The 57,671-nt window shown below is 63.2% G+C and carries 50 protein-coding genes and 1 pseudogene (2 of these 51 running past the window's edge); 9 read left to right on the forward strand and 42 right to left on the reverse strand.

Annotated elements, in window-relative coordinates:
* A protein-coding gene (gene putA / locus FAZ95_RS21480; RefSeq protein WP_137334286.1) for a trifunctional transcriptional regulator/proline dehydrogenase/L-glutamate gamma-semialdehyde dehydrogenase crosses the window boundary here: on the reverse strand, positions 1-3,739 show its 5' portion. Its footprint begins 221 nt before the window's first position; only the first 3,739 of its 3,960 coding nucleotides appear in the window; the start codon lies at positions 3,737-3,739; its stop codon lies off the left edge, out of view.
* Between the two features lie 288 nt (positions 3,740-4,027).
* Here putA and FAZ95_RS21485 point away from each other — a divergent pair, with 288 nt between their 5' ends.
* On the forward strand, positions 4,028-4,213 hold the full coding sequence (locus FAZ95_RS21485) for a hypothetical protein (RefSeq protein ID WP_137334287.1): 186 nt from the start codon (positions 4,028-4,030) through the stop codon (positions 4,211-4,213).
* 339 nt (positions 4,214-4,552) lie between these two features.
* On the opposite strand, the gene FAZ95_RS21495 is transcribed toward FAZ95_RS21485, so the two are convergent.
* The 3 genes from FAZ95_RS21495 to FAZ95_RS21510 all read right to left on the reverse strand — a co-directional run bounded on the left by FAZ95_RS21495 (position 4,553) and on the right by FAZ95_RS21510 (position 9,043).
* Positions 4,553-6,814: a primosomal protein N' gene (locus tag FAZ95_RS21495; protein WP_175425664.1), complete on the reverse strand. Its 2,262-nt coding sequence runs from the start codon at positions 6,812-6,814 to the stop codon at positions 4,553-4,555.
* A 451-nt stretch (positions 6,815-7,265) separates the two neighbouring features.
* Positions 7,266-8,354 (reverse strand): uroporphyrinogen decarboxylase, encoded by a 1,089-nt coding sequence (gene hemE, locus FAZ95_RS21505; RefSeq protein ID WP_137334290.1) that lies wholly within the window; start codon positions 8,352-8,354, stop codon positions 7,266-7,268.
* 239 nt (positions 8,355-8,593) lie between these two features.
* Entirely contained in the window at positions 8,594-9,043 is a 450-nt protein-coding gene (locus FAZ95_RS21510; protein WP_137334291.1) for an Hsp20/alpha crystallin family protein, read from the reverse strand.
* A gap of 172 nt (positions 9,044-9,215) precedes the next feature.
* Between FAZ95_RS21510 and FAZ95_RS21515 the strand changes: the two genes are divergently transcribed.
* A complete protein-coding gene (locus FAZ95_RS21515; protein WP_137334292.1) occupies positions 9,216-10,007 on the forward strand; it encodes a transporter substrate-binding domain-containing protein in 792 nt (263 codons plus the stop codon).
* 140 nt (positions 10,008-10,147) lie between these two features.
* On the opposite strand, the gene FAZ95_RS21520 is transcribed toward FAZ95_RS21515, so the two are convergent.
* The 28 genes and pseudogenes from FAZ95_RS21520 to FAZ95_RS21660 form a co-directional block, all read right to left on the reverse strand.
* Entirely contained in the window at positions 10,148-10,726 is a 579-nt protein-coding gene (locus FAZ95_RS21520; protein ID WP_254699759.1) for a CoA-binding protein, read from the reverse strand.
* A 572-nt stretch (positions 10,727-11,298) separates the two neighbouring features.
* Positions 11,299-13,029 carry an AMP-binding protein gene (locus FAZ95_RS21525; RefSeq protein ID WP_137334293.1) on the reverse strand — a complete coding sequence of 577 codons (1,731 nt, stop codon included), beginning with the start codon at positions 13,027-13,029 and terminating at the stop codon, positions 11,299-11,301.
* Between the two features lie 355 nt (positions 13,030-13,384).
* Positions 13,385-13,810 carry a F0F1 ATP synthase subunit epsilon gene (locus FAZ95_RS21530; protein ID WP_136897603.1) on the reverse strand — a complete coding sequence of 142 codons (426 nt, stop codon included), beginning with the start codon at positions 13,808-13,810 and terminating at the stop codon, positions 13,385-13,387.
* Positions 13,811-13,915: 105 nt separating this feature from the next.
* The gene (atpD, locus tag FAZ95_RS21535; protein WP_137334294.1) at positions 13,916-15,310 is read right to left on the reverse strand and encodes a F0F1 ATP synthase subunit beta; all 1,395 of its coding nucleotides are present in this window, start codon (positions 15,308-15,310) and stop codon (positions 13,916-13,918) included.
* Between the two features lie 85 nt (positions 15,311-15,395).
* Positions 15,396-16,271, reverse strand: coding sequence for a F0F1 ATP synthase subunit gamma (atpG, locus tag FAZ95_RS21540; protein ID WP_137334295.1), 876 nt, complete (start codon positions 16,269-16,271; stop codon positions 15,396-15,398).
* 86 nt (positions 16,272-16,357) lie between these two features.
* Complete coding sequence (gene atpA / locus FAZ95_RS21545; RefSeq protein ID WP_137334296.1) at positions 16,358-17,899, reverse strand: F0F1 ATP synthase subunit alpha; 1,542 nt, start codon at positions 17,897-17,899, stop codon at positions 16,358-16,360.
* Positions 17,900-17,948: 49 nt separating this feature from the next.
* Positions 17,949-18,488: a F0F1 ATP synthase subunit delta gene (locus tag FAZ95_RS21550; protein WP_137334297.1), complete on the reverse strand. Its 540-nt coding sequence runs from the start codon at positions 18,486-18,488 to the stop codon at positions 17,949-17,951.
* Positions 18,489-18,490: 2 nt separating this feature from the next.
* The gene (locus FAZ95_RS21555; RefSeq protein ID WP_137334298.1) at positions 18,491-18,961 is read right to left on the reverse strand and encodes a F0F1 ATP synthase subunit B; all 471 of its coding nucleotides are present in this window, start codon (positions 18,959-18,961) and stop codon (positions 18,491-18,493) included.
* Between the two features lie 136 nt (positions 18,962-19,097).
* On the reverse strand, positions 19,098-19,367 hold the full coding sequence (gene atpE / locus FAZ95_RS21560) for a F0F1 ATP synthase subunit C (protein ID WP_007180033.1): 270 nt from the start codon (positions 19,365-19,367) through the stop codon (positions 19,098-19,100).
* 74 nt (positions 19,368-19,441) lie between these two features.
* Positions 19,442-20,293 (reverse strand): F0F1 ATP synthase subunit A, encoded by an 852-nt coding sequence (gene atpB, locus FAZ95_RS21565; RefSeq protein ID WP_137334299.1) that lies wholly within the window; start codon positions 20,291-20,293, stop codon positions 19,442-19,444.
* 127 nt (positions 20,294-20,420) lie between these two features.
* A complete protein-coding gene (locus FAZ95_RS21570; RefSeq protein ID WP_137334300.1) occupies positions 20,421-20,951 on the reverse strand; it encodes an ATP synthase subunit I in 531 nt (176 codons plus the stop codon).
* A gap of 283 nt (positions 20,952-21,234) precedes the next feature.
* A complete protein-coding gene (locus tag FAZ95_RS21575) occupies positions 21,235-22,350 on the reverse strand; it encodes a sodium:proton antiporter (protein WP_254699760.1) in 1,116 nt (371 codons plus the stop codon).
* Between the two features lie 63 nt (positions 22,351-22,413).
* The gene (locus FAZ95_RS21580) at positions 22,414-23,301 is read right to left on the reverse strand and encodes a ParB/RepB/Spo0J family partition protein (RefSeq protein ID WP_137334302.1); all 888 of its coding nucleotides are present in this window, start codon (positions 23,299-23,301) and stop codon (positions 22,414-22,416) included.
* 22 nt (positions 23,302-23,323) lie between these two features.
* Positions 23,324-24,094: a ParA family protein gene (locus FAZ95_RS21585; RefSeq protein ID WP_137334303.1), complete on the reverse strand. Its 771-nt coding sequence runs from the start codon at positions 24,092-24,094 to the stop codon at positions 23,324-23,326.
* 25 nt (positions 24,095-24,119) lie between these two features.
* The gene (gene rsmG / locus FAZ95_RS21590) at positions 24,120-24,842 is read right to left on the reverse strand and encodes a 16S rRNA (guanine(527)-N(7))-methyltransferase RsmG (protein ID WP_137334304.1); all 723 of its coding nucleotides are present in this window, start codon (positions 24,840-24,842) and stop codon (positions 24,120-24,122) included.
* Positions 24,839-26,806, reverse strand: a complete 1,968-nt coding sequence (gene mnmG, locus FAZ95_RS21595) for a tRNA uridine-5-carboxymethylaminomethyl(34) synthesis enzyme MnmG (protein WP_137334305.1) — start codon at positions 26,804-26,806, stop codon at positions 24,839-24,841. Before mnmG ends, rsmG begins: the two co-directional genes overlap by 4 nt.
* Positions 26,807-26,991: 185 nt before the next feature.
* Positions 26,992-27,750: an ABC transporter ATP-binding protein gene (locus FAZ95_RS21600; RefSeq protein WP_137334306.1), complete on the reverse strand. Its 759-nt coding sequence runs from the start codon at positions 27,748-27,750 to the stop codon at positions 26,992-26,994.
* Between the two features lies 1 nt (position 27,751).
* Entirely contained in the window at positions 27,752-29,536 is a 1,785-nt protein-coding gene (locus FAZ95_RS21605) for a branched-chain amino acid ABC transporter ATP-binding protein/permease (protein WP_137334307.1), read from the reverse strand.
* 4 nt (positions 29,537-29,540) lie between these two features.
* Positions 29,541-30,596 (reverse strand): branched-chain amino acid ABC transporter permease, encoded by a 1,056-nt coding sequence (locus tag FAZ95_RS21610; RefSeq protein WP_137334308.1) that lies wholly within the window; start codon positions 30,594-30,596, stop codon positions 29,541-29,543.
* Between the two features lie 169 nt (positions 30,597-30,765).
* Positions 30,766-31,926: an ABC transporter substrate-binding protein gene (locus FAZ95_RS21615; protein ID WP_137334309.1), complete on the reverse strand. Its 1,161-nt coding sequence runs from the start codon at positions 31,924-31,926 to the stop codon at positions 30,766-30,768.
* A gap of 193 nt (positions 31,927-32,119) precedes the next feature.
* A pseudogene (locus tag FAZ95_RS21620) lies at positions 32,120-32,260 on the reverse strand (ABC transporter substrate-binding protein); the annotation flags it as partial.
* 415 nt (positions 32,261-32,675) lie between these two features.
* Positions 32,676-33,647, reverse strand: a complete 972-nt coding sequence (locus FAZ95_RS21630) for a branched-chain amino acid ABC transporter permease (protein WP_175425708.1) — start codon at positions 33,645-33,647, stop codon at positions 32,676-32,678.
* Positions 33,647-34,531, reverse strand: coding sequence for a branched-chain amino acid ABC transporter permease (locus FAZ95_RS21635; protein WP_137334312.1), 885 nt, complete (start codon positions 34,529-34,531; stop codon positions 33,647-33,649). The genes FAZ95_RS21630 and FAZ95_RS21635 overlap by 1 nt, the downstream gene beginning before the upstream one ends.
* Positions 34,532-34,652: 121 nt before the next feature.
* Positions 34,653-35,873, reverse strand: coding sequence for an ABC transporter substrate-binding protein (locus tag FAZ95_RS21640; protein WP_137334313.1), 1,221 nt, complete (start codon positions 35,871-35,873; stop codon positions 34,653-34,655).
* Positions 35,874-35,981: 108 nt separating this feature from the next.
* The gene (locus tag FAZ95_RS21645) at positions 35,982-36,737 is read right to left on the reverse strand and encodes an ABC transporter ATP-binding protein (RefSeq protein WP_137334314.1); all 756 of its coding nucleotides are present in this window, start codon (positions 36,735-36,737) and stop codon (positions 35,982-35,984) included.
* Positions 36,734-37,513 (reverse strand): ABC transporter ATP-binding protein, encoded by a 780-nt coding sequence (locus FAZ95_RS21650; RefSeq protein WP_137334315.1) that lies wholly within the window; start codon positions 37,511-37,513, stop codon positions 36,734-36,736. Before FAZ95_RS21650 ends, FAZ95_RS21645 begins: the two co-directional genes overlap by 4 nt.
* Positions 37,514-37,775: 262 nt before the next feature.
* Positions 37,776-39,479, reverse strand: coding sequence for a GMC family oxidoreductase (locus FAZ95_RS21655; RefSeq protein WP_137334316.1), 1,704 nt, complete (start codon positions 39,477-39,479; stop codon positions 37,776-37,778).
* Positions 39,480-39,481: 2 nt separating this feature from the next.
* Positions 39,482-41,002, reverse strand: a complete 1,521-nt coding sequence (locus FAZ95_RS21660) for a CoA-acylating methylmalonate-semialdehyde dehydrogenase (protein WP_137334317.1) — start codon at positions 41,000-41,002, stop codon at positions 39,482-39,484.
* A gap of 160 nt (positions 41,003-41,162) precedes the next feature.
* Here FAZ95_RS21660 and FAZ95_RS21665 point away from each other — a divergent pair, with 160 nt between their 5' ends.
* Together FAZ95_RS21665 and FAZ95_RS21670 are read left to right on the forward strand one after the other, a co-directional pair.
* Positions 41,163-42,062, forward strand: a complete 900-nt coding sequence (locus FAZ95_RS21665) for a LysR family transcriptional regulator (RefSeq protein ID WP_137334318.1) — start codon at positions 41,163-41,165, stop codon at positions 42,060-42,062.
* Positions 42,063-42,194: 132 nt separating this feature from the next.
* The gene (locus FAZ95_RS21670) at positions 42,195-42,728 is read left to right on the forward strand and encodes a class IV adenylate cyclase (RefSeq protein ID WP_137334319.1); all 534 of its coding nucleotides are present in this window, start codon (positions 42,195-42,197) and stop codon (positions 42,726-42,728) included.
* 86 nt (positions 42,729-42,814) lie between these two features.
* On the opposite strand, the gene FAZ95_RS21675 is transcribed toward FAZ95_RS21670, so the two are convergent.
* Positions 42,815-43,306 carry an Lrp/AsnC family transcriptional regulator gene (locus FAZ95_RS21675; RefSeq protein WP_175425665.1) on the reverse strand — a complete coding sequence of 164 codons (492 nt, stop codon included), beginning with the start codon at positions 43,304-43,306 and terminating at the stop codon, positions 42,815-42,817.
* Between the two features lie 136 nt (positions 43,307-43,442).
* Here FAZ95_RS21675 and phhA point away from each other — a divergent pair, with 136 nt between their 5' ends.
* Both phhA and FAZ95_RS21685 read left to right on the forward strand, forming a co-directional pair.
* Positions 43,443-44,333 carry a phenylalanine 4-monooxygenase gene (phhA, locus tag FAZ95_RS21680; protein WP_217497414.1) on the forward strand — a complete coding sequence of 297 codons (891 nt, stop codon included), beginning with the start codon at positions 43,443-43,445 and terminating at the stop codon, positions 44,331-44,333.
* A gap of 122 nt (positions 44,334-44,455) precedes the next feature.
* Positions 44,456-44,761 (forward strand): 4a-hydroxytetrahydrobiopterin dehydratase, encoded by a 306-nt coding sequence (locus FAZ95_RS21685; protein WP_137334322.1) that lies wholly within the window; start codon positions 44,456-44,458, stop codon positions 44,759-44,761.
* 68 nt (positions 44,762-44,829) lie between these two features.
* Here the strand turns inward: FAZ95_RS21685 and FAZ95_RS21690 are convergent, their stop codons facing one another.
* Positions 44,830-45,054 carry a DUF3717 domain-containing protein gene (locus FAZ95_RS21690; RefSeq protein ID WP_137334323.1) on the reverse strand — a complete coding sequence of 75 codons (225 nt, stop codon included), beginning with the start codon at positions 45,052-45,054 and terminating at the stop codon, positions 44,830-44,832.
* A 126-nt stretch (positions 45,055-45,180) separates the two neighbouring features.
* On the opposite strand from FAZ95_RS21690, the gene FAZ95_RS21695 reads away from it, so the two are divergent.
* Positions 45,181-45,867: a response regulator transcription factor gene (locus tag FAZ95_RS21695; RefSeq protein WP_136897575.1), complete on the forward strand. Its 687-nt coding sequence runs from the start codon at positions 45,181-45,183 to the stop codon at positions 45,865-45,867.
* Between the two features lie 119 nt (positions 45,868-45,986).
* Positions 45,987-47,483, forward strand: a complete 1,497-nt coding sequence (locus FAZ95_RS21700; RefSeq protein WP_137334324.1) for a sensor histidine kinase — start codon at positions 45,987-45,989, stop codon at positions 47,481-47,483.
* Positions 47,484-47,498: 15 nt separating this feature from the next.
* Here the strand turns inward: FAZ95_RS21700 and FAZ95_RS21705 are convergent, their stop codons facing one another.
* The 7 genes from FAZ95_RS21705 to mnmC form a co-directional block, all read right to left on the reverse strand.
* A complete protein-coding gene (locus tag FAZ95_RS21705) occupies positions 47,499-47,990 on the reverse strand; it encodes an SET domain-containing protein (RefSeq protein WP_137334325.1) in 492 nt (163 codons plus the stop codon).
* A 225-nt stretch (positions 47,991-48,215) separates the two neighbouring features.
* On the reverse strand, positions 48,216-49,328 hold the full coding sequence (locus tag FAZ95_RS21710) for an NADH:flavin oxidoreductase/NADH oxidase (RefSeq protein WP_137334326.1): 1,113 nt from the start codon (positions 49,326-49,328) through the stop codon (positions 48,216-48,218).
* A 90-nt stretch (positions 49,329-49,418) separates the two neighbouring features.
* Complete coding sequence (locus tag FAZ95_RS21715; protein ID WP_254699761.1) at positions 49,419-50,126, reverse strand: glutamine amidotransferase; 708 nt, start codon at positions 50,124-50,126, stop codon at positions 49,419-49,421.
* A 116-nt stretch (positions 50,127-50,242) separates the two neighbouring features.
* Entirely contained in the window at positions 50,243-50,887 is a 645-nt protein-coding gene (locus FAZ95_RS21720; RefSeq protein ID WP_137334328.1) for a MarR family winged helix-turn-helix transcriptional regulator, read from the reverse strand.
* 634 nt (positions 50,888-51,521) lie between these two features.
* Positions 51,522-52,637: a YbdK family carboxylate-amine ligase gene (locus FAZ95_RS21725; RefSeq protein WP_137334329.1), complete on the reverse strand. Its 1,116-nt coding sequence runs from the start codon at positions 52,635-52,637 to the stop codon at positions 51,522-51,524.
* 20 nt (positions 52,638-52,657) lie between these two features.
* Entirely contained in the window at positions 52,658-53,863 is a 1,206-nt protein-coding gene (locus tag FAZ95_RS21730; protein WP_137334330.1) for a cation:proton antiporter, read from the reverse strand.
* A 778-nt stretch (positions 53,864-54,641) separates the two neighbouring features.
* On the reverse strand, positions 54,642-56,609 hold the full coding sequence (gene mnmC / locus FAZ95_RS21735; protein WP_137334331.1) for a bifunctional tRNA (5-methylaminomethyl-2-thiouridine)(34)-methyltransferase MnmC2/FAD-dependent 5-carboxymethylaminomethyl-2-thiouridine(34) oxidoreductase MnmC1: 1,968 nt from the start codon (positions 56,607-56,609) through the stop codon (positions 54,642-54,644).
* Between the two features lie 494 nt (positions 56,610-57,103).
* Here mnmC and FAZ95_RS21740 point away from each other — a divergent pair, with 494 nt between their 5' ends.
* Entirely contained in the window at positions 57,104-57,382 is a 279-nt protein-coding gene (locus FAZ95_RS21740) for an HU family DNA-binding protein (RefSeq protein ID WP_091999833.1), read from the forward strand.
* A 68-nt stretch (positions 57,383-57,450) separates the two neighbouring features.
* On the opposite strand, the gene zigA is transcribed toward FAZ95_RS21740, so the two are convergent.
* Positions 57,451-57,671: the 3' end of a zinc metallochaperone GTPase ZigA gene (zigA, locus tag FAZ95_RS21745; protein ID WP_137334332.1), read on the reverse strand. The gene runs 1,042 nt beyond the window's last position; only the last 221 of its 1,263 coding nucleotides appear in the window; its start codon lies beyond the right edge, outside the window; its stop codon occupies positions 57,451-57,453.

Below are 57,671 nucleotides of genomic sequence, written 5' to 3' on the forward strand. Positions count from 1 at the left end.
AATCGCCCTCGCTATTCTTCTTGACGCTCGCGTACGCCTTGAGCGACGCGGGCAGCGCGGCGACCAGCTGCTCGCCCGCCGCGCCCGAGAACAACGCGCGGTTGCCGGTGGCCAGCACCGCCGCGAACTGCGCGCGGGCGCCGCTTGCCGTCGTGGGCACGCAGGATACCGTACCGCGCGCGCCGAGCGTATACGTGTTGCGCTCGCCGGTCGGGCCGGGCAGCACCGCGGTTGCGCCCGCGAGCACGTGCGAGAGGTAGCCGTCGCAGCGCGCAGCCAGCGCCGGCTCGCGCTCGGCGATCAGCCAGTCGCGCAGCGCAACGAGCGGGGCGCTGGGCGCCGAACCGTTGGCGTCGCCGTTACTGTTGCCATTGCCGTTACCCGCGGCCGAGTCGACCACGAGCGCCGAAGCCAGCGACTTCGGCAGCCCAGCCGGACGCTTGGCGAGCAGACGCTGCAGATAGAGCGCGCCGCCGGCCTTCGGCCCCGTGCCCGACAAGCCTTCGCCGCCGAACGGCTGCACGCCGACCACCGCGCCGATCACGTTGCGGTTCACATAGATGTTGCCGACGTGCGCGCGGCTGATCACGTGCGCGATCGTCTCGTCGATACGCGTGTGGATGCCGAGCGTGAGGCCGTAGCCGGTCGCCTTGATTTGCTCAAGCAGCTTGTCCAGCGCGCTGCGGCGATAGCGGATCACGTGCAGCACCGGGCCGAATACTTCGCGCTTCAACTCGTCGATGCTGTCGAGTTCGATCAGCGTCGGCGGCACGAACGTCCCTTGCGCGCAGCCCTCCGGCATCGTCAGCTGCGTGACCGAGCGGCCCTTCTCGCGCAGCGCGGCCACGTGCGTATCGATCGTGCGCTTCGCTTCGGCATCGATCACCGGGCCGACGTCGGTGGAGAGGCGATCGGGGTTGCCGATCGCGAGCTCCTGCATCGCACCCTTCAACATCGTGAGCGTGCGATCGGCGACGTCGTCCTGCAGGCACAGCACGCGCAGCGCAGAGCAGCGCTGGCCAGCCGAGTCGAACGACGACTGCAGCACGTCCGCGACCACTTGCTCGGCCAACGCCGACGAATCGACGATCATCGCGTTCTGCCCGCCCGTCTCGGCGATCAGCGGAATCGGCTTGCCGTCCGCATCGAGGCGTTCGGACAACGTCTTGTTGATGAGGCGCGCGACTTCGGTCGAACCCGTGAACATCACGGCGCGCGTGCGATGGTCGGCGACGAGCGCCGCGCCCACCGTCTCGCCGTTGCCCGGCAGCAGCTGCACCGCGCCCGCCGGCACGCCGGCTTCGCGCAGGATGCGCACCGCTTGCGCGGCGATCAGCGGCGTCTGCTCGGCCGGCTTCGCGATGACCGTGTTGCCGGCGGCGAGCGCCGCGGCCACCTGGCCCATGAAAATCGCGAGCGGGAAGTTCCACGGGCTGATGCAGACCACGGGGCCGAGCGGCCGATGCGTATCGTTCGAAAATTCGTTGCGGATCTGCGTCGAGTAGTAGCGCAGGAAGTCGATGGCTTCGCGAATCTCGGCGACCGAGTTCGACAGCGACTTGCCCGCTTCACGCACCACGAGGCCCATCAGCGTGTGCATCTGCGCTTCGAGCAGATCGGCGGCGCGCGCGAGGCAATCGGCGCGCGCTTCGACCGGCGTCGCCTGCCAGATCGGCGCGGCGGCCACGGCGTTGGCGAGCGCGGCGCTCACGTGCTCCGAGGTCGCTTCGACCACGGTGCCGACGAGGTCGCGATGATCGGCCGGATTGCGCACGTTGCGCGCCCCTTCGGCGCCGGCGGCAATCTCGTCGTTTTCGAGCATCGGCACCGCGCGCCACGAATGATGCGCGCTCGCCAGCAACGCTGACGACAGCGACGCCAGCCGATGTTCGTTCGACAGATCGAGCCCCATCGAATTGAGGCGCTCGGCGCCATACAGATTGCGCGGCAGCGGAATCTTCGCGTGCGGCGCGCCGAGCGGCGTGATCTTCGACGCTTCTTCGATCGGATCGGCGACGAGCTCCTTGACCGGCACGCTCTCGTCGGCGATGCGGTTCACGAACGACGTGTTCGCGCCGTTCTCGAGCAGACGGCGCACGAGGTAGGCGAGCAGCGTCTCGTGCGTGCCGACCGGCGCATACACGCGGCACGGGCGATTCAGCTTGTCGCGGCCCGTCACTTCTTCGTAGAGCGGCTCGCCCATGCCGTGCAGGCACTGGAATTCGTATTGGCCGGGGTAGTAGTTCTGCCCAGCGAGGTGATAGATCGCCGACAGCGTGTGCGCGTTGTGCGTCGCGAACTGCGGATAGACCGCGTCGGGCGCGCCGAGCAGCTTCTTGGCGCACGCGAGGTACGACACATCGGTGTAGATCTTGCGCGTGTAGACCGGATAGCCTTCAAGGCCGTCGAGCTGCGCGCGCTTGATTTCGCTGTCCCAGTAAGCGCCCTTCACGAGCCGCACCATCACGCGATGGCGGCTGCGGCGCGCGAGATCGATCACATAGTCGATCACGAACGGGCAACGCTTCTGATACGCCTGCACGACGAAGCCGATGCCGTTCCAGCCCGCCAGCTCCGGATCGAAGCACAGCGCTTCGAGCAAATCGAGCGACAGCTCGAGGCGGTCCGCTTCTTCGGCGTCGATATTGAGGCCGATGTCGTAGCGGCGCGCGAGGATCGCGAGCGTGCGCACGCGCGGCAGCAGCTCGCTCATCGTGCGCTCCTGCTGCGAGCGCGAGTAGCGCGGATGCAGCGCCGACAGCTTGATCGAGATGCCCGGGCCTTCGTAGATGCCGCGCCCGCCGGCCGCCTTGCCGATCGCGTGGATGGCCTGCTCGTACGAGGCGTAGTAGCGCTGCGCATCCTCTTCGGTCGTCGCCGCTTCGCCGAGCATGTCGTACGAGTAGCGGAAGCCGCGCGCCTCGTACTTGCGGCTGTTCGCGAGCGCTTCGGAGATGTTTTCGCCGGTGACGAACTGCTCGCCCATCAAGCGCATCGCCATATCGACGCCCTTGCGGATCAGCGGCTCGCCGCCCTTGCCGATCAGGCGCGTGAGCGCCGACGACAGGCCCGCTTCGCTGTTGGTCGTCACGAGCTTGCCGGTGATCATCAAGCCCCAGGTCGCCGCGTTGACGAACAGCGACGGCGCGTGCCCGACGTGCGATTTCCAGTCGCCCTTGCTGATCTTGTCGCGGATCAGCGCGTCGCGCGTCGCGCGATCGGGAATGCGCAACAGCGCTTCGGCGAGGCACATCAGCGCGACGCCTTCCTGGCTCGACAGCGAAAACTCGTGGATCAGCCCTTCGACGCCGCCGCCCGTGCGCTTCGCGCGCAAGTTTTCGACGAGCTTGGTCGCCATGGCCTCCACGTCGGGGGCGAGATTCGCCGGCAGGCGCGCCTGACCGATCAGGAACGGCAAGCACTCCGGTTCCGGCCGGCGGTACGCCGCCGTGATCGCCGCGCGCAGCACCGATTGCGGTTGCACGTTCTGCGCGAAATCGAGGAACGGGTGCAGCGTGCCGTCTTCGTCGGATTCGCCATTGGCGCCGTCGGCAAGATCGGCCGTGCCGACGTGACCGGACAACTCAGCCGGCAACTGGCCGTGCTCGATTTTCTCGAGGTAGGCAAAGATCGCCTGCTTGATGAGCCAGTGCGGGGTGCGCTCCAGACGGTTCGCGGCGTCTTTGAGCCGCGCGCGGAGGATGTCGTCGACTTTGACGCCTAACGTGGTGCTAGCCATGGTTCCTTCGTTTGCCGCGCTGGGATGCGGCGAAATGACCAAAAAGTTGGCCGAATCCTACGCCTTCAAATTAAAAGGTGCAACCAAATATGGGATAAGGTTGCACCCCGCGCAGAGCCTTGAGTGGTAAGGCTTACCGGGAAATGGCTCCGGCTGGGGCTCTTAGGGTTGCGCTCGGTATTTTCCCTGAGCGGAAATCGTTATCATCGCCCTCTTCGTGGGCAAAACCGTGCCGTTAACCCAGGAACGGGGTGTAGCGCACGGTGCGCAGCACGAAAGGAGAAGCAAATGGAGAAGTGGATTGTGATCGGCGGCATTTGGGCGATGTCCGTCGCGTGCCTCGTGCTGTTCGTGCGCGGCGCCTCGCCGGCGCATACCCGGGCGCTCGCCATGGCGCGCTCGCGCGAGGAACGACGCCGCAAGGCTGAGCTCGATAATCAAGCTCAGTCGTCTGCCGAGCCGAAGGGCACCTAAGCCGAAGAAGATAGCGGGAAGTGCGCAAGTCACGGGGAGAACCGAGCGCACAGATCGTCGAGAGAGACCCGCTGGCCGTGCAAACGGCACAGACCACCATCGGCGACGCTCGCACCAAACCCCGAACCCAAAGCAGCGAGGCCCAAAATGCTTTGCTCGAAAGAATGCCGTTTGTCCGCGCGGTACCGGCAGCCGCAACAACGGGGACGCAGGCCGACACCAGCCTGTGCGAGACCACTCACGACCCCTGCTCCAAGCTACGCCAACCGAGTGCGAACCCGGGCGCGGACCGCGCGCAACCGGCTGCGATATTGACCGCGCCGCCCGCTGGCTGGAGCGCTAGATATCGAGCGGATCGACTTCGACGCTCCAGCGCAGCACACCCTTTAACGCGCGCAACGCGGGCTGCCACGCACGCAACGTCGCCTGCAGTGCCTGGCGCGAAGCGCTTTCGAGCAGCAGCTGCGCGCGATGGACATTCGCCACTTTGACGATCGTCATCGGCACCGCGTCGTAGACCGTGACGCGCTCCGCCGCCGAAATCCCGGCGAGCGCAGCGGCGGCTTGCTGCAGGAACGCGAGCGCCGCTTCGAGCGTGCGTCCCTCGGCGCGCAACAGCGCCTGATAGACGAACGGCGGCAGATGCGCGTCGCGCCGCTCGGCGAGCGTCGAATTGGCAAAGCCGACGTAATCGTGCCGCCCGAGCGCGTGATAGAGCGCATGACGCGGATAGCGCGTCTGCACGAGCACTTCGCCCGGCAGCCCGGCGCGCCCCGCCCGGCCGCTGACCTGCATCAGTTGCGCGAACAGCCGCTCGCTCGCGCGGAAATCGTGCGAAAACAGTGCCGTGTCCGCGTTCAGCACGCCGACGAGCGACACGCGCTGGAAATCGTGTCCTTTGGCGATCATTTGCGTGCCGACGAGGATGTCGACCTCGCCCGCGTGCACATCGGAAAACAAGGCCTGCGCGCTGCCTTTGCGGCGCGTGCTGTCCGCATCGATGCGCAGCACGCGGGCACCCGGCACCGCGGTGGCGAGCGCCTCCTCGACGCGCTGCGTGCCGCGCCCCAGCGGCGCTATATCGACGTTGCCGCATTCCGGGCATGAACGCGGAATGCGCGCCTCCCAGCCGCAGTGATGGCAGCGCAGCGCGCGCTCGGGCTTGTGGAGCACGACGTAGGCGCTGCAGCGCGGGCAACCGGCCACCCAGCCGCACGCGTCGCACGACAGCGCCGGCGCATAGCCGCGCCGGTTCAGGAACACGAGGCTCTGCTCGCCGCGTTCCAGCCGGCCCTTGAGCGCGGCGACGAGCGGCCCCGACAACCCTTCGAGCGACGCCCGTCCGCGCCGCCGCTCCTCTTCGAGATCGATCAGCCGGACGGCGGGCAGCGCCGCATCGGCGACCGCCCGGCGCGCGAGCGTGAGCCGCTTGTAGCGGCCCTGATCGGCCTGCCACCAGCTTTCGAGCGACGGCGTGGCCGAGCCCAGCACAACCGGTATCTCGAGCTGCTTCGCGCGCCAGACGGCGAGATCGCGCGCCGAATAGCGCAACCCTTCCTGCTGCTTGTAGGCTGGGTCGTGTTCCTCGTCGACGACGATCAACGCGAGCTTCGGCAGCGACGCCAGCACCGCGAGCCGTGTGCCGAGCACGATGCGCGCTTGCCCGAGGTGCGCCGCGAACCAGTTGCGGGCGCGCTCGCCTTCGGCGAGTCCGCTGTGCAGCGTCACGATCGCATCGTCGGGCAACGCCGCGAAACGCGCGCGAAAAGCCGCCTCGAACTGAGGCGTCAGATTGATTTCGGGGACGAGCACGAGCGCCTGGGCATCGGGGCGTGCGTCGAGCAACGCCGACAGCGCGTGTAGATAGACCTCGGTCTTGCCGCTGCCCGTCACGCCGTGGAGCAGAAACGGCGCGAAGCTGTCAGCCGCGCCGATTGCATCGACTGCTTGGGCTTGTTCGGCGGTGAGCGTCGGGCGTTGAATCGGGAGCGGGTCGGGCAACTCGGTGTTGGCGAGGCGTGGTAGATCGCGCGCCGCAGCCGCGTCGATCACCTGACGCTCGGCCCAGCCGTCGGCCTGCCATGCCGCGAGCGTCGCAATCGCCTTCGGATGGATCGCTCGGGCCTCGGCGGCTTCGATCGATTCGGCAGCGGCGAGCGCGTCGGCCAGCCGACGCAGCGCGCTAGCGCGGGCGGGCAGCGCATCCGGCAGCGCAGAACGGCCCGCGGGCGTCAGCCGATAGCGCTCCTCCGGCGCGAACAGCCGCGCCCATCGCGACGCATCGCGCAACGCCTGCGGCAAGGCCGGCAGCGCCACCTCGCCAAGCCCGCGCTGGTAGTAGTCCGCCGCGAACGCCGCGAGCGCGAGCCACTCGGCGGACAGCGGCGGACAAGCCGCGCAAAGCGCGCCGGCATCGCGCAGCCGCTCGGGCGGCACGTCACTGTGAGCGGTCACTTCGCAAACAAGCCCCACCACGTGCCGCTTCCCAAACGGCACCTGCACGAGCATGCCCGGTGCGAGCTGCGTCGACGGCTCGCCGCGATAGTCGAACAGCGTCGGCAGCGGATGATCGAGCGCGACGCGGACGAACACGCCGCTCACGCTAGCGCGAGCCCCGATGCGCCTGCCGCGCGGCGCGGATGCTGGGCTGCGACACGCGGAGCGAACTTAAAGTAAAACATCACATTCGCCGCTAAGTTTTGGATTCTCATTAAGAATTGCCCGGTTGCCGCCCAGCCTGTGGATAACTTTGTTGAGAACTCGCCCGGCAAACGGTGGAGATGGCGCAGCGACGCCATTCTGTGGGCCATCGCACGCTCTTTCCGGATGCCGTCAAACCCTTGCCAGTCAAGGCCGGGAACTGCCTGAAGCACAGTTCTCGAGACAATGCCAGCGACAAACCGCTCTACCGCGCCGCAACGTGCCAAATGTGTATAAGTCAAGTCTTGACAATCACAAGACAGCCAAACGGCGCGGCGCTGCGCGAGGGTTCCCCCTTAGGGTGAGAGCCCACTCTGACGCGCCGCAGCAAAGATTGTCATCGAGCCGACATTCACACGCCGGCCCGGATCACGCGGCTATGGCGGTGCACTTCGTCGACCAATTCGGCGACATGCTCGGGCGGCGTGAATTGCGAGATGCCGTGGCCGAGATTGAAGACGTGGCCAGGATGGTTGCCGAAGCTGTCGAGCACTTTGCGCGCTTCCTCGCGGATCGCGGCCGGCGGCGCGAACAGTACGTTCGGATCGATATTGCCCTGCAGCGCTACGCGCGCGCCGACGCGCTCGCGCGCCCGTCCGAGATTCACCGTCCAGTCGAGGCCCACGGCATCGACGCCCGTGGCCGCGATCTCTTCGAGCCACAGGCCGCCGCCCTTCGTGAACGTGATCACCGGAACCCGTGCGCCGTCGTGCTCGCGCTTCAAGCGGCTCACGACCTGTTCGATGTAGTGCAGCGAGAAGCGCTGGTAGACGCCGTCGGCGAGCGCGCCGCCCCAGGTGTCGAAGATCATCACGGCCTGCGCGCCCGCTTCGATCTGCGCGTTCAGATATGCGGCGACCGCTTGCGCGTTCACGTCGAGAATGCGGTGCATCAGGTCGGGCCGCGCGTACAGCATCGACTTCACCGTGCGGAAATCGTCCGAGCCGCCCCCTTCGACCATGTAGCACGCGAGCGTCCACGGGCTGCCCGAGAAGCCGATCAGCGGCACGCGCTGGCGGCCTTCGCCATCGGTCAGCGCGCGGCGGATTTCGCGCACTGCGTCGGTCACGTACGACAGCGTGGCGCCGATATCGGGCACCGCGAGCTTCGCGACGTCAGCCTCCGTGCGCACCGGGCGCGCGAACTTCGGGCCTTCGCCGGCGGCGAAGTCGAGACCGAGGCCCATCGCGTCGGGAATCGTCAGGATGTCGGAGAAGAGGATCGCGGCATCGAGCGGGTAGCGCTCGAGCGGTTGAAGCGTGACCTCGGTCGCGTAGTCGGGGTTCTTCGCCAGCCCGAGAAAACTGCCGGCACGGCTGCGCGTCGCGTTGTATTCGGGCAGATAGCGGCCCGCCTGACGCATCAGCCAGATCGGCGTGTAGTCGGTCGGCTGGCGCAGGAGCGCGCGCAGGAAGGTATCGTTCAGAAGGGTATGAGCCACGGTGGAGGCAACGAAAAGGCATAAGAGCAAACAGCGATTCTACCGGAGGCGGCTTGCCCGATCGTGCGAGATATGCGCAATAACGGGCCAAGCCGCCGCACGTTTTGCTCTGCGCTTGCGCCGCTGACGCGGCGCTGCGGCCTGCACCGCGGCACAAAAAAAGCCGGTGCGGCTCGTCGCCACACCGGCTTTCTGCGACCCGTTCACGCCAACGACGGGCCCTCGGCCACACCCCGCTCTTATTCGACCGTCAGTTGACGCGTCTTGGAGGCCGCCTTTTTCGGTAACGTCAGCGTCAGCACGCCGTTTTCGAACTTGGCGCGGGCATTCGCTTCGTCGACTTCGTTGGGCAGCGCGTAGCTGCGCGAAACCACCCCATACTGCCGCTCGCTGCGCAGCACGCGGAACTTCACCCCTTCCCCACCGTTTTCGACAGACGCCTCGCGTCTCAACTCCGCGCGCAGCGTCACCACGTTCGCGTCGATCGACACCTGGATGTCGTCTTTCCTCACACCGGGCAGATCCGCGAGCAGCGTGAAGCCGGTCGCGTCTTCGCGCACTTCGGTGCGCACGTCGACGACAGGAGACGCTTCGCCCGGGACCTGGCCATGCACGGGGCGGATATAGAAGCCGGGGGCAAAATCGCGGAAGAGTTCTTCAAACATGGAACGGCTGGTCAGCGACGACATTTCGAGCTCCTTTGAATTGGACACACGCGGGAACGCCGCGCGCGGGCATGCCGCGCATCGTTTGAGGGGAAAGCGTTCCGCCATGACACAAAGATAGGGTGTGCCTTTCGATGTTCAAGGGGCGACGCGCTCGGCTATGATCGATCCACCCAACCGACGCACGAGAAGACCAATGAAAAGAACCGCATTCGCCCTGCTGTTGAGCGTTGCTTGCGCCGGCTCGGCGCTCGCCCAGACGAACGGCGCCGCCAGCCAGCCCGCGCCGTCCCGGCTCGAACAGATCGCCGCGCGCGGCACGTTGCGCATCTGCACGACGGGCGACTACAAGCCGTATTCGTTCTATCGCGCGGACGGCAGCTTCGAAGGCATCGATATCGACATGGCCGAATCGCTCGCGAAGTCGATCGGCGTGAAAGCGGAATACGTGAAGACGACGTGGTCGAACCTCATGAACGACTTCATCGCGAAGTGCGATATCGCAGTAGGCGGCGTGTCGACGTCGCTCGAACGGCAGAAGCGCGCGTTCTTCACGCAGCCGTACATGATCGACGGCAAAGCGCCGATCACGCGCTGCGCCGATGTCGAGAAGTACCAGACGGTCGCACAGATCGACCAGCCGTCGACGCGCGTGATCGTCAACCCCGGCGGCACCAACGAGCGCTTCGCGAAGCAGTATTTGCCGCACGCGACGCTGACCGTCTACCCGGACAACGTCACGATCTTCAAGCAGATCCTCGCGGGCAAGGCCGACGTGATGGTCACGGACGCATCGGAGACGCTGCTGCAGCAAAAGCTCAACCCCGGTCTCTGCTCGGTGCATCCGGACAAGCCGTTTCAGTACGGCGAAAAAGCCTACATGGTGCCGAGCGACGACGTCGTGTTCCAGCAATACGTCGACCAGTGGCTGCATCTCTCGCGCGCCACCGGCGAGTTTCAGACGATTTCCGACAAGTGGCTCAAGTGAGGAGCGCCGCCATGCGCTGCCGGCGCGTGTTCGCATCGGCATCGAGGGGAAGCGGCGCGAAGTGCTCGGCGACAGCGGCATAGAAGTCGAGCAATTGGGAATCGATCGTCACGGGGTTTCCTTTCGGGTCGATCGCTGATTCACTCCACCAGTTGCCCCGGCACGCGCGGCGCCGGCGCATGCGCGCGATGCAACGCACCGAACACGCGCTCATGCTCGACTTTCACGCACACGTCCATCGCGACATCGAGCCCCGCGGCCACGGCGAGCGCCGCCGCCTCTTCGTTGACGACGCCCACTTGCAACCACAGGGACTTTGCGCCGATCGCAACGGCGTCGGCGGCCACCGGCAGCACGTCGTCGGCGCGCCGGAAAACGTTGACCATGTCGATCGACGCCTGCTCCTCGGCAAGCGCACGCGCGGCATCCGCAAGCGTCGCGTAGCAGCGCTCCCCGAGCACGCCGGCGGAATCGTTTGCATAAGCGGGATTGATCGGCACGATCCGATAGCCGTGCGCCTGCATATAAGCGGCGACCGAATGGCTCGGCCGATGCGGAAGATTCGACAATCCAACCACCGCGATCACGCGATCGCGCTCCAGAATGTTCTGCAAAATTACACGCTCGTTCATTGTTGAGTAGTCGACGAAAAGACAGGGTGTCTCGACATGCGGCGGCACGAATTCCAACGGCTCGCTATCGAGCGGATTCGTCTGCATGTTCGGCGAACTTCCATGCCGCACGGCTATGCTTCTTGAATGGGAGATTGGCCGATGCGACCCGGTCTGTCACGACTCGCTTGGAAATCGGTAAGAATATCTTATTAAGCGTTTGCCGATGGCAAAATATCCCGGAGAGCCTTATCCGGCGGGCGTTACAACCTGAAACACTTTGTTACCGCGTCCTGAAAGCAATTCGCCCACAATGCCCTTCAACGGTTTCAACACGGATGTGGCGGCAGTGCAAAGTGTGAGCGGATACGATGCACTTAAGCCGGTCGGCCTCGCGCCGAATCCCTCCCCGGGGCATCCCTGCTGGAGCCGTTATCGGCGCAATGCGTCAATCCAGTCGGTTCCTACATTGGTCTCCTCGCGCTAACCCCGTAGCGTGTGGTTTTTAGCGGGCTCCAGGCCCGCTTTTTTTTCGCCCTCTCCTTTCGCATACGCCTCAGAACACTTAGGTGTTCCGTCGATATGTGACGCAGCGCACATTCGACGCGGCAACCCCTCTCCTCATCCCTCCATCGACGTCGAGCAATTGCCGAGCCTGGCGCGGATGTGATCTCCGTGCTTTACGCCGTCGGTGGCGTCGACCGATTCAGTTCGTCGATCATCCGTTCGCGCATGACGAATTTTTGCACCTTACCGGTTACCGTCATCGGCATTTCGTCGACGAAGCGGATGTAGCGCGGCACCTTGTAGTGCGCGATCTGGCCGCGGCAGAACTCCGTCACTTCTTCGGCGGTCATCGATTCACCGGCGCGCAGCGTGATCCATGCGCAGATCTCCTCGCCGTACTTCGGATCGGGCACGCCGAACACCTGGACGCTCTGAATTTTCGGATGCCTAAACAGAAATTCCTCGATCTCGCGCGGATAAACGTTTTCTCCGCCGCGAATCAGCATGTCCTTGAGACGGCCGACGATGTTGCAGTAACCGTCGGCGTCGATCGTCGCCAGATCGCCGGTGCGCATCCAGCCGTCGACGACGGATTCGCGCGTGCGCTCTTCGTCGTCCCAATAGCCTTGCATCACGGAATAGCCCTTCACGTACAGCTCGCCGGTCTCGCCGACCGCAACGATCTGACCGGAGAGATCGACCACCTTCGCCTCGAGATGCGGCTGAACGCGGCCGACCGTGCTCGTGCGCTTCTCGACCGGATCGGTCGTCGAGGTTTGAAACGACACCGGGCTCGTCTCGGTCATGCCGTAGGCGATCGTGATTTCCGACAAGTGCATCCTCGACATCACGCGCTTCATCGTTTCGACCGGACACGGCGCGCCGGCCATGATGCCGGTGCGCAGCGACGTCAAGTCGAAGATCTCGAAGTCCGGGCGGTCCAGCTCGGTGATGAACATCGTCGGCACGCCGTGCAACGCGGTGCAGCGTTCATCGGACACCGCCGCGAGCGTCGCGCCGGGGTCGAACGCCTCGCCGGGAAACACCATCGCTGCGCCTACCGACACGCATGCAAGCACCGCCAACACCATGCCGAAGCAGTGATACAGCGGCACCGGAATGCACAGCGAATCGGCTTCGCTCAAGCGCATCGCCATCGCGATATGGCGCGCGTTGTTGACGACGTTCCGGTGGGTGAGCGTCGCGCCCTTCGGATTGCCGGTCGTGCCGCTCGTGAACTGGATGTTGATCGGGTCATGCGCCGAAAGCGTCGCATCGATTGCATCGAACGTCATGCTGTCGCGCGCGACGCGCCCCATCTCGACCAGCTCCGAGAAGCACAGCATGCCGGCCGTCTCGGTATCGCAGGTCCGTACCACCGTGCGCAAATGGGGCAAGCGCGCGATATGCAATTCTCGCGGCGACTGCTGCGCGAGTTCCGGCGCGAGCGCTTGCAGCATCTCGACATACATCGAAGTCTTGAAGCGCTCCGCGCAAACGATCATCTTGCAGCCGGACTTGTTCAGTGCGTACTCGAGCTCGGCGAGCCGATAGGCGGGATTGACGTTGACGAGCACGGCGCCGATGCGTGCCGTCGCGAACTGCGTCAGCAGCCACTCGACGCGATTCGGCGACCAGATGCCGACACGATCCCCTTTGACGATCCCAAGCGCTGCGAACCCGGCCGCAACCACGTCGACTTCGTCGGCAAACTCCTGCCAAGTCCAGCGAATGCCCTGCTCACGAAACACGACAGCCGGCCGATCCGGAAAACGTTGCGCGGTGTCGCGCAGAAACTGCCCGATCGTTGCCTCGGACAGCGGGATATCGGTGGAACCGCGCACATAGGACATGCCGTCGACCGGCGCGATTAGCGCGCCGCCGCCTGGGACCTGCGTTGCCATGGTTGTCTCCGCCAGAGGTAAGCTTTTTGGAATCAGTATCGGCCGTCATTCTGCCACCCGGAGATGACAGTGAGGCATCAAGTCTTTCCCGCAGCATACACTCGCCTGCGACTGCGCCTTCGGCAACGCTGCAATCGAGGCAAAAACGCGGAGCCTTGCATGGGACTGGACTAGGCGCTGAAGCGCCAAGCCCGGATCCACATCAGGCCGACCGCTGTGAGCCTGGAGTAAGTGCTGAAGCACTAACTCCAGCCAGTCACAGCATGGGACCCGAGTAAGCGCTAAAGCGCTAACTTGGGTCGACACGAAAAAAAAGCAGCCCGAAGGCTGCTTTTTTTCTTACGACAAAAACGTATCAGCGTTGGCCGCGCAGTTTGCGCAGACGCTCGATGGCTGCAAGCTGAGCCGTCGCGTACGCGAGCTCCGCTTGCGCGGTTGCATACTCGAGATTCGAGCCCGAGTTCTGCAGCGCCTCTTCCGCACGCTTGCGAGCCTGCTCGGCCTTGGCTTGGTCGAGGTCCGCACCGCGAATCGCCGTGTCGGCCAGCACCGTCACCGCGCCCGGCTGCACTTCGAGAATGCCGCCCGCGACGAACACGAACTCTTCCTCGCCGTTCTCAGCCTCGATGCGCACCGCACCCGGACGAATCCGCGTGATGAGCGGCGTGTGGCCCGGCAGAATGCCGAGCTCGCCCGCCTCGCCCGGCAGCGCGACGAATTTCGCCGGGCCCGAGAAGATCTGCTCTTCCGCGCTGACGACGTCTACTTTGATGGTTGCCATATCGACTCCTGGTTGAGCGTATTACGAGGGCGCCTGCCCGCGAAAAACGACCTTAAAAGGTAGGTTTCGCGGACGCACCGACGCCCACTGCGTCACACCCGACCTTTACTGGATCTTCTTGGCCTTTTCGAAGGCTTCGTCGATCGTGCCGACCATGTAGAACGCCTGTTCCGGCAGGTGGTCGCACTCGCCGTCGACGATCATCTTGAAGCCACGGATCGTTTCCTTCAGCGGCACGTACTTGCCCGGCGAGCCCGTGAACACTTCCGCGACGTGGAACGGCTGCGACAGGAAACGCTGGATCTTACGCGCACGCGCGACCGACAGCTTGTCTTCCGGCGACAGTTCGTCCATGCCCAGAATCGCGATGATGTCGCGCAGTTCCTTGTAGCGCTGCAGCGTTTGCTGCACGCGGCGCGTGATCGAGTAGTGCTCTTCGCCGATCACGTTCGGGTCGATCTGGCGCGACGTCGAATCGAGCGGGTCCACTGCGGGGTAGATACCGAGCGAAGCGATGTCACGCGACAGCACGACGGTTGCGTCCAAGTGGCCGAAGGTCGTAGCCGGCGACGGGTCGGTCAAGTCGTCCGCAGGGACGTAGACGGCCTGCACCGAGGTGATCGAACCGGTCTTGGTCGACGTGATGCGCTCTTGCAGCTTGCCCATTTCTTCAGCCAGCGTCGGCTGATAGCCCACTGCCGACGGCATACGGCCGAGCAGTGCGGACACTTCGGTACCGGCCAGCGTGAAACGGTAGATGTTGTCGACGAAGAACAGCACGTCGAGACCTTCGTCACGGAAGTGCTCGGCCATCGTCAGGCCGGTCAGCGCCACACGCAGACGGTTGCCCGGCGGCTCGTTCATCTGGCCGTACACGAGCGCCACTTTGTCGAGAACGTTCGAGTCCTTCATTTCGTGGTAGAAGTCGTTCCCTTCACGGGTACGCTCGCCCACGCCCGCGAACACGGAGTAACCGCCGTGTTCCTTAGCGATGTTGTTGATGAGCTCCATCATGTTGACGGTCTTGCCCACGCCGGCACCGCCGAACAAGCCCACCTTGCCGCCCTTCGCGAACGGGCAGATCAGGTCGATAACCTTGATGCCGGTTTCGAGCAGTTCCGTCGACGGCGACAGCTCGTCGAATGCCGGAGCCTTCTGGTGGATCGAGCGCAGGTTGTCGCTGGCGATCGGGCCGGCTTCGTCGATCGGACGGCCGAGCACGTCCATGATGCGGCCGAGGGTCGGCTTGCCGACCGGCACGCTGATCGGCTTCGCGGTGTTCTTCACCACGACGCCGCGGCGCAGGCCGTCCGATGCGCCCAAACAAATCGTGCGCACGACGCCGTCGCCCAGCTGCTGCTGAACTTCGAGGGTCAGTTCCGTGCCTTCGAGAATCAGGGCATCGTAGACCTTCGGCATGGTCTCGCGCGGGAATTCCACGTCGATCACCGCGCCGATGCACTGTACGATCTTGCCTTCTACCAAAGCAGTTGTACTCATCGCTTTTCCTTTAGATACTCAATTCTTCACTCGCGCAAAGGCGCAGTTACCGAGCTATTCGCTACGTTGCGGCCGATCGCTACGATCAGACCGCCGCGGCGCCGCCGACGATTTCCGACAGTTCCTTCGTAATCGCGGCCTGGCGGCTCTTGTTGTACGACAGCTGCAGCTCGTTGATCACCGTCTTCGCGTTATCCGACGCAGCCTTCATCGCGACCATCCGCGCCGACTGCTCCGACGCCATGTTCTCGGCCACGGCCTGATACACGAGTGCTTCGACGTAGCGCACGAGCAGCTCGTCCACGACTGCCTGCGCATCCGGCTCGTAGATGTAGTCCCACGAAGAGTTCGGCGTCGTCTCGTCGCGCTCGAAGTGCTCTGCCGACAGCGGCAGCAGCTGCTCGATCACCGGCTCCTGCTTCATCGTGTTGATGAAGCGCGTGTACGCGAGGTACACCGCCGAAACCTTGCCTTCCGAGTACAGGTCGAGCTGAACCTTCACTGCGCCGATCAGCTTCTCGAGGTGCGGCGTATCGCCCAGCTGCACCACGTTCGACACGACCTTCGCGCGCAGGCGGTTCAGGAAGCCGAGGCCCTTGTTGCCGATTGCCGTCGCTTCGACCGTCTGGCCTTTGCCTTCCAGCTCCTTGAACTTCTGGAGCGACGCACGCATCACGTTCGTGTTCAAGCCGCCGCACAGACCCTTGTCGGTCGTGACGAGGATGAGGCCCGCCGCCTTCGCACCCTGGTTCTCCACCATGAACGGGTGGCGATACTCGGGGTTCGCGCGGCTCATGTGCGCAGCGATATCACGGACTTTCTCGGCGTACGGACGAGCAGCGCGCATGCGCTCCTGGGCGCGGCGCATCTTCGATGCGGCGACCATCTCCATCGCTTTCGTGATCTTGCGCGTGTTTTGCACGCTCTTGATCTTGCCGCGAATTTCCTTCATTCCAGCCATTGCTTGCTCCTTGATCCTTGATCGAAGCGACGCAGGCTACCCCGCGCCGCTTCAGCATCCGTTATTGACTAGCGGATCACGCTGGATCAGTAAGCGCCCGACTTCTTGAAGTCCTTCAGAGCGGCATGGAGCGCGCCCTCGTCGTCCTTCGAGAGATCCTTCGTATCTTCGATGCGCTTGATCAGGTCGGCATGGCTCGTCTTCAGGAACTCGCGCAGGCCCTTTTCGAACGGCAGCACGTCCTTCACTTCGAGATCGTCGAGGTAGCCGTTGTTGGCCGCGAACAGCGCGACGGCCAGTTCCCACACTTGCAGCGGCTGGTATTGCGGCTGCTTGAGCAGTTCCGTCACGCGGCGGCCGCGCTCGAGCTGCTTGCGGGTGGCTTCGTCGAGGTCCGATGCGAACTGCGCGAACGCTGCCAGCTCACGGTACTGCGCCAAGTCGGTACGGATACCGCCGGAGAGCTTCTTCACGACCTTCGTCTGCGCGGCACCGCCCACACGCGACACCGACACGCCGGCGTTGATTGCCGGGCGGATACCTGCGTTGAAGAGGTCGGTTTCCAAGAAGATCTGGCCGTCGGTAATCGAGATCACGTTCGTCGGAACGAACGCGGTCACGTCGCCGGCTTGCGTTTCGATGACCGGCAGTGCCGTCAGCGAACCGCTCTTGCCCTTCACTTCGCCGTTCGTGAACTTCTCGACGTACTCTTCCGAGACGCGAGCCGCGCGCTCGAGCAGACGCGAGTGCAGATAGAACACGTCGCCCGGGTACGCTTCACGGCCCGGCGGACGGCGCAGCAGCAGCGAGATCTGACGGTACGCCCAAGCTTGCTTGGTCAAGTCGTCATAGATGATCAGCGCGTCTTGGCCGCGGTCGCGGAAGTATTCGCCCATCGTGCAGCCGGCGTACGGCGCGAGGTATTGCATCGCGGCCGATTCCGAAGCCGAAGCGGCGACGACGATCGTGTATGCCATCGCGCCCGTTTCTTCGAGCTTGCGCACCACGTTCATGATCGACGAAGCCTTCTGGCCGATCGCGACGTAGATACAGATCAGGTCCTTGCCCTTCTGGTTGATGATCGCGTCGACAGCGACTGCGGTCTTGCCGCACTGGCGGTCGCCGATGATCAGCTCGCGCTGGCCACGGCCGATCGGCACCATCGAGTCGATCGACTTCAGACCCGTTTGCACCGGCTGCGACACCGACTTACGCCAAATCACGCCCGGGGCGATCTTTTCGATTGCGTCAGTCAGCTTCGCGTTGATCGGACCCTTGCCGTCGATCGGGTTGCCGAGCGCGTCGACCACACGGCCGACGAGTTCCGGACCCACCGGCACTTCGAGAATGCGGCCCGTCGTCTTGACGATGTCGCCTTCGGAGATGTGCTCGTATTCACCCAGAATCACGGCGCCGACCGAGTCGCGCTCGAGGTTCAGCGCGAGACCGAACGTGTTGCCCGGGAATTCGAGCATTTCGCCTTGCATCACTTCCGACAGGCCGTGGATGCGCACGATACCGTCGGTCACGGAGATCACGGTGCCTTGGTTGCGAACGTCTGCGCTCGCTTCAAGGCCCTGGATCCGGCTCTTGATCAGCTCGCTGATCTCAGAGGGATTGAGTTGCATTATTCGCTCCTGATAGTCAATTCTGTTGCGTGCCAGCCGCGTATGCGCTTCAGGCGGTCAGTGCCGTCTGCATGCTGGCGAGCCGCGCGCGGACCGAGGTATCGAGCACTTCGTCGCCGACCGTGACGCGCACGCCGCCGATCAGCGACGCGTCGACTTCAACCGACGGTTTCAGCTTGCGCTTGAACTTGCGTTCGAGGCTTGCGACGAGGTCGTTCAACTGCTCGCCTTCGAGCGGGAATGCGCTGACGATCAGTGCATCGGCCGCGCCCTCGCGAGCGTTCTTCAGTTCTTCGAACTGCGTGGCGATTTCCGGCAGCAGCGAAAGCCGATGATTGTCGATCAGCATCTGCACGAAATTCTTCGCCTGCGGGGTGTCCTTGGCCGGCGACTTGACCGCAGCCAGCAGCAGATCGCCGACTTGGGTACGGCTCACTTTCGGGCTCGCGGCGATCGACAGCACCTCGGGCAGACGCGCAACCTGTGCCAGCTCCTGCACGAGAGTGGACCAGGCGCCGACGTCACCGCCTTCGGCCACGCGGAACAGCGCTTCTGCGTACGGACGGGCAATGGTTGCAAGTTCGGCCATGATCAGAGCTCGGCTTTCAGTTGATTCAGCAGTTCGGCGTGGGCCTTTTGATCGACTTCGCGCTTCAGGATCTGCTCGGCGCCCCTCACGGCCAGCGAGGCGACTTCGCCGCGCAGCGCTTCGCGTGCTTTGACGATCTGCTGGTCGGCGTCGGCCTTCGCTTGCGCGATGATGCGTGCGGCTTCGGCTTGAGCGTTCGCCTTGATCTCGTCGGCGACGGAGAGTGCGCGCTTCTCGGCGTCAGCGATGCGCTGCTGGCCGTCGTTGCGTGCTTGAGCGAGTTCCTGGTCGACGAGCTTGTGCGCGGCTTCGAGTTCCGATTTGCCCTTCTCGGCTGCAGCGAGACCTTCGGCGATCTTCTTCGAGCGCTCGTCGAGGGCATTGACCAACGGCGGCCACACGAACTTCATCGTGAACCACGCGAGGATCAGGAACACGACCATCTGCGCAAACAGGGTTGCGTTGAGATTCATGGTGTTTCCTTAAATGTTGCTATGCACGGAAAGATGAAACGGTAAGGCGCTCATCGACATGGATTCGATCAGCGCCCCAGACCCGTTTCGCCCTGCGCCATGAAGAAAAGGAGTTGGCGCAAACTTCCGAGGAACCTCAGCCTGCCAGCTTCGACAGCAGCGGGTTCGCGAACGCAAACAGCATTGCCACACCAACGCCGATCAGGAACGCCGCGTCAATCAGACCAGCCAAGAGGAACATCTTGGTTTGCAGCGGGTTCATCAGTTCCGGCTGACGTGCGCAAGCTTCGATGTACTTGCCGCCCATCAGGCCGATACCGATACAGGCGCCGATTGCACCCAGGCCGATGATGATGCCGATACCGATGGCGGTCAGACCTTGGATGTTGGCGATGAAAGCTTGCATGATCACTCCTTTGTGAAAAGACTTTTTAAAACCAGGATTTAAGAAACGAAACGAACTTGAAACTCTTTATGCGCTTAGTGCTTGTCGTGCGCTTGGCCGATGTACACCAGCGTCAACATCATGAAAATGAACGCTTGCAGCAGAACGATCAGGATGTGGAAGATTGCCCAGACACTGCCTGCGATCACGTGGCCGATGAAGCCGAGCACCGAGGTGTCCGCGCTGAACGTCCACATGCTGCCGAGCAGGGCGATCAGCAGGAACAGCAGTTCCCCGGCGTACATGTTGCCGAACAGCCGCAGCGCGAGCGAAACGGTCTTGGCGACGTACTCGATGAGGTTCAGCGCAAGGTTCGGAATCCACAGCAGCGGATGCGCGCCGAACGGTGCCGACAGCAGCTCGTGCACGAATCCGCCCGGGCCCTTGATCTTGAGGTTGTAGTAGATCATCAGCGCGAACACGCCGAGCGCGATGCCGAAGGTGCCGTTCAAGTCGGCCGTCGGCACGATGCGGTGGTGCGGAATGACCGCCGACAGACCCAGCCAGCCGATCACGCGGCCCGGCAGGTCGACGGGGAGAAAGTCGAGGGAGTTCATCAGCGCGACCCAGATGAACACAAACAGGGCGAGCGGCGCGATGAAGGTGCGGTTGCCGTGAACGATCGCCTTCGATTGGTCTTCGACCATCTCGACGAGCATTTCGATCGCGCACTGGAAGCGGCCCGGCACGCCGGGGGTCGCTTTGCGCGCGGCAAGACGCAGGATGAGGATCGTCACCAGACCGCAGACGATCGACCAGAACAGCGTGTCGAGATTCCATACGTGGAAGTCGACGACCGAAGTCTGGTGCGCCGTGGAGAGGTTCTGCAAGTGGTGCGCGATGTATTCGGACGGATCCAAACCGCGCGTTCCTTCGCTAGCTGCCATATCGTTAATGCCACCCAAATTGTCGAAAATCTTTCGGTGCTCGCGCCCGCCGCAAGACTGCGTTGCGGGAACTCGCGGGCGCAGGCGATCTCATGATCGTGCGCCGTAATATTCGGACTCAACCGGCTCAGCGCCAGGCCAACGCAATCCAGTACGTCTTCAGCGCGACGAGATAGGTCACGAGCAGCGGCAACCAGCGCACGTCGTGATACCAGTACGCGATCGCCACGAACATCGCGACCGTCGCTCCCATCTTGAGCGCTTCGCCAATCATCCAGCTCAGGATGGTTGCCCCGCCGCCCAGCTTCCTAAGACGTGCCGCGAACAATGCGCTCGGCACCCAGCAAATCGCTCCCCCCAGGAACGCCGACAGCGCAGCATCGCCCGGCGGCTTATAGAACAGCCACCAAACCAGCGTAGCAACCAGGGACAAAACCATTTGCGCAACCACGACCTTGAAAGGCGTGACGCGCGATGGACGACTCACATTCGGACCAAACAGCTTCTCTGCTTCAGCCCGCGAGAGCGGAACGATGTTTTTATCTTGCTGCTCGGCATCCCACGCATCGTCAGCCCAGTCCTGCTGACCGTCGGCCGCTTTGGACGCGGTGCGCTGTGCGTGTTCTTCGTGCCTGTCATTCGGCGCTCGACCCGCCATCGCAGTGTTCCGCAAAGTCCATTTTGGCCCGTATCTTTCGTGACGCTTACGGGGTTGCCTAGCTAATAAATCCGGGCGATTGTAAGCGATAGTTGCAGGTGATTCAAGACTTTAGGCACGCCAAAACACGGCGCGAAAGGGAGCTTCGCGGGGTCGGAAAACAGTCTGTCTATAGACGGGCGCGTCGAATGTAAGGCGGCCGGGCATGGCGCGAGTTTAACGCTTATTGGCTTGATTCATCAGGGCGGCGAGGCATCTCGAAATGTCGCGTACTTATAACGTGTCAAAAATGAGACAACACCCATCCGCCAATCATGCCGCCAACGATCCAGAACGGAATCGAGAAGCCATGAAACTGAGACCACATACCGCGCCTCTTGGCCAGCCTGACAGCGATCAGGTTCGCCAGTGAGCCGATCGCGATCCCGAAACCGCCGACACTCACGCCAAACGCGAGCGCGCGCCAATCCTTCGTGAATTCGGCGAGCATGATCGCCGCCGGCACGTTGCTGATGCCCTGCGACAGCACCATCCCCGCCGCGTAGGCTCGCAGCGGTGTATCGAGGCCGATGTGCTCGATCGTCTCCCGGACCCACGGCAACGCCGCGACGCTGCGCAGAACGATGAACATGAAGACGAAAATCAGCAGCAGCAACCAATCGATTTTCAGGACCGCGTCGCGTCGCCAGATCAGAAAGCCGCCCGCGACGCCGATCAGTCCGATGCCGGCATGATGCGAGTCCGCAAGCAGGACGAACGCGGCAAAGAGAACGGCCGCGACGCCGGCGAATGCGCGATCGACGGGCTGCGCAACCGTGTCTTGCGAAAGATCGAGAGGCCGCGTCTTGAACGAGACCGTGGTCATTGCGTACAGCATCGCCATCATCAGGGCGCATAGCGGCGCAAGCGCCCGCACGAAGCCCCCGAACGACACGCCGCTTATCTGCCAGAGAAACAGGTTCTGTGGATTTCCGAATGGAGTCAGGATCGACCCGGCGTTGACGGCCAGCGCGATAAAGATGACAAGGCGCTTCAGCGGCAACGGTGTCAGCTCGTTCAGCGACAGCACGAGCGGCACCACGACGAATAGCGCCACATCGTTGGTCAGGATGGTCGAGAGCACCGCGGCCAACGTGACGAGCCAATACGCGAGCGAGCGCTCGGAGTGGACGTGGTGAACGACACGGTGCGCGAACCAAGTTAGGGTTCCTGATAATTCGAGCGCTTTGGTCAAAATCAGGAGTCCTGCCAGGGTCAGCACGGTTTGCCAGTCGACGAGACCCGGCAGCGATGTCCAGGGACGCGGATGGAATGCTTGGAGAAAAGCGAGCGCGATCAGCAGCAGCGACAGCACAGGCTCTTTGGCAACGAGCGCCAGTAGCCTGCGCGGCGAGCTCAATCGAGCGCTTCGAGCTTCATTGATGATAGGCACGGGCGAGCAAGCGCGATCGAACGGTTCGAATCAGACCGCGGGGCCGCCGCGCAGGCGATTGAGAATGCCCTCGAGCGCGTCGAGATCGCCGAAATCGATCTGCACCTGCCCTCGCCCGCGGCGACCCATCTTGATCTTCACGCTCGCAGCGAGCAGGTCGGACAGATCTTCTTCGAGACGGCGCGTGTCGCGGCCGCCGTCGTGATTCGCACGCGCTTTTACTGCTGGGCTCGCCTTCGTCGTCGCGGTGACGAGCTTCTCGATTTCCCGCACCGACATCCGCTTATTGACCACCTGATTGGCCAGCGTGATTTGCGTCGCGGCGTCGACCGCGAGGAGCGCGCGAGCGTGACCCATATCGAGGTCGCCTGCCAGCAGCATCGTTTGCACCGGCGTCGCGAGATTCAAGAGCCGCAGCAAGTTCGAAACTGCACTGCGCGAACGGCCGACGGACTCGGCAGCTTGTTCGTGCGTAAAGTTGAACTCATCGAGCAAACGCTGAATGCCGTGCGCCTCTTCGAGCGGATTCAGGTCTTCGCGCTGGATGTTTTCGATCAGCGCCATCGCGGCAGCGGCCTGGTCCGGCACATCCTTCACCAGCACCGGCACCTCGTCGAGTCCGGCCAGATGCGCGGCGCGGAAACGCCGCTCGCCAGCGATGATTTCGTATTTCTCGGCCGACACCGGACGCACCAGGATCGGTTGCATCAAGCCCTGCGCGCGGATGCTTGCGGCCAGCTCCTGCAGCGCGCCCTCGTCCATTCGCGTGCGCGGCTGGTATTTGCCGGCCTGCAGTTTGCCGAGCGGCAATACGTGCGGCACACCATCGCTGCGCACAACTGCGGCAATTTCCGGGCTGCCGCCGAGCAAGGCTTCCAGACCGCGGCCCAAACCCTTCTTCTTTGCTACTGCGTTCATCGTGCTTCCTCGATTCTGTGCATTACAACGCGCGCACGCGTTCAATCATCTCGGCGCCGAACTGGACATAGGCTTGCGCGCCGCGCGAAGCGCGGTCGAAAACGACGCCCGGCAAACCATAGCTCGGCGCTTCCGCCAGTCGCACGTTGCGCGGAATCACGACATCGAAGACCTTGTCGCCGAAGTGTTCCTTCAATTGGTCGGACACTTGCTGCTGGAGCGTGATGCGCGGATCGAACATGACCCGCAGCAGGCCGATAACCTTGAGGTCACGATTCAAGTTCGCGTGCACCTGCTTGATCGTGTTGACGAGGTCTGAGAGGCCCTCGAGCGCGAAATACTCGCATTGCATCGGAATCACGACGCCATGGGCGGCGCACAGGCCGTTCAGCGTCAGCAGCGAAAGCGCAGGCGGGCAATCGATCAACACGAAGTCGTAGTCGTGTACGACGAGATCCAGCGCATCCTTCAGTTGGCGCTCGCGATTCTGGACGCTCACCAACTCCACTTCCGCGCCTGCCAATTCGCGATTCGCGGGCAGCACGTCGTAGGACACCGACTCTGGCTTGATGCGCGCGTCCGCGACTGAAACGCCATCGACGAGCACTTCATAGACAGTGTTCTCACACGCGGCCTTGTCGATGCCGCTGCCCATCGTGGCATTGCCCTGCGGGTCCAGGTCGATCAGCAGGACGCGCTGCCCCTGCGATGCGAGACTCTCGGCGAGATTGACCGTTGTCGTCGTTTTGCCGACGCCGCCTTTCTGGTTCGCAACGCAGAAAATTTTTGCCATCGTTGGTAGATCCCTTGTTACCGCATCAAACCGAATGTTCTAAGTCCTGCTCGCCCGCACCACCATCGACCGAAACCTGGACCAGGTGACGCTCCGCATCCAGCGACGGTACCGCGAGCCGAATCACCTGCACCGCTTTCGAGCCGGCCGGCAAGCGCTCGACTTCGCCGTCTGGGCGCACGCCCTTCATCGCCCAGATGGAGCCGCCATCCGCAACTAGATGACGCGCCAGTGTAACGAAATCGGAGAGTTCTGCGAATGCGCGCGACACGATTACATCGAATTTCCCCGGCACTTCGACACCCGGGCGCAATGTTTCGACTCGGCCGGTGACAACCGACAGGTTACCGAGCTTCAATTCCGCCTTTGCCTGGGACTGAAATGCCGTCTTCTTGTGAACGATGTCGTTTAGGGTCACGGTCCAGTCAGGGAGCGCGATCGCCAGAACAATGCCCGGCAACCCGCCGCCCGAGCCGACATCCAGAACCGACGACGCCCCTCGCCCGGCGAGATGCGGGACGATCGAAAGCGAGTCGAGGATGTGCTGAATCAGCATCTGTCGCGGGTCGCGGATCGCCGTCAGGTTGTAGACGGCATTCCACTTCGCGAGCAATGCAACGTAATCGAGCAGCTGACCCTGTTGCGCTTCGTTCAGCTCAACGCCCAATTCGTCCGCGCCGGCGCGCAACAGCGCGGCCAGCGCTTCACCGCTGCCGGTTAGACCGCCGTTCACACGCGGCGCCGTCATTGAGCCGCCGGGGTGTTGTCGGCCCCGGTTTCATCGGCGACGACGCTCGTCGTTGCGCGACGACCCAGCCCGCGCTTGAGGTGGACCATCAGCAACGAAATGGCCGCTGGCGTGATGCCCGAGATCCGCGAAGCTTGCCCGATTGTCTCGGGACGGAATTGCGTGAGCTTTTGACGAGCCTCGAACGACAGGCCGCGTACTTCCGCGTAATCCAGCGCTTCCGGCAAACGCGTGTTTTCGTGAGCCTCGTTTCGCTCGATTTCCCCGGCTTGGCGCTCGATGTAGCCCTGATATTTGATGCCGATTTCGATTTGCTCTTTGATCTGCTCAAGCAACACAGGGTCGTCAGCAAGCGGCTCCGTCGGGCCCGACGTGCCTTCACGCAAGCCGCAAACGCCGTCGTAGGTCACGCCCGGCCGGCGCAACAACTCAGCCAAGCTATATTCGTGATCGATCGGCTTGCCCAGCAGCGCGGTCGCTTCATCTGACGAAAGCGTCTTCGGATTGACCCACGTGGTGCGGAGCCGCTCTGTTTCACGTGAAACAGCATCACGCTTCCGGCTGAATGCGTCCCAGCGAATATCGTCAACGACGCCCAACTGGCGGCCGATCTCCGTCAATCGCATGTCGGCATTGTCTTCACGCAGGCTCAAGCGATACTCGGCGCGGCTCGTGAACATTCGATACGGCTCCGAAACACCGCGCGTCACAAGATCATCGACCAGCACACCCAGATAAGCCTGGTCTCGGCGCGGACACCATGCATCCTTGCCCTGCACTTGCAGCCCTGCGTTGATCCCGGCAAGCAGACCTTGCGCCGCCGCCTCTTCGTACCCGGTCGTCCCGTTGATCTGGCCGGCAAAGAAGAGCCCGTGGATCACCTTGGTTTCCAGCGACGCCTTCAGGCCACGCGGATCGAAATAGTCGTACTCGATCGCGTAGCCCGGTCGCAGGATGTGTGCATTCTCAAGCCCGCGCATCGAGTGGACGAGCTCGAGTTGGACGTCGAACGGCAGGCTGGTCGAAATCCCGTTCGGATAGAACTCGTTGGTGGTCAGCCCTTCCGGTTCGAGAAAAATCTGATGCGATTCCTTCGAGGCAAACCGATGGATCTTGTCCTCGATCGACGGGCAATAGCGCGGCCCCACCCCCTCGATCACGCCCGTGTACATCGGCGAACGATCGAGACCGCCGCGGATGATGTCGTGGGTCCGCTCATTTGTATGCGTCACCCAGCACGGCATTTGACGTGGGTGCTGCTCGGCACGACCGAGGAACGAGAACACCGGCACCGGATCGAGGTCGCCCGGTTGCTCTTCGAGCACCGAGAAATCGATCGTCCGGCCGTCGATGCGCGGAGGCGTGCCGGTTTTCAGCCGCCCTTGGGGCAGCTTCAGCTCTTTCAATCGAGCGGAAAGCGAAACGGCCGCCGGATCGCCTGCCCGTCCACCCGTGTAGTTGTTCAGACCGACGTGGATCTTCCCGTCAAGGAAGGTACCCGCTGTCAGCACGACCGCTCGTGCCCTGAATCGAATGCCGACCTGAGTCACCGCACCGACGACGCGATCGCCCTCCACGATCAGGTCATCCACCGCCTGCTGGAACAGCCAAAGATTCGGCTGATTCTCGAGGCGCCGGCGAATCGCCTGCTTGTACAGGACGCGATCCGCCTGGGCACGCGTCGCACGAACCGCCGGCCCCTTGGACGAATTGAGGATGCGGAATTGAATGCCGCCTTCATCGGTCGCGGCCGCCATCGCACCGCCCAGCGCATCGACTTCCTTGACCAGATGGCCCTTGCCGATGCCGCCAATGGACGGGTTGCAGCTCATCTGACCGAGCGTTTCGATGTTGTGCGTGAGCAGTAGCGTTTTCACGCCCATACGCGCGGACGCCAAAGCGGCTTCCGTGCCGGCATGACCGCCGCCGACGACGATGACGTCAAATTCTGTAGGAAAAAGCATTGCGGACCTCGCGCGGTGACTGGCACGAGCCTTTCGAGAAAAATGTATGCGCGAATTATAGCGGGTTCGCTTTTGGCCCGAATTTCGTCCGAATGGCTAACGCGCGAAGCAGATACAAAAAAGCGGTGTGTTTCACGTGAAACACACCGCTCATCCAGGCAACCCCGTTGGCCCAACAACCGCCGCTAAGCCGTCTTCTTCGCCAGCCCGAGGTACGTTTCAATCACTCGCGGATTCCGCGCAAGCTCGTCCGCTGGCCCTTCCAACGCAAGCTCGCCAGTTTCCAGAACGTAGCCGTAGTCCGAAATCTGCAATGCGGCACGGGCGTTCTGCTCAATCAGCAGCGTCGCCACACCCGTTCCCTTGAGCCTGGCGATGATGTGAAATATCTCCTTTACGATTAGCGGCGCCAGGCCGAGGCTCGGCTCATCGAGCATCAACAAATCGGGCTTTCCCATCAGCGCCCGCCCTACCGCAAGCATCTGCCGCTCGCCGCCTGACAGTGTCCCCGCCGCCTGCTTGCGGCGCTCCTTCAAACGCGGAAAGAGGTCGAACACAGGCCCGAGCTGATCCAGAAAATCGCGCTCTCCAGCGCGCTTGCGCCGATACGCGCCGAGCACGAGGTTGTCCTCGACGCTCATCGTCGCAAACAACTCGCGCTTTTCCGGCACCAGGCACATGCCGCGTGCCACACGCTTTTCAATCGGGACCGCGCCCACTTCCTCTCCGCGATAGCGAACGCTGCCTTTGGCGTGCCCGGTCACGGGCAGCGCACCCATTACTGCATTCAGCAAGGTCGATTTACCCGCCCCGTTCGGTCCGATCACGCTGACGATCTGGCCCGGCGCAACCTTGAGCGCCGCACCGTGCAGCGCCTCGACTTTGCCGTAGCGCACCGACAGACCCGTCACTTCCAGAATCGGCATAGTTGTTGTCTGATTCATCTCACTCCACTCCACCGAGATACGCTTCCAGCACCGCCGGGTCCTTCTGCACGTCCTGCGGCAGGCCCTCCGCGATTCGCGTTCCAAACTCCATCACGACCAGCCGATCCGTCAGATTCATCACGAAGTCCATGTCGTGCTCGACCAGCAGCACGCTCATCCCTTCGGCTTTCAGCTTGCGCAGCAAATCCGCGAGCTGCTGCTTTTCCTGATAGCGCAGGCCCGCCGCGGGTTCGTCCAGCAATAGCAGCGTTGGATCGCAGCAAAGTGCCCGCGCGATTTCCAGTATCCGCTGCTGTCCCAAAGCCAAACTCCCGGCTTCCTCGTACATATGGGACTCGAGGCCAACGCGACGGATCTGCTTGGCCGCTTCCGCCATCAAGCGCGCTTCCTCTGCTGCATTCAATCGGACGACGCTGCGCCACACGCCCGCCGAGCCTCGCAAGTGCGCACCCAACGCGACGTTTTCCAGCACCGTCATGCCCGGCAGCAGCTTGACGTGCTGAAACGTGCGCCCGATTCCGAGCTTGACGATTTCACGTGAATTGAGCGAATCGATCCGCTCGCCGCGAAAGCTGATCGCGCCGCGCGTCGCTTGCAGCACGCCGGTGACGAGGTTGAAGGTAGTCGACTTGCCCGCCCCGTTCGGCCCGATCAAACCGACGATCTGCCCCGCTTTGACCTCAAAGCTCACGTCGTTGACGGCAACCAGGCCGCCGAACTGCTTGCGCGCGTTGTCCACGACCAGCAGCGTCTCCCCTGCGACCGGCTTCGTCCGCTGCGGCAGCGGTTCCGCATGCTCGGGCACATGCGCACTCGGGCCACGCGGAAACAGGCGCGCGACGAAAGGCCAAACGCCTTGCCGCGCGTACTGCAGCAGCAGCACCATCAGCACACCGAACACGATCACTTCGAAGTTGCCGTTCTGGCCGAGCAGCATCGGCAACAGCGTCTGCAGATAGTCCTGCAGGAGGGTGAGAATCGCCGCACCCAGCAATGCTCCCCAAACGTGCGAGACACCGCCCACGACCGCCATAAACAGGAATTCGATGCCGTGATTCAGACCGAACGGCGTCGGGTTCACCGCACGCTGCAGATGCGCGTAGAGGAAGCCGGAAATCGCTGCGAGCACGGCGGCATAGATGAAGATCACGACCCGCATCCACGCGGTGTTCACGCCCATCGCCTCGGCCATCACGCCGGCGCCGCGCAGCGCGCGAATCGCACGCCCAGGCCGACTATTAAGCAGATTCTGAACTGAGACAACCGACGCGAGCACGACAATCCAGATCAGGTAGTAGATGTGGCGCCCCGACTCCAGCGGAATGCCGAACAGGTTCAACACGGGGATGCCATTGATGCCGTCGTACTTGCCGAGCAGCTCCATATTGCCGAACAGGTAGTACAGCGAGAGCCCCCAGGCGATCGTGCCGAGCGGAAGGAAGTGGCCGGAGAGCCGCATCGTGACGGCGCCGAGAATCAGCGCCACCAGCGCCGTCAAGACGACACCCACGATCAGCGCAAGCCACGGCGAGACACCGTATTGCGTCGTCAAATAGGCCGTCGCATAGGCCCCCACGCCGACGAACGCCGCCTGCCCGAAGCTCGTCATCCCGCCGACGCCCGTGAGCAGCACGAGTCCGATCGCGACAATCGAATAGAGCCCGATGTAATTGAGCAGCGTAACCCAGTACTCGGGCACACGAATCGGATGCGGAAGCACCGGAAGCGCAAACATCACGACGAGGAACAGCCAGAAGAACTTGTTTCGAATCACGCGTTTCATCGGCTTACTCCTGTTCCTCTTCGGCGTGCGGGCTCGCGAGGCTCCGCCACAGCAGCACGGGAATGATCAACGTGAAAACGATCACCTCCTTGTAGGCGCTCGCCCAGAACGACGAATACGATTCGAGCAAGCCGACGAGCAGCGAGCCGGCCGCCGCGAGCGGATAGCTGACCAAGCCGCCGATGATCGCGCCGACGAAGCCCTTCAAGCCGATCAGAAAGCCCGAGTCGTAGTAGATCGTGGTGAGCGGTGCGACGAGGATGCCGCACAGCGCACCCAGGCCCGCAGCAAGCGTGAATGCGAGCCGTCCGGCCTGCGTCGTGCCGATGCCGACGAGCCGCGCGCCAAGCCGGTTGACCGACGTGGCGCGCAACGCCTTGCCGGAGATCGAGCGGTCGAAGTACAGATAGAGCGCGACGATCAGCACGACCGCCGTGCCGGCCACCCACAAGCTCTGCCCGGATACCGACAGGCTGCCGACATTGAACGTGGCGTCGGAAAACGGCGTCGTCCGCGAGCCTTCGGCGCCGAACATCACGAGGCCCAGGCCGACCATCGCAAAGTGCACGGCCACCGCGACGATCAGCAGCAATAGCGTCGTCGCCTCGGCGATGGGCTCGTACGCGAGGCGGTACACGAACGGCCCCATCGGCACGACGATCAAGAGCGTGAGCGCGATCTGCACGATCATCGGCAACGGCTGCATGAAGACGCCGCGCGTCACCCCATAGATCGCAATTGGAAACAGCAGGTACTTGCTGGCGAGCGTCGTGAGCGTGCGCAACGCATGGCGCCGCCGCTCGGGATGCCGGACGAGCCCTGTCGTCTCGACGACGAAACACGCGAAGCCCATCGCGATCAGCAGCCAGCACGTTGCGGGAAATTTCTGCGTCTGGAGTGCGGCGAGCGTCAGCGCGCCATAGGAAACGAACTCACCCTGCGGGATGAAGATCACCCTTGTGACAGAGAACACCAGCACCAGGGCCAGCGCGAGCAATGCGTAGATCGCGCCTGTCGTGATGCCGTCTTGCGCGAGAATCGCCGCAATCGATAGATCCATACTTCCTCTTTTTTCGAGCTTCGAATGGGGAATCGGGAGAATGCCGGCACGCCGATATCAACGCACGCCCGCCGGACCGCAAAGCGGCGCGACGGGCGGTTTCGTTTTTGCCGTTCAGCGGGGCGAATCACGACAGCACGGTCGCGCCCCCCGCTTCCGTCGAAACATGTCAGTCGTTCTGAAGTTTCCACTTGCCGTCGACGATCTGCACCATGACGCGTGCACGGTCGTCGAGACCGTTATGGTTCGCCGGCGTCGTGTTCATCACGCCGTGCGAGAGCGGCAGATCCTTCACGTTTTCGAGCGCGGCACGCAGCGCTTCGCGGAAGGCTTCGGTGCCCGGTTCGCCCTTCTTCAGCGCTTCGGGAATCGCCCGTTGCAGCATCTGCCCGGCATCCCACGCGTGACCGCCGAACGTCGAGACCGTCCCCGCGCCATACGCCTTCTCATAGGCCGTCTTGTACGCCTGTGACGATTGCTTGACCGGATTCGAGTCCGGCAATTGATCGGTGACGAGAATCGGGCCCGCCGGCAGCAGCTCGCCTTCGCAGACCTTGCCGCACACGCGCAGGAAGTCGTTGTTCGCGACGCCGTGCGTCTGATAGACCTTGCCCTTGTAACCGCGGTCCTTGAGCGTCGTCGCCGGCAGCGCGGCCGGCGTGCCCGAGCCGGCGATCAGCACCGCGTCCGGATTCGCGCTCATCGTCTTCAGCACCTGCCCCGTCACCGAGGTGTCGGTGCGGTTGTAGCGCTCGTTGCTGACGATCTTCAGGTGATGCGCGTCGGCGGCCTTGCTGAACACGCTGTACCAACTTTCGCCGTAGGCATCCGAGAAGCCGATGAAGCCGACTGTCTTCACGCCGTGCTTTTCCATGTAGCCGGCGATCGCTTCCGCCATCAGGCTATCGTTCTGCGGCACCTTGAAGACCCACGCGCGCTTCGCGTCCATCGGCTGGACGATCGCGGCGGAGGCCGCGAGCGAGATCATCGGCGTTTTGCCTTGCGATACCGGGTCGATCATCGCCAGCGAATTCGGCGTCACCGTCGAGCCGATGATCGCGTCGACGTGGTCCTCATCGATCAGCTTGCGCGTGTTCTGCACCGCGCGGCTCGTGTCCGAGCCGTCGTCGAGCACGATGTATTGCACGCTCTTGCCGGCAATCTCCTTCGGCAGCAGCGCAATGGTGTTCTTCTCCGGAATGCCGAGCGACGCGGCCGGACCCGTCGTCGAAAGCGTGACCCCGATCTTCACTTGCGCGAAAGCCGCGCTCGCGCCGCACACCAAGACTGCCGCAACGCCTGCTTGCATCCACCGTTTCGTTCTTTTCATCAATTGTCTCCAAACGCATTCAAGAAGCGTGTTTTCGTTGCCGACGCAAAGGTCAAACCAAAGGTCGAACACTCGAATCTAGTTATCGTGCCACGACGTGCCAAGCATGGTTTTCCCGCGCAGCACGCACAAAAAAGGCGCGTCCGACAGCACGCGCCTTCTGCTTTCGAGCAACCCGCCTGTCGACTGCCGATCAGTCGCCGACCAGCTTCCACTTTCCGCCGGTGATCTGCGCCATCACGCGAACGCGCAGGTCGAGCCCCGCGTGGGCCGTCGCGCTCATGTTGAAGACGCCCTGTGAAGCGGGCATGTCCTTGGTGTTTTCGAGCGAGGCGCAGCAAGGAATCGCGCTAAGAATCGGACGATTCTAGAGCACGTAAGAGGCGGTGAAAGCGGGAAAAGAAGCGCGCGACGAACGGCACGATAGACAGAAGGAACAGCGGAAAACGCAGTAATGGAAGCCACAAAGTAAAAGCGCTGTTGGATCCTATCCAACAGCGCTTTCGTCCGGGCACTGAGTGCCTCGATTGTCTCCTCGTTCTCCACCTGCAAATTCGGGTGCATCAGAACTAGACCGAAGATTATCGAACCCTGCCCCGTGAGACAACCTAGCATTTACCCTAGTGGTGCAAGTTTGCACTCAGATGGGGCGGCTTTTTGGTGCGAAACGCCACAGATCACGGCATTTTTCGAAGCGCCGATTTATATCGGATTCCGAACTATCTTTGCCTCTCGCTTCGAAGACCCCGTTATGCGCGCAACATCCGAACACGTGCGACGATCTCGCCGACAATGCCGCGCCGGAACGCCAGCACGCAGGCGATGAAGATCAGGCCCACGACGATCGTCGTCGATTCGCCGAGCGAGCGGAACCACTCGACGCCCGTCGCCGACGCGATCGCGGTGCCGATATCGCCCATGCGGTCCTCCAGCGAAACGATGAGCGCGGCGCCGAGCAGCGGGCCAAACAGCGTGCCCATGCCGCCCACGAGCGTCATCAGGATGACGAGACCCGACATCGTCCAGTACGCGTCGCTGAGCGTCTCGAAGCCGAGCACGAGCACCTTGAGCGCGCCGGCAAACCCCGCGATCCCCGCCGACAGCACGAACGCGAGCAGCTTGAAGCGATCGGTGTCGTAGCCGAGCGACGTGGCACGCGGCTCGTTCTCCTTGATCGCGGTCAGCACCTGCCCGAACGGCGAATGCACGACACGCACGATCAGCAGAAACGCGAGCACCACGAGCACGAGCACGACGTAATACAGCGCGAGATCCGATGACAGATCCAGGAAACCGAAGAGCTTGCCGCGCGCCACACCTTGCAAGCCATCCTCGCCGTGCGTGAACGGCGCCTGCAGATAGACGAAATAGACCATCTGCGCGAGCGCGAGCGTCACCATCGCGAAGTAGATGCCTTGCCGGCGAATCGCAAACAAGCCGACGACCAAGCCGAGCAGCGTCGCCGCGGCCGTGCCGGCGACCACGCCGAGCTCGGGTGAAAGCGACATCGACTGAATCGCGAAGCCGGTGGCGTAACCCGCCGTCGCCAGAAACATCGCGTGCCCGAACGACAGCAGCCCCGTATAGCCGATCAGCAAATTGAACGCCGCCGCGAAGAGCGCGAAGCACAGCACCTTCATCACGAACACGGGGTACGCGCCGAGCCAAGGCGCAGCAAGCAGGCCGATCAGCAACAGGCCATAGAGCGCTTTTCTCTGCATCATCGTTCCTTGCCGAAGAGACCCGCGGGACGCACGAGCAGCACGAGCGCCATAATGACGAAGACGACCGTGGCCGACGCCTCCGGGTAGAACACACGCGTGAACCCTTCGACCACGCCCAGCAGCAGACCCGTCAGGATCGAGCCCATGATCGAGCCCATGCCGCCGATCACGACCACCGCGAACACGGTGATGATCATCGACTGCCCCATCAGCGGCGACACCTGGATGACCGGCGCCGCCAGCACGCCCGCAAACGCCGCGAGCGCGACGCCGAAGCCGTAGGTGAGCGTGACCATCAGCGGCACGTTGACGCCGAAAGCCTCGACGAGCTTCGGGTTTTCCGTGCCCGCGCGCAAGTACGAACCGAGCCGCGTCTTCTCGATCACGAACCACGTGATGAAGCAAATGACGAGCGACGCGACGACCACCCACGCGCGATAGTTCGGCAGATACATGAAGCCGAGATTGGTCGCGCCGGCCAGCGCATCGGGCACGTCATACGGCTGCCCCGACGAACCGTAGATCGAGCGGAACACGCCTTCGATCACGAGCGTGAGCCCGAATGTGAGCAACAGTCCGTAGAGGTGATCGAGCTTGTACAGCCAGCGCAGCATCGAGCGCTCGATGATCATGCCGAACACGCCGACCACGAGCGGCGCGACCACGAGCATCACCCAGTACGGCAGATTGAAATACGCGAGACCCATCCACGCGAGCATCGCCCCCAGCATGAACAGCGCGCCGTGGGCAAAGTTGATCACGTTGAGCAGGCCGAAGATGACCGCGAGACCTAAGCTCAGAATCGCGTAAAACGAGCCGTTGACGAGCCCGAGCAGCAACTGGCTCAGCATCGCAGGCAGCGGAACGCCAAAAATATCCATCGATGAACCTGCCGTCAGAGTCAGAACGGTGCGCCGCGTGGATCGGGGTCAGCACTTGCGCGCCAGGCGCAATGGCGCCCAACGCATGGGCGCCCCGCCCGATCGCACGCCCCACACCGCATTACTTCCAGAGATCGCACTGCGATTCGGCCTTGGTCCCGAATGCCTGATCGCCGGGGATCGTCGCCTTGAGCGTGTAGTAGTCCCACGGCTTCTTCGATTCGGCCGGCGACTTGACCTCGAACAAGTACATGTCGTGGATCATCACGCCGTCCTGCCGAACGTAGCCCTTCGCGTAGAAGTCGTCGACCTTCTGCTGCCGGACTTGCGCCATCACCTTGTCCGCATCCGTCGTGCCGACGGCCTTTACCGCGCTCAGGTAATTCATCGTCACCGAGTAGTCGGCGGCCTGAAGGCTCGACGGCATCTTCCCGGTCTTCGCGAAGTAGCGCTGCGCCCATTTGCGCGAGGCATCGCTCTGGTCCCAGTACCAGCTGTCTGTGAGCAGCAGGCCCTGCGCCGTCGGCAGGCCGACGCTGTTCACGTCGTCGATGAACATCAGCAGCGCGGCGATCTTCATCGTCTTGGTGATGCCGAACTCCTTCGCCGCCTTGAGCGAATTCACGGTGTCGCCGCCCGCGTTGGCGAGGCCGAGCACCTGCGCCTTCGATGCCTGCGCTTGAAGCAGGAACGAAGAGAAGTCCGAAGCCGACAGCGGATGGAATGCGTGGCCGAGCACCTTCCCGCCGCCCGCTTCGACGACCTTGGTCGTGTTGGCATCGAGCGATTTGCCGAAGGCGTAATCGGCGGTCAGGAAGTACCAGGTCTTGAGCCCCTGCTTCACGGTCGCCGAACCGGTGCCTTTCGCGAGTGCGGTCGTGTCGTAGGCGTAGTGAACGGTGTAAGGCGTGCACTGCTTGTTCGTCAGCGCGTCGGTGCCCGCGCCGATCGAGAAGTACGGCCGCTTCTTCTCCTTGATCACGTCGTTCATCGCCAAGGCCGTCGCCGAGTTCGTCCCGCCGATCAGCGCGTCGAGCCCCTCGGTGTCGATCCATTTGCGCGCGGTCGTCGCAGCGATGTCGGCCTTGTTCTGGTGATCGGCATAGAGCAGCTTGATCGGCTTGCCGTTGACCTTGCCGCCGAAGTCGTCGATCGCCATCTGGATGGCCGTCAGGCCGCCCTTGCCGTCGATGTCCGCGTACAGACCCGACAAGTCGGTGATGAAGCCGATCGTGACCTGGTTCTCGTCGGCCATGGCCTGCTGCAGCGGTGCGGCGGCCAGCCATGCGGCCGTCGTCAAAGCGAGTGATCCTGCGACGCGTGCGAGCTTCTTCTTCTTCATTGGTCTATCTCCTTCGTTCGTTGCGTTCTGGTTGTCCGTACAAAGTCGAGCCCACGGGTCCGGCCGGCGCGCGAGCGCATCGGACAGGACCGACGTGTCAAACTGGATTCACACACCGAGCAGATCGTGCAGCACGGGCATCTTGCTTTCGAGTTCGCTCGCACCGAAATGCTCGACGATGCGGCCGTGCTCCATCACATAGAAGCGGTCCGCGAGCGGCGCGGCAAAGCGGAAGTTCTGCTCGACCATCACCACCGTATAGCCGCGTTGCTTGAGCATCAGGATCATGCGCGCGAGCGCCTGCACGATGACGGGCGCGAGACCTTCCGAGATCTCGTCGAGCAAGAGCAGGTTCGCCCCCGTGCGCAGAACGCGCGCGACCGCGAGCATCTGCTGCTCGCCGCCCGACAGGCGCGTGCCCTGGCTCATCCGCCGTTCCTTGAGGTTCGGGAACATCTCGTAGATTTCGTCGAGCGACATCGCGTCTTTGCTCGCGCCGACCATCGGCGGCAGGATCAGGTTTTCCTCGCACGACAAGCTCGAAAAGATGCCGCGCTCTTCCGGGCAATAGCCGATCCCGCAGTGCGCGATCTTGTGCGTCGGCAGGTCGATGGTTTCGCGCTCGCCGATGCGGATGGAGCCTGTGCGCCGCCCCGTCAGGCCCATGATCGCGCGCATCGTCGTGGTACGTCCCGCGCCGTTGCGGCCGAGCAGCGTGACCACTTCGCCGCGGTTCACCTTCAAATCGACGCCATGCAGGATGTGCGATTCGCCGTACCACGCCTGCAGTCCGGCGATGGTCAGAGCGGGTGTGCCGGTCGCAGCGGCGATCGCATCGATGTTTTCGCTCACGGCCTGGTTCATGCGTGCGTTCCCGTTAGCGCGGTATCGACGGTGCCCATGTAAGCCTGCATCACGAGCGCGTTCTTCGATACTTCGGCGTAAGTGCCTTCAGCGAGCACTTCGCCGCGCTGCAGGACGGTGATCGTGTCGGAAATGCCCGCGATCACGTTCATGTTGTGTTCGACCATCAGGATCGTGCGGCCGCTCGACACTTTCTTGATCAGCGCGGTCACGCGGTCGACGTCTTCGTGGCCCATCCCCTGCGTGGGTTCGTCGAGCAGCATCAGCTCGGGCTCCATCGCGAGCGTCGTCGCGATCTCGAGCGCACGCTTACGGCCATATGACAGCTCGACGGTGAGCGTCTCGGCGAAATCGGCCAGGCCCACTTGCGTGAGCAGATCGAGCGCCTCTTCATCGAGCTCTTTGAGCGTGCGTTCGCTCTTCCAGAAATGAAAGGCGGTGCCGAGCGAGCGCTGCAACGCGACGCGCACGTTCTGCAATACCGTCATGTGCGGAAACACGGCGGAAATCTGGAACGAGCGGATGATGCCGCGCCGCGCGATCTGCGCAGGACGCTCTCCCGTGATATCCACGCCGTTGAACACGATCTGCCCCGCCGTGGGGCGCAAAAACTTGGTGAGCAGATTGAAGCAGGTGGTCTTGCCCGCGCCGTTCGGTCCGATCAATGCATGAATCGAACCGCGGCGCACGCGCAGGTTGACGCCGTTGACAGCGGTGAATCCTTTGAATTCTTTGGTCAGGCCGCGCGTTTCAAGAATCGTGTCGCCGAGAATCATGTCCCCTTCCGTGCGAAGTCAGGCGATGCACTGCTAGGTTGCGCGCCGATCGCGCAGCACCACGTTACGACAGGTGCCGGTCGGGCCCCCGCTTTTTATGACGTGGTGCATCAATACGGACGATCGTCCCTACCGCACCACGCGGTACGGCGCCATTGTCTCGCCAATGATGCAGCGCATTCATTGGGATTTGCACTAGGGTCGGTTTACCTATGAATAACGAAGCGTGACACGCCAGCTCGACGATGCGCACTGACTGTCATCAGACGGACACGCTCGCGCCATGCGTCGAGGACGATTGAGCTTGCATTCCTGACAGCCGTGCTTTGCGATCCTCGCGGATCATCGTGCTGGCTCGCTCGGCGATCATCAGCGTCGGAGAATTCGTATTGCCCGATGTAATGACCGGCATCACCGATGCATCGACCACACGCAATCCTTCCAATCCGATGACACGCAAGCGCGAATCGACCACCGCCGCCGGATCGTCGACGGTGCCCATGCGGCACGTGCCGACCGGATGAAAGATCGTCGTGCCGACTTCGCCCGCGGCTTTGACGAGCTCCTCTTCCGTTTGGAACTGCAGCCCCGGCAGGATTTCTTTTGGCGCGTAACGTGCGAGCGCGGGCGAACCGACGATGCGCCGCGTAAGACGCAACGCGTTGGCGGCGACATGACGATCGCGATCCGTCGACAGATAATTCGGCGCAATCAAAGGCGGCTTGCGCGGATCGCGCGAATCGATGTGTATCGTGCCGCGCGACGTCGGACGCAAATTGCACGCGGACGCCGTGAACGCGTTGAAGCGATGCAGCGGCTCGCCGAAACGGTCGAGCGAAAGCGGCTGCACGTGGTACTCGATATCGGAGCGCGTGATGGAAGGATCGTCGGGATCGGACTTCGCGAACACACCGAGCTGAGACGGCGCCATCGACATCGGACCGCTTTGCGTAAGCGCGTATTGCATGCCGATCATCAGCTTGCCCCACCAATGCGCGGCCATCGTATTGAGCGTGCGCACGCCGCTCACTTGAAACGCGGCGCGCAACTGCAAATGGTCTTGCAGGTTTTCGCCGACGCCGCGCAAATCCTGCACGACATCGATGCCGAGCTTCTGCAGATGCGCCCCATTGCCGACGCCCGATAGCTCGAGCAACTGCGGCGAATTCACGGCGCCCGCGCTCAACACGACCTCACAGCGCGCTTTCGCAACGAAGTCGATATCGCCCGCGACGCCGCCGCGATACTCGACACCCACACAGCGCTTGCCCTCGAACACGAGGCGCTGCGTCAGCGCACCCGTGATGATCGTGAGATTGCCGCGTTGCAGAGCCGGGCGCAGAAACGCCTTCGAGGCATTCCATCGAATGCCGCGCTTCTGATTGACGTCGAAGTAGCCGACACCGGTGTTGTCGCCGCGATTGAAATCGTCGGTGGCCGGAATGCCCGCTTGCTGCGCAGCCTCGGCAAACGATTCGAGGATCTGCCATTTCAGACGCTGCTTCTCGACGCGCCACAAACCGCCCGCGCCGTGCCACTGATTCGCGCCGCCGTGATGATCCTCGCTGCGCTTGAAAACCGGCAGCACGGCATCCCAGCTCCACGAAGAATCGCCTGTGATGCGCGCCCACTCGTCGTAGTCTTCGCGCTGACCGCGCATGTAGATCATGCCGTTGATCGACGACGAGCCGCCCAGCACGCGGCCGCGCGGATACGACAGCGCGCGCCCGTTCAGCCCCGCTTCCGCCTGCGTCTTGTAGAGCCAATCGGTGCGCGGATTGCCGATGCAATACAAATAGCCGACGGGGATATGAATCCAGTGATAGTCGTCCTTGCCGCCCGCTTCGAGCAGCAGCACGCTGACATCCGGATCTTCGGTGAGGCGATTCGCGAGCACGCATCCAGCCGTGCCCGCGCCGACCACGATGTAGTCGAACTCGCCTTCGAGCGTGGGCGCTTGGGTCATGATTACTTCGCCACCGGCATCGTAAACTCCGCGCCCTTCGCGATGCTGTCGGGCCAGCGTTGCATGACGCTCTTGTAACGCGTATAGAACCGCACGCCTTCCTCGCCGTACGCGTGATGGTCGCCGAACAGCGACTTCTTCCAGCCGCCGAACGAATGCCACGCCATCGGCACCGGAATCGGCACGTTGATGCCGACCATGCCGATCTGGATTTGCCGCGAGAACGCGCGCGCGATGCCGCCGTCGGACGTGAAGCACGAGACACCGTTGGCGAACTCGTTTGCGTTGATCAGTTCGACCGCCGACGCGAAATCCGGCACGCGCACGACGCACAGCACCGGCCCGAAGATCTCCTCGCGATAGATCGTCATGTCGGTCTTCACATCGTCGAAGAGCGAGCCGCCGAGGAAGAAGCCTTCCTCATGACCCGGGACCTTGTGACCGCGGCCGTCGACCACGAGCTTCGCGCCCGCCGCCACGCCCGCGTCGATGTAGCCCGACACCTTCGCGCGATGCGCGCCCGTCACGAGCGGGCCCATCTCGGCATCGGCCTCCATGCCGTTCTTGATCTTGAGCGCCTTCACGCGCGGCGTGAGCTTGTCGATCAGTTCGTCGGCGATATGGCCGACCGCCACTGCCACCGAAATCGCCATGCAACGCTCGCCCGCCGAACCGTAGGCCGCGCCGATCAATGCGTCGACGGCCTGGTCGAGATCCGCATCGGGCATCACGACGAGATGGTTCTTCGCGCCGCCGAGCGCCTGCACCCGCTTGCCGTGTTTCGTGCCTTCGTTGTGGATGTATTGCGCGATCGGCGTCGAGCCGACGAACGACAGCGCTTCGACATCGGGATGTTCGAGCAGCGCATCGACCGCCACCTTGTCGCCGTGCACGACGTTGAACACGCCGTCGGGCAGGCCCGCTTCCTTGAGCAATTCGGCGAGACGAATCGATGCCGACGGATCGCGCTCCGACGGCTTCAGCACGAACGTGTTGCCGCACGCGATCGCGATCGGGAACATCCAGCACGGCACCATCATCGGGAAGTTGAAGGGCGTGATGCCGGCGACGACGCCAAGCGGCTGCCGCAGATTCCAGTTGTCGATGCCGCCGCCGATCTGATCGGTGAAATCGGTCTTCAAGAGATTCGGAATGCCGCACGCGAACTCGACGATCTCGATGCCGCGCATCACTTCGCCTTGCGCGTCCGAAAACACCTTGCCGTGTTCCTTCGTGATCAGTTCCGCGAGCTCGTCGTGATGTTCGTCGAGCAGTTGCTTGAACTTGAACATGACACGCGCGCGCTTGATCGGCGCGACCTCGCTCCACGCCGGAAACGCCGCCTTCGCGGCAGCCACCGCTGCGGCGACTTCGTCGACGCCCGCCAGCGGCACGCGCGTGGCAACCGAGCCGAGCGCCGGATTGAACACATCGCCGAAACGGCCGCTCTTGCCGGCCACCGTGCTGCCGCCGATGAAATGGCTCAACTCGCGCACGCGTGCGCCTTCATCTGACTCGCTCATGTGTCTCCTCACTGGTGCACTGAATGGATGCGCGGCCTGCTGCGCCGCGTCATTAAAGGCTGTCCGCCGGATGCGTTTGAGCCCAAGCGTACGCGGCATCGCGCTGCGAAATCCAATGAGTAATGCTCAATTGCAATATAAGGCGCGCTAATATCAGCGGATGGACCTGATACTGCTCCGCGCCTTCGTGACGGTCGCGCGCACCGGCAACCTGACGCGCGCCGCCGCGCAGCTGCACCTGTCGCAGCCGGCCGTCAGTCTGCAAATCAAGAATCTGCAGGAAGCGCTGGGCGTGGCGCTGTTTTCGCGCACGTCGCATGGGCTCGCGCTCACGCGCGACGGCCAGGCGCTCCTGCCGCACGCCGAGCGCGCGCTCGCGGCCGCCGGCGACGTCGAGCGCGCAGCGGCGACGCTGCGCCAGGAAGTGCGCGGGCGTCTGCGCATCGGCACGATCCTCGATCCCGAATTCTTGCGGCTCGGCGGTTTCCTCAGACAACTGGTGGAAACCTATCCCCAGATGGAGACCGCTTTGAGGCACGGCATGTCCGGCTGGGTGCTCGATCAGATCCGCTCGCGCGAGCTCGATGTCGGCTACTACATCGGCGACCCCGCCGAAGACGACGCCCGCGACCACGATCTCTTTCGCTCCGCCACGCTCATCCGCTTTCAATACCGCGTGCTCGCACCGGCCGGCTGGAAGGACCGCGTGAGCCGTGCCCGCGACTGGCGCGCGCTCGCCGCGCTGCCGTGGATCTGGACGCCGCCCGCGTCCGCGCATCACCGGCTGCTGTCGCGGCGTTTCGCCGCAGCGGGCGTGACGCCGGTCAAGGTCGCGGAAGTGGATCAGGAGCCGTCGATGCTCGACCTTGTCAAATCGGGCGTCGGACTCACGCTCGCGCGCGATTCGATCGCGATCGCCGAGGCGCACGCACATGCGCTGACGATCGTCGAAGGCGTCACGGTGCCGACCCAGCTCACGTTCGTCACGCTCGCCGAGCGCCAGGACGAGCCGGCGATCGCCGCGGCGTTCAAGCTCATCGAGCGGCAATGGGCGATATGAGCAGCGCTGATGAATGAGGCGGCCGACACCCGCTGACAAGACGGGCATCGGCAATATTTGCTAGATTCGTGGTTCGCGCTTCGCGCGTCCCCCTCGCGTTGTTCTCCTCCCCCTTCTCGACAGGAGCCTCAGATGGCACGCAACATCGAAATCAAAGCCCGCGCCCAGCAGTTCGAACAACTGCGCGAACGCGCCGCCGAACTTGCGTCCGAGGCTCCGCTGATCTTCCGCCAGCAGGACTTCTTCTACGACGTGCCGCGCGGGCGCCTGAAGCTGCGCCAATTCGACGACGGCACGCCGGCCGAGCTGATCTTCTATCAGCGCGACGATCGCGACGGTCCGAAGGCGTCGTACTACACGAGGAGCCCGGTCACCAACCCCGAAGCGATGCACTCGCTGCTCGCCACTGCGCTCACGACGCGCGGCATCGTCACGAAAGAACGCCACGTGTATTTGGCGGGACGCACGCGCATCCATTTGGACCGCGTCGACGGGCTGGGCGATTTCGTCGAGCTCGAAGTGGTGCTCGCGCCCGATGACGACGAGGAAGGCGGCGAAGCCGAAGCGCACGAGGTGTTTGCGAAGCTCGGCGTGGCGAAGTCGGATCTCGTCGCGGTCGCTTACGTCGATTTGCTCAATCCGGCGAAGGCGGACGAAGCGGCTTGAGTGTTCATATCAATGCGCTGGCGGCGCACGCAGCAACGCGCCGTCGACGCATCCCTTCTTGTATCCAGAACCATCCCCGCAGCCAACTATGCCGTGCCCGCCCCCGGCGACAGATGGCCGAGCGGCAATGGCCCATTGCGCTTGAACGTGGTGAGGACGATGTTCGAGCGCACGCTGTCGACACCCGGCACCCGCATCAGTTTCTTCATCACGAACGACGACAGCGCGTTCAAATCCGGCGCGACGATACGCAGCAGATAGTCGGCGTCGCCAACTACCGCATGGCATTCGAGCACTTCGGGCAGCACGTCGATCTGCTGCTGGAACTGCTCAATGATCGAATCGCCGTGATGCTTGAGCTTGAGGCTCGTGAACGCCGTGACGCCGAGCCCGAGCTTTTCGGGCCGCAGCACGACCCGATAGCCGTCGATCACCCCATCCGCCTCGAGCCGCTGCAGCCGCCGCCCGATCTGCGATGGCGATAGCGGAACCTGCTCGCCAAGCTGTTGATGCGTGGCGCGTCCGAAGCGCTGGAGCACGTCCAGCAGCGCCAAATCGAAGTGATCGAGTTCCACCATGAGCATTTCCCGCATGAATTCGAAAATAACGCGTGATTATTGCATATTGAAGCGATAATACGCTTCGATTGCGCCCTTTCCGCGAACACCCCGCACTACACTTGCATGCACCCGATTTCACGAATGCAGCAAGACCATGTCCGCCGCCGTCACCGCCAAACTCAAAGAACAATTCGAAGCCGGCCTCGAAACCCGCGCCGACTTCACCATCGACCAGCCGATCGACCGCTACTCAGCCGCCGACCACGCGGTGTGGCGCCAGCTTTATAGGCGGCAAACGGCGCTGCTCGAAGGCCGCGTGTGCGACGCGTTTCTCGAAGGCGTGGCGCGGCTGAATGTGTCGGCGCAATCCGTTCCCTCGTTCGAATCGATCAACCGCCAGTTGAAACCGGCGACGGGCTGGGAAATCGTCGCGGTGCCCGGCCTCGTGCCGGACCGCGTGTTCTTCGAACATCTGGCGAACCGCCGCTTTCCCGTCACCTGGTGGATGCGCCGCCCGGACCAGCTCGACTATCTGCAAGAACCCGATTGCTTCCACGACCTGTTCGGCCACGTGCCGCTCCTGATCCAGCCGATCTTCGCCGACTACATGCACGCCTATGGCCGGGCCGCGCTCGCGGCAAGCGACGCCGGCGCCCTGCCGCTACTCGCGCGGCTCTACTGGTACACGGTGGAATTCGGCCTGATCCGCGCTTCGGACAGTCCCAACGGGGTGCAGATCTACGGCGCGGGCATCGTCTCGAGCCGAGGGGAAACGATCTACAGCCAGCAAAGCGCCGCGCCTAACCGGCTCGCGTTCGACCTCGAGCGCGTGATGTGCACGCGCTATCGCATCGACACGTTTCAAAAGACCTACTTCGTCATCGACGACTTCGAGCAGCTGTTCGACGTTGCGCGCACCGACTTCGCGCCGCTCCTGGCCAAGCTCGCCGATGCCCCCGCGCTCGCGGCGGGCGACGTGCTCGCCACCGATCGCGTGATCACCCGCGGCACGCAGGAAGGCTGGAAGAGCGACGGCGACATCTGAGGCACGGCCCGCCCGCGCCATCCACGCCCCTGCAGGCGCCTGCCATCTGTGAAAAAATGCTTGGACGGTTGTGGGACGTCTGAGAGCGTCCGCGCGCAATCCAAGCCCATAGAGGTGACGAAATGATCCACAAGCTGACTTCCGAAGAACGTTCCACTCAACTCGCGCAACTGCACGGCTGGCAGGCTGTGCCGGGCCGCGACGCGATCCATCGTCAATTCAAGTTCGCCGATTTCAACGAAGCGTTCGGCTTCATGACGCGCGTGGCGATCAAGGCGCAGGAGATGAATCACCACCCGGAATGGTTCAACGTCTACCACACGGTGGAAATCACGCTGTCGACGCACGAGGCGAACGGTCTCACCGAACGGGACGTGGCGCTCGCGCGCTTTATCGACGACGTCGCGAAATCGATGCAGCGCGCATGAGAAACGCGCCGCATCGCACGCCGCCGTGAAAGCGATTTGCAGGTAATTCGGGGTCGAATCGACGCTTTCTATAGGCCATTCTTAAGGCGCACGTAAGATTCCCACGCCTCGCGTGCAATCGGTTCCAAACCTTCCGGCGAGAGAGTGGTCTGACGCTGTACAATCAGCAGCGCATACGGCTTGGAAAGCGCGCTTGCCTCTTTGCATAAACTGAGTTCATCGCCGCTCGAAGGCGAACGGGTGCGCCAGAAATTGATCGCGGCTTCTAGTTCGTTGATCGTAATATCGGACATGATTTTTGAGATCGTTCCTTGGCCGCCTGCTCGAAACCGACGCGCGGCGGCGTGCTCGCTGCAGAGACGGCGCACCGGCGAACCGCGTGCTCCAAAGGCCTAACCCATTGTACTTGAGCGAAATCCATGCGACTCCTTCTGATCGAAGATGACCGCCCCATCGCGCGCGGTATTCAAAGCAGTCTTGAGCAAGCCGGCTTCACCGTCGACATGGTCCACGACGGCATCTTTGCTGAACAAGCCCTCACGCAAAACCGCCACGAGCTGGTGATTCTCGATCTCGGCCTGCCGGGCATCGACGGCATGACGCTCCTGTCGCGCTTCCGCCAGAGCAACCGCCACACGCCCGTGATCGTGCTGACCGCGCGCGACGAGTTGAACGACCGCGTTCAGGGCCTCAATTCCGGCGCCGACGACTACATGCTCAAGCCGTTCGAGCCGGCCGAGCTCGAAGCCCGCATCCGCGCGGTGATGCGCCGCAGCGGCCCGCACAGCGACATGCCGCGTCCGGAAGTGTCGTTGGGCGGTGTGCGCCTGTCGGGCGTCGATCGCCGCATCTTCAACGACGACAAGCCGCTCGAACTGTCGCCGCGCGAATTCGCGGTGCTCGAGATGCTGCTGCTGCGCCATGGCCGCGTGGTGAGCAAGGCCCAGCTGCAAGATCACCTGACGCACTTCGGCGGCGATCTCGGCGACACCGCGATCGAAGTCTACGTGCATCGCGTACGCAAGAAACTCGAAAACTGCCGCGTCGAAATCGTCACGGTGCGCGGCTTCGGGTATCTGCTGCAGGAAATCCGCCAGGCTTCCTGAGCCGGCAGACCGCTATAACCCCGGATTGAGCCTTGGCCCGCACTGGCGCCGCGTATTCGATGCGCGGCGCTGTCGCGAGTCACAGCGCCCTCCGGGGTTTTCTACTTAGCACTCGGACCATGCCCCACGCCGCCGCGAATAGCCTGCGCCGCTCGCTGCTGCGGCGCTTAGCCGCCCCGCTGTCGCTGCTCGCGCTGATGAGCGGCCTGATCGCGTATTGGCTCGCGTGGCAATACACGCAGCACGTCATCGATCGCTCGCTCGCCGATCTCGCCACCGCGATCTCGAAGCAGATCCAGATCGCCGGTCCCGACGCGCCGATCACCGTCCCGCCGCTCGCGCAGGCCATGTTCTCCGACCCGACCGAGAACTTGATCTACCGGATCAGCGACGGCGAAAACGAAATCGCCGGCGACCCAAAGCTGCCGCTGTTCGGCTCGAACGTGCGGCGCATGCACTACGCATACGCGTTCGAGGCGCAGCATCAGGGCGTGAGCGTGCGGGTCGCGCAGGTTCGCGTGAATCAAGCCGGCGGCAATCCGATGATCGTCGAAGTGGCACAGCCGGTGCGGCATCGTTTCCGGATCGCCGCCGAGTTTCTCGTCGCAATCATGATGCCGCTGTTGCTGTTGCTGCTTGCGGGCTGGGTCATCGTCTGGCGCGTGGTCAATCAGCAGCTCAATCCGCTGACGGATCTCGCCGACTCGCTCAACCGGCAGACGCACACGTCGCTCGAACCCGTCGACGAGACCTACGTGCCGGTCGAGATCCGGCCGTTGACCAGTGCGCTGAACGCCCTGCTCGAACGCCTGAAGACCGCGCTCGACGGACAGCGTAAATTCATCGCCGACGCCGCGCACCAACTGCGTACGCCGCTTACCGCCGTGAAGCTGCATGCGGAACAGGCCGCGAACGCACGCGACCCGGCGCAGACGCTCGCCGCCGTGTGCGAGCTGCGCGCCGCCGCCGATCGCGCCGTGCGCCTGTCGAACCAGCTTCTGTCGCTCGCACGGGCGGAACCGGGCGCGCAGGCCGCGCGCTTCGTTGAAGTCGACCTCGCCGCACTCGCGTTCGAAACCGGCGCGGAATGGGTGCCGCGCGCGCTTGCGGTGCACGTAGACCTCGGCTTCCAGCGCCTCGACGATCCGGCGAACGACAGCCCGCTCGTCGTGCGCGGCAATCCCGTCTTGCTGCGCGAGGTGATCGCGAATCTGTTGGACAACGCGTTGAAGTACGTCCCGCCGGCACGGCTGGATGGCGGGCGGATCACCGTCAGCGTCGCGCAGGTGGCGATCGACGCCATCGCGTACGCTGAAATCATCGTCGAAGACAACGGCTCGGGCGTGCCCGGCAATCAGCAAGCCGATCTCTTCAAGCGCTTTTTCCGCGGCGATGGGCAAAACATGGTCGGAGGTGGCGTCGATGCCGGTGCGGGCCTCGGGCTCGCGATCGTCCACGACATCATGGTCTTGCACGGCGGCAGCGTGCAGTATGCCGACGCGCCCGAAGGCGGGGCGCGCTTTATCCTGCGTGTGCCGCTCGTCGCGTCCGCGCGCGCGGACGATACGGCGTCTGCAAAAAGAAAATCGGCGCAACATGCGCCGATCGATCTGTGAAGCCTTGGCTCGAAGCTAGTCTTTCTTCTTGCGCTTCTTTTCTTGCTCTTTGTCCTTCTCTTGCGTCGAAGCGAGCATCGTACCGCGGCACTTGCGCGCGCCGCAGCGGCATTCATACTCGCGCTTGAGCTTTTTCGTCTGACGCGCATCGATCACGAGACCGTAGTCGTAGAACAGCTCTTCCTCCGCATCGATGTTGCGCAGCGCGTGGATGAACACGCGTCCGTCCACCTCTTCCGCTTCGCAGTTCGGCGCGCACGAATGGTTGATCCAGCGCGCGCTGTTGCCGTTCACTTTGCCGTCGATCACACGGCCGTCTTCGAGCGCGAAGTAAAAGGTGTGATTCGGCTCATCGGGGTTGTGCGGATGCCGTCGCAGCGCCTCCTTCCACGTGATCCGTTCACCCTTGTATTCCAGCAAACGTTCGCCGGCCTTGATCGGCTCCACGGCGAACACGCCCTTGCCGTGCACACCCGATTGGCGCACGACCGTCCTGCGTGAACTCATCGACGAATCCTTTGTAAAACTGCAACCGGCCACCGCCGGCCGGCATGTGCCGCGCGTGAGCGCGTGGGACATTTTCAAGATCGACATAGAAAACGCGGCGCCGAGCGGGCGCCGCGTGAACGTGCGACGCGAGCGCGTCACAACCGGCATCGTACACGGTCGAGACGGCTTAATTCAACCTCGTGCGCCGCTACCTGCGAGCGCGGCCCAATACGAGACTGAGCGTCAACGTTGCCCGAACGAAATATCGCCGAACAAGGCCTTCTGATCGCGCGGCTGCGAACGCCAGTATTGCGGCGGCGCCTCGACCGTCGCACCGAGCTGCGCGGCGGCATGCCACGGCCAGCGCGGGTCGTATAGCATCGCGCGCGCCATCGCGACGCAATCGGCCTTGCCCGATTCGATCAACTCGTTCGCATGCGCCGGATCGGTAATGAGGCCGACGGCGATCGTCGTGATGCCGGTCTCCTTCTTGACGGCTTCGGCAAACGGCACTTGATAGCCGGGGCTCAGCGGAATCTTCTGCAGAGGCGACACGCCGCCCGACGACGTATCGATCCAATCGCAGCCGCGCTTTTTCAGTTCGTGCGCAAACGCGATCGTATCGTCGAGCGTCCAGCCGCCGTCGACCCAATCCGTCGCCGACACGCGGACGCCGACCGGCTTGTCGGCCGGAAACGCAGCGCGCACGATCTCGAAGATCTCGAGCGGAAAGCGCATGCGGTTTTCGCGCGAGCCGCCGTATTCGTCGGTGCGGTGATTCGCGAGCGGCGAGAGAAACTGGTGCAGCAAATAGCCGTGCGCGCCGTGCACTTCGAGCACGTCGATGCCGAGACGCGCGGCGCGCCGGGCCGTGGCGGCGAAGGCTTCGCGGATACGATTGAGGCCGGCGGTATCGAGCGCGAGCGGGGGCAGCTCGTCGGGCTTGTGGGCAATCGCCGATGGCGCGTGCGTCATCCAGCCGCCCTCCGCCACCGGAATCAGTTGGCCGCCATCCCACGGCACATGGCTCGATGCCTTACGCCCGGCGTGCGAGAGCTGCATTGCGACGGGAATCTTCGAGTGCTTGCGAATGGCCGCGAGCACCGGCACGAGCGCGCGTTCGGTCACGTCGTCCCACAAGCCGAGACAGCCCGGCGTGATGCGCCCGTCAGGCTCGACGGCCGTCGCTTCGATGCACAACATCCCCGCGCCCGACAGCGCGAGATGACCGAGATGGATCATGTGCCATGCGGTCGCCTCGCCGCGTTCGGCGGAGTACTGGCACATCGGGGAGACAACGATGCGGTTCGGAAGCGTCACGCTGCGCAGCGTGAGCGGAGAAAACAACGCGGCCATGGAAATCTCCGACGGGATTCGCCCGATGCGACAGGGAAGCGCCCGAGGATAGCACGCGGGTTTTATGCTTGCAGACGGGCGACGCAGCGCCTATTTACGCTTCGCCGCGCCTGCCGTGTCGAGCCATTCATCGAAGGTCTTGCGCGCGGCGATCTCGAGCGCAGGGCCGAAACGGACCGTGTCGGCACGCAATTGCTGTGCGTCGACACCCGGCGTCGCGGCGATGTCTCCCGCATTGCCGATAAGCCAGGGCTCGAACCGTTCGGCGCGAATCTCCGGATGGCATTGAAACCCGAGCACGTGATCGCCCCACGAAAACACCTGGTTTTCGCAAGCCGGCGTGGAGGCAAGATGCGTGGCGCCGGCCGGAAGGTCGAAGGTGTCGCCGTGCCAATGGAACATCGAGGTATGCGCGCCGTCGAGATGGCGCAGCGGCGAAGCCTGTCCCGCGGCAGTCAGCCTGAGCGGGCTCCAGCCGAGCTCCTTGGTAGCCGCCGGATAGACGCGCGCCCCGAGCACGCGCGCGATCAGTTGCGCGCCGAGGCAAATTCCGAGCGTCGGAAGCCCGGCGGCGATGCGTTTTTCGAGCAGGGAAAGAATCGGCCTGAGTGTCGGGTAGGCAGCGTCGTCAAACGCGCTGATCGGCCCGCCGAGCACCACGGTCAGCGTTGCCGCGGCCGGGTCCGGCGCATCGAGGCACGCCAGGCCGACGTCCAGATAGCGCAGCGCCACGCCGCGCTCGCCCAGCACGCGTTCGAGAGTCCCTAAATCCTCGAAGTACACATGGCGAATAGCCAACGCTTCGCGATTCCTCAAGGCTCAGCTCCCCGCGACGAGTTCGGACGAGAATTCGAGAGACGGCGCCGAAAGCCAGACAGCCGGTACGCGACCGGCCTGTCTGTGCACAAGCGCCATCAGCCTTGCTGCGCGAAAATCTTCCAGGTCTTTTTCTGCGTGCCGACGTCGGCTTCTTCGTGGACCGAACAATCGAGACGCAAGTCCGTGTCGGCAAACGACAGCTCGAGCAGCTTGCAGCGATGCGGCGTCTTCTTCGGATTCTTGCTCGGCTCGAAGTGCGTGCAAGTCACGCACATCCGGTGCTGCGGAATGTCGCCCTGCACTTGCAGCTGGCGAATCATCTTCAGCAGCGTGCGATAGAACACGGCCTGCTCTTCGTCGCGCAGCGTGCCGATCGCTTCGGACAGGAAGTCCGGCCACTGCAGCGCGCGCTTGGCCGCGGTACGGCCGCGAGCCGTCAGGCGCACGGCCAGTGCGCGGCCGTCGTCGAGCGCACGGCGCTTTTCGACGAGGCCCTTGGTTTCGAGCGTGCTGACCGCATCGCTCGTCGTCGCGGCCGTCAATGCCGTCTCGCGCGCGATCTCGCCCAAGCGCATCGGACCCTTGCGCTGCATCAGCAAGACGAGGATCTCGCCCTGCGTCGGCGTCAGGCCGGCGCCTTCGGCCCACTCCCATGCCTGGCTGCGCATGGCCGTGCTCAACCGTAACAGGCTGTGCGTCACGCGCCCGGTTGCTTGCTCTCCGTATACACCTTCGCTCATAGTCTTTCGTTCGCTATTGACAGCGTACCGCTGCTTAGTCGGCCGCGTGACGCCTCGCGCCTACGGCCTGCCGTGGGGCGGCTCGCCGCGGTTTTCTCGCGGGCGGGCCGATTCTACTATCTCAAAAATTTCGCGCTGCGTGAGCTTCAAAAAACCGCTCTTTCAGGGGCGCCGCGCTCTTCGGCGATGCGCCATGCGTTATACCCGATCGTCGAGTCATCCGCATGACTTCACGCCGTAGCAAAACCGTCATTCTATTCGAGAGCGGAGAATCGTACAGCTAAGTTATTCAGTGAATGTTGTGGATAACCTTGGGACAACTGCTGGGACTCATTGTGCGTGATTTCTTGATAACGTCATAGTGCGACGTAAACGTTACCGAAGTTATCCCGCCGTCAGGCCGCAACCACACGCTTCGCCCACGAGGTTATCGTTTACGCAGCCCGTTGAGTTTACGCCGAATTCTCGGGTTTTCCACAGACGGGCACGGCCCTTGTTAACTATTACTACGTTTGTATACGTAAACTTTAAGAAAACCTAAAGGAACGGCTGCCGGTGGTATACGCGGAAGCGAAAAAACCTGATGCAGTTCCTTAAAACTGCCGGGCAGCTTGCTTCGCCCTCGGCGCTGCCTCTAGCCGCGCCACTGCAAGCACTGCTGCCGGACGGCTTCGTGCAGCGACTTTTCCTTGTCGAATACGCCGCGCAGCCAGGTCGCGTCGTTGACTTGCCCGCGCGCAATGGCAGCAACCTCGGTGAGCGCCGCCTTCGAGCCGAGCACCTCGGCATGCGGCGCGATCGCATCCAGCGTTTCGAGAATGTCCTCGGAAATCGAACGGCGCTCGCCCGTCTGCGGATTGATGCACATGCCCGCCAGACCGAAGCGGCATGCCTCGAACCGGTTGAACGTATAGACGAGGTAATCGTCCTCTTTCGGCGTCACAGGCTTGTCGAGCAGCAGATGGCGCGCGAGCGTCTGGATGTAGCACGCGATCGCCGCGGCGCGATCGACGGACAGCGGTGTATCCATCACGCGCACCTCGATCGTGCCGAAACCGGGCTTTGGCCGGATGTCCCAGTAGAAGTCCTTCATGCTGTTGACGACGCCCGTTTTGACCATCTTCGAGAAATATTCCTCGAAGCTGTCCCAGGTCAGCACGAACGGCGCGCGGCCCGAAAGCGGAAACGCGAACACGGAATTCAGGCGTGCCGAATGAAAACCGGTGTCCACGCCTTGCACGTAGGGCGACGAGGCCGACAACGCGATGAAATGCGGAATGAAGCGCGACATCGAATGCAGCATGAAAAGCGCGCTGTCCGGGTCCGGGCAGCCGATATGCACGTGCTGCCCGAACACCGTGAACTGTTTCGCGAGATATCCGTAAAGCTCGGAAAGGTACTGAAAGCGTGGCGTATCGAAAATCTGCCGCTCGCTCCATTGCTGGAACGCGTGCGTGCCGCCGCCGCACAGGCCGACGTTCAGGTGATCGGCCGCCGCGACGAGCGTGTCGCGGATCTTGCGCAGATCGGCCACGGCCTGTTCGTGCGACGTGCAGATGCCCGTCGACAGCTCGATCATGCTTTCGGTGATTTCGGGCGTGATGTTGCCCGGGATTTTCTCGTCCTTGACGATCCGCATCAGATCCGACGCGGCTTTGGTCAGATCATAGTCGTGCGTGTTGACGACCTGGATCTCGAGCTCCACGCCGAATGTGAAAGGCTTGGAGTTGATGAAGGCTTCGAGCGACATGGCGTCCTCTGCAATTCAAATCAAATGTCGCGGCGTTCGCCGACGAGCGTCAGGCTGCGATATACGAGCCACGGACCCACGATCTGCAACACCACGATCGAGCACATGACGACCGCGCTCAGCATCGGATCGAACTTCGGGAACAGGTCGTAAGTATCTTGGACGAGCAAATAGGCAAGCGCCGACATCGGCGAGAGCGACAAGCCGAGCGCGGCGCCCTGCTTCCAGTTGAGCCCGCTCGGCTTGGCGAACGCGAGCACGCCGACGAGCTTCGCGACGAACCGCGCGACGATCAGTCCAATCGCCGCGATGCCGCCAAGCGCGATGTCCTGCCATTCGAACGACGTCAGCGTCAGCACGAACAAGATGACGGTGAGCAGCCACCCCGCCGTGCCGAAATGCTGCGGCCACAACTGCGGCTTCGCTACCAGATTCTTCACGATGATGCCGGCGGCCAGCAGGCTCAGGATCGTCGAGAGCCTGAACAGATGCGCAATCGCGATCGCGAGCAGCACGAGCCCGAACAGCGCGACGAACGAATGCTCATCCTGCAAATTGAAGCGCCGATACAGGAAGGTACAAGCGCGCGCGAGCAAGAACGCGAGAATCAGCGAGCCGACGAGCAGATAGAGCGGCTGAACGATCGTCGCGAAGACGTTGCCATACGTTTCCTGATGCACCCAGCCCGATACGAGCTTCTCGATGACGACGGCGTACATGCTGTTGAGCGCGGTAAGCGTCAGGAGACGTTGCGTCACCTGCCCTTCGGCGCGCAGCTCGGTCTTCAGCTGAATCACCATGGCGGGCGACGTCGCCATGGCGATCGACGCGAGCACGACCGCGACGATCACCGGCACGCGCAGGAACATCAACACGACGAACACGAGGATGAAAGTCAGCGTGGCTTCCGCGAGGCTCGAGGCGATGAGCCAGGGATTGCGGCGGATCCACCGCAAGTCGAGCCGGCCGCCGAGCTCGAACAGCAGCAAGCCGAGCGCGACGTCGAGCAACAGGCGCGACGTGCCTCCGGTGCTCGCATCGATCACGCCCAAGCCCGCGGCACCGGCGATCAGTCCGATCACGCCGTAGCCCGAGATACGCGGCAAATGCCAGGCCCGATAGCAGAGTTCGCCGAGCAAACCCGCGGCGAGCATCGCGAGGCCCGCCCAAAAGATGGCGTCGGGCACGAGCGGCCAAACGGGAAAGAATGAAAACGCCGATTTCATCGTTGTGGCTTCTCCTTTGCAAACAACCGAGCGGCGCATGGCCACGTCACGACCAGCCAGCCTGAGAGGCCGCTGTGTTCTGACTCGCAACGCGAGTGGTCGATGTTCGAATGAAAGCTGAAACGGATGCGCCGGCACGGCGGGTGCGTTGGACGGACCCTGGCACGCAGCCAGTGTGCAAGGTGTTGCATTCGGCAAGACGCGTTGAACTGCTGCCGTCTTGATGATGGATCAGATTCCGAAGCGGGCGCACCGTTCCGTCGAAGCATCGGTGCGATGTCCGCCACCGATACGGGAAGAAGCCGGATTGTGCCACAGCAAACCCGTGTACGGCACGAATCCACGCTAATTCGCTTCAATTTCGGTAAAAACGAGGCTTAACTTCAGACATGACGGAAGAATCGACCGATTCGGGCGATATGCGGATTGGATTTCCGCTTCGGTTTGTCTGCCTCAGATGCTTTGATGCGTTTCGAGGTATACGCAGCCCGGGCGGTTCAGGTGTCTTGGTTTACTGGTTTACCGTATGTATACGTAGTAGAAGTTAACAAAGGCACCACTTTTCTGTGGATAACTCCCCATTCCCAATCCAAATCAGACGTTTACCGAACGCATAACCGAATGCGGAGCATGTGCGCCGGCGACGGGCAAGGTTGAGTAACTTTTTGCCGTTTCGCCGGACCGCCGACTTACCCCGTATACGTGCACATCGCGTCCACACGAATTTCGCGTGACTTTCGCTAGGTTATCCACAGCGTCGGGTGGATAACTTTTTCGCTCAATCGAGTGCGCCGTGACGCAGCGCGCGCAATAGATAGCGCGCGGGGTCGATGCTTTCGGCCAGATCCCGTTCGATCGGCCAAGGCTCGCCTTCGATCTGCGAGGCGATCAACTCAGCGGCAAGCGTCGCCCAGACAAGGCCGCGCGAACCGTAGGCGAAGGCGCCATAGAGACCGTCGGCGCGCGGCAGGTCGAGCGGCCATGCGCCGCGCAGGGCCGCCGCGTCGCGCGACGCTGCGCCTTCGTCGGCCAGCGCGCCGGCCATCGGCAAACGATCGCTGGTGACGCAGCGAAACGCGACGCGTCCTTCGAGCATGCCCGGGTCAGTCGCCGTGAGTTCGTCGGCAACATCCGGCATCAGTTGCGCAAGCCGTTCGAGATTTTCTAGATGGCCCGGTGCGCGCATGGCGCGATCGGCATCGTCGACTTCGTATGTCGCGCCGGTCAGCGTGATGCCGTGGGCGAGCGGCACGGCATAGCCCTCGCCGATCAACGGCACGCGCAAGTCAGAGGCGACGCCTGCGGGCAACAGCGTCAGTTGGCCGCGCACGATGCGCGTCGGAGCTTGGTGAAGTCCCGCGACGCGCGCGGCATCGCAGGCGTTCGCGAAGATCACCACGGACGCGGACGCAACCGGCCGGCCTGCCGCATCGATGACGCACCATCGATCGTCAACGCGTTCGATGCGCTGCACCTCCACGCCGAAGTGCCGCGTGAGCAAGTCGCCGGCTGCTTCGCATTGCGCTTGGCACAGCGCGCCAGGATCGAGCGACCCGCCGCGCGGATAGAGCCAGCCACCGCCGGTTAGCGCAACGTTCGCGAGCGCTTGTGCGTCCGTCTGCGAAGCCGGCGTGACGAAGTCCGCCGGATAGCCGAGCGAGATGATGGCGTCGGTCATCGCACGCGTTTCGTCTGCATCGATGGCGAGATGCAAAAGGCCGAGTGTGCTGCGCTGGAATGCGTAGCCGCGTTGTTCGAGCGCGCTCCAGCGTCTTAGTGCATAGAGAAAACCTGCACGTGTGATGCGCGAGGCGACGCTGTCGTCGCGTGAAATCAGCGGGTGGAATACACCAGCCGGATTGCCCGATGCTTCGCGCGCGGCGGCCGCGTGCCGGTCGATCAAACTGATGCGCCAACCGCGCGCGGCCAACCGCTCGGTCAGCGAGCAACCGGCAAGGCCAGCGCCGATCACGATCGCATGCCGCTCGCCGACGGTAAGCGGCATCGGCGGCTCATGACGCCGTACGCGCCAGCGAGGCGCAAATTCCCCGACCAGCATTGCCCGTTTCCAGCCGAAGCCTTCCACTTTCTTGTAGCTGAAACCGGCCTGTTCGAGCGAGCGCTTGACGTCGCCGGCGCTCGTATAAGTGGCGAACGTCGCGCCATCCCCGGCTAGACGTGCAAGCGACTTGAAGACCGGAAGCGACCACATGTCCGGATTCTTCGCCGGCGAGAATCCGTCTAGATAGAAAGCATCGGCGCGCAGCCACAGTTTCGGCAGGAGCTCGAGCGCGTCGCCGAATGCGAGCGTTAAGGTCACGCGCCCGCCTTCGAATTCGAGCCGGTGCATGCCGGGCACGAGCATCGGCCATGCATCGCCAAGCTGCTGCGCAAGCGGCGATATGGTTGCATCTGCAACGATCCGGCCGTGAACTGCACGCAAATCCAGCTGTGAAAACGGATGTTTTTCGATCGACACGAAGTGCAGCCGCTCGCAACGCGTCGGGTCGGCACGCCATGCGGCCCAGGTCGCGAGGAAGTTGCCGCCGGCTCCGAAGCCTGTCTCGACGATCGTGAAGACGCGCCGCTCACGCCAGCGCTGCGGCAGTCCATTGCCCGCGATGAACACGTGATGCGCTTGCGCGAGTGCGCCGACAGCACTGTGATAAATGTCGTCGTAGGCCGGGGAGAACAGCGTGCCGTCGTCGCGAAACGCAAGTGTGGCGGGGATGAGCGGGTCGGTCATGCGGATGAGAGAAGGCGGCTGCGGGTCTTGGGAAAAACGCCGGGCACGCGAAACATGCCCCCTCGGTACGGCGAAATCGCGCTTGCCGAGGCTTGGGCAAATCGTCCGAAAACGGTCTTGAGCGCTCGGCGGAAATGCCGCAACGCCCCGTCTGGCGGGCGTTTGCGGAGCGTTGGCAAAAACCAACGCCTCTATGCGGCGACCCGTCAACTCGCTTAGCATGTCCGATTCGCGCGGGCTCAATCGCGCGAAACCCAGCAGCGACAAGGCATTGAGAGGCTAAATTCTTTGAAAGCCTTGCCGTTATTGGGTTTGCGCTGCGCTATCATAGCAAGCGCCGCAGGGCAAAGCGGAAAGCTTGGCCGTCGTGTGACGACGTCGAGCGCGGCGGTAGTCGGCGCGCTCGGCGGCAAGGGCTCGACGGCAAAGCCCGCGCACGTATAATCGGCGCGTTCGCGCTGTTCGTATCACCTTAACCTGAGAAAGGAACCTTAATGAACAAACAGGAACTGATCGACGCCGTCGCTGCTCAGACGGGCGCCAGCAAGGCTCAAACCGGCGAAACGCTGGACACGCTGCTCGAAGTGATCAAGAAGTCAGTCTCGAAGGGCGACGCGGTTCAACTGATCGGCTTCGGCAGCTTCGGCTCGGGCAAGCGCGCAGCACGTACCGGCCGCAACCCGAAGACCGGCGAGACCATCAAGATCCCGGCCGCGAAGACTGTCAAGTTCACGGCTGGCAAGGCGTTCAAGGACGCCGTCAACAAGCGCTAAGCACTCAGCTGCCTGGTTGTTGACACCCGCCCATGGCGGGTTTTTTTTCGCCTGGGCGTTCGTGGGTTTCAATGTCGATGCACGATTTCGGCATCGCCGGATTCGTCGTCGTGGGCATCGAGATCCCAGGCGGGGAAGGGGTCGGGGAAGTGCGACCACGCGTGCGGGCCTTGCGCGAATTCGTCGTCGGTCAGGAGGCACGCGTCGAACTTCTCGCGCCACGCCTTCACATCGAGCCCGATGCCGATCATCACCAGTTCCTGGCGGCGGTCGCCGATCATAGTGTCGT

The organism is Trinickia violacea (assembly GCF_005280735.1).
GTDB lineage: Bacteria > Pseudomonadota > Gammaproteobacteria > Burkholderiales > Burkholderiaceae > Trinickia_A > Trinickia_A violacea.

Coding starts and splice junctions, on each gene's coding strand:
- FAZ95_RS21485 (WP_137334287.1), top strand. CDS start 4,028: ATGGAGAAGTGGATTGTGATCGGCGGCATTTGGGCGATGTCCGTCGCG.
- FAZ95_RS21510 (WP_137334291.1), bottom strand. CDS start 9,043: ATGTCGTCGCTGACCAGCCGTTCCATGTTTGAAGAACTCTTCCGCGAT.
- FAZ95_RS21515 (WP_137334292.1), top strand. CDS start 9,216: ATGAAAAGAACCGCATTCGCCCTGCTGTTGAGCGTTGCTTGCGCCGGC.
- FAZ95_RS21520 (WP_254699759.1), bottom strand. CDS start 10,726: ATGCAGACGAATCCGCTCGATAGCGAGCCGTTGGAATTCGTGCCGCCG.
- FAZ95_RS21525 (WP_137334293.1), bottom strand. CDS start 13,029: ATGGCAACGCAGGTCCCAGGCGGCGGCGCGCTAATCGCGCCGGTCGAC.
- FAZ95_RS21530 (WP_136897603.1), bottom strand. CDS start 13,810: ATGGCAACCATCAAAGTAGACGTCGTCAGCGCGGAAGAGCAGATCTTC.
- atpD (WP_137334294.1), bottom strand. CDS start 15,310: ATGAGTACAACTGCTTTGGTAGAAGGCAAGATCGTACAGTGCATCGGC.
- atpG (WP_137334295.1), bottom strand. CDS start 16,271: ATGGCTGGAATGAAGGAAATTCGCGGCAAGATCAAGAGCGTGCAAAAC.
- atpA (WP_137334296.1), bottom strand. CDS start 17,899: ATGCAACTCAATCCCTCTGAGATCAGCGAGCTGATCAAGAGCCGGATC.
- FAZ95_RS21550 (WP_137334297.1), bottom strand. CDS start 18,488: ATGGCCGAACTTGCAACCATTGCCCGTCCGTACGCAGAAGCGCTGTTC.
- FAZ95_RS21555 (WP_137334298.1), bottom strand. CDS start 18,961: ATGAATCTCAACGCAACCCTGTTTGCGCAGATGGTCGTGTTCCTGATC.
- atpE (WP_007180033.1), bottom strand. CDS start 19,367: ATGCAAGCTTTCATCGCCAACATCCAAGGTCTGACCGCCATCGGTATC.
- atpB (WP_137334299.1), bottom strand. CDS start 20,293: ATGGCAGCTAGCGAAGGAACGCGCGGTTTGGATCCGTCCGAATACATC.
- FAZ95_RS21570 (WP_137334300.1), bottom strand. CDS start 20,951: ATGGCGGGTCGAGCGCCGAATGACAGGCACGAAGAACACGCACAGCGC.
- FAZ95_RS21580 (WP_137334302.1), bottom strand. CDS start 23,301: ATGAACGCAGTAGCAAAGAAGAAGGGTTTGGGCCGCGGTCTGGAAGCC.
- FAZ95_RS21585 (WP_137334303.1), bottom strand. CDS start 24,094: ATGGCAAAAATTTTCTGCGTTGCGAACCAGAAAGGCGGCGTCGGCAAA.
- rsmG (WP_137334304.1), bottom strand. CDS start 24,842: ATGACGGCGCCGCGTGTGAACGGCGGTCTAACCGGCAGCGGTGAAGCG.
- mnmG (WP_137334305.1), bottom strand. CDS start 26,806: ATGCTTTTTCCTACAGAATTTGACGTCATCGTCGTCGGCGGCGGTCAT.
- FAZ95_RS21600 (WP_137334306.1), bottom strand. CDS start 27,750: ATGAATCAGACAACAACTATGCCGATTCTGGAAGTGACGGGTCTGTCG.
- FAZ95_RS21605 (WP_137334307.1), bottom strand. CDS start 29,536: ATGAAACGCGTGATTCGAAACAAGTTCTTCTGGCTGTTCCTCGTCGTG.
- FAZ95_RS21610 (WP_137334308.1), bottom strand. CDS start 30,596: ATGGATCTATCGATTGCGGCGATTCTCGCGCAAGACGGCATCACGACA.
- FAZ95_RS21615 (WP_137334309.1), bottom strand. CDS start 31,926: ATGAAAAGAACGAAACGGTGGATGCAAGCAGGCGTTGCGGCAGTCTTG.
- FAZ95_RS21630 (WP_175425708.1), bottom strand. CDS start 33,647: ATGCAGAGAAAAGCGCTCTATGGCCTGTTGCTGATCGGCCTGCTTGCT.
- FAZ95_RS21635 (WP_137334312.1), bottom strand. CDS start 34,531: ATGGATATTTTTGGCGTTCCGCTGCCTGCGATGCTGAGCCAGTTGCTG.
- FAZ95_RS21640 (WP_137334313.1), bottom strand. CDS start 35,873: ATGAAGAAGAAGAAGCTCGCACGCGTCGCAGGATCACTCGCTTTGACG.
- FAZ95_RS21645 (WP_137334314.1), bottom strand. CDS start 36,737: ATGAACCAGGCCGTGAGCGAAAACATCGATGCGATCGCCGCTGCGACC.
- FAZ95_RS21650 (WP_137334315.1), bottom strand. CDS start 37,513: ATGATTCTCGGCGACACGATTCTTGAAACGCGCGGCCTGACCAAAGAA.
- FAZ95_RS21655 (WP_137334316.1), bottom strand. CDS start 39,479: ATGACCCAAGCGCCCACGCTCGAAGGCGAGTTCGACTACATCGTGGTC.
- FAZ95_RS21660 (WP_137334317.1), bottom strand. CDS start 41,002: ATGAGCGAGTCAGATGAAGGCGCACGCGTGCGCGAGTTGAGCCATTTC.
- FAZ95_RS21665 (WP_137334318.1), top strand. CDS start 41,163: ATGGACCTGATACTGCTCCGCGCCTTCGTGACGGTCGCGCGCACCGGC.
- FAZ95_RS21670 (WP_137334319.1), top strand. CDS start 42,195: ATGGCACGCAACATCGAAATCAAAGCCCGCGCCCAGCAGTTCGAACAA.
- FAZ95_RS21675 (WP_175425665.1), bottom strand. CDS start 43,306: ATGGTGGAACTCGATCACTTCGATTTGGCGCTGCTGGACGTGCTCCAG.
- phhA (WP_217497414.1), top strand. CDS start 43,443: ATGTCCGCCGCCGTCACCGCCAAACTCAAAGAACAATTCGAAGCCGGC.
- FAZ95_RS21685 (WP_137334322.1), top strand. CDS start 44,456: ATGATCCACAAGCTGACTTCCGAAGAACGTTCCACTCAACTCGCGCAA.
- FAZ95_RS21690 (WP_137334323.1), bottom strand. CDS start 45,054: ATGTCCGATATTACGATCAACGAACTAGAAGCCGCGATCAATTTCTGG.
- FAZ95_RS21695 (WP_136897575.1), top strand. CDS start 45,181: ATGCGACTCCTTCTGATCGAAGATGACCGCCCCATCGCGCGCGGTATT.
- FAZ95_RS21700 (WP_137334324.1), top strand. CDS start 45,987: ATGCCCCACGCCGCCGCGAATAGCCTGCGCCGCTCGCTGCTGCGGCGC.
- FAZ95_RS21705 (WP_137334325.1), bottom strand. CDS start 47,990: ATGAGTTCACGCAGGACGGTCGTGCGCCAATCGGGTGTGCACGGCAAG.
- FAZ95_RS21710 (WP_137334326.1), bottom strand. CDS start 49,328: ATGGCCGCGTTGTTTTCTCCGCTCACGCTGCGCAGCGTGACGCTTCCG.
- FAZ95_RS21720 (WP_137334328.1), bottom strand. CDS start 50,887: ATGAGCGAAGGTGTATACGGAGAGCAAGCAACCGGGCGCGTGACGCAC.
- FAZ95_RS21725 (WP_137334329.1), bottom strand. CDS start 52,637: ATGTCGCTCGAAGCCTTCATCAACTCCAAGCCTTTCACATTCGGCGTG.
- FAZ95_RS21730 (WP_137334330.1), bottom strand. CDS start 53,863: ATGAAATCGGCGTTTTCATTCTTTCCCGTTTGGCCGCTCGTGCCCGAC.
- mnmC (WP_137334331.1), bottom strand. CDS start 56,609: ATGACCGACCCGCTCATCCCCGCCACACTTGCGTTTCGCGACGACGGC.
- FAZ95_RS21740 (WP_091999833.1), top strand. CDS start 57,104: ATGAACAAACAGGAACTGATCGACGCCGTCGCTGCTCAGACGGGCGCC.